This window comes from Streptomyces sp. NPDC004065, assembly GCF_044903565.1.
Taxonomy (GTDB): Bacteria; Actinomycetota; Actinomycetes; order Streptomycetales; family Streptomycetaceae; genus Streptomyces.
Window position 1 is genome coordinate 735172 of record NZ_JBJDQT010000001.1, and the last position, 57245, is coordinate 792416.

At 71.1% G+C, this 57245-nt stretch carries 50 protein-coding genes and 1 pseudogene (1 of these 51 running past the window's edge); 11 read left to right on the forward strand and 40 right to left on the reverse strand.

Translation table 11 applies throughout. From position 1 onward, the window contains the following. Positions 1–124 precede the first annotated feature (124 nt). The 14 genes from nuoN to ACI2LW_RS03375 all read right to left on the reverse strand — a co-directional run bounded on the left by nuoN (position 125) and on the right by ACI2LW_RS03375 (position 16259). Entirely contained in the window at positions 125–1774 is a 1650-nt protein-coding gene (gene nuoN / locus ACI2LW_RS03310; protein ID WP_404729371.1) for an NADH-quinone oxidoreductase subunit NuoN, read from the reverse strand. Further along, complete coding sequence (locus ACI2LW_RS03315) at positions 1771–3342, reverse strand: NADH-quinone oxidoreductase subunit M (protein WP_404729372.1); 1572 nt, start codon at positions 3340–3342, stop codon at positions 1771–1773. The genes nuoN and ACI2LW_RS03315 overlap by 4 nt, the downstream gene beginning before the upstream one ends. Before the next feature lie 5 nt (positions 3343–3347). Beyond that, positions 3348–5312, reverse strand: a complete 1965-nt coding sequence (gene nuoL, locus ACI2LW_RS03320; RefSeq protein WP_404729373.1) for an NADH-quinone oxidoreductase subunit L — start codon at positions 5310–5312, stop codon at positions 3348–3350. A 15-nt stretch (positions 5313–5327) separates the two neighbouring features. Continuing rightward, on the reverse strand, positions 5328–5627 hold the full coding sequence (gene nuoK, locus ACI2LW_RS03325; RefSeq protein WP_053760538.1) for an NADH-quinone oxidoreductase subunit NuoK: 300 nt from the start codon (positions 5625–5627) through the stop codon (positions 5328–5330). Then, complete coding sequence (locus ACI2LW_RS03330; RefSeq protein ID WP_404729374.1) at positions 5624–6466, reverse strand: NADH-quinone oxidoreductase subunit J; 843 nt, start codon at positions 6464–6466, stop codon at positions 5624–5626. The genes nuoK and ACI2LW_RS03330 overlap by 4 nt, the downstream gene beginning before the upstream one ends. Next, complete coding sequence (gene nuoI / locus ACI2LW_RS03335) at positions 6463–7104, reverse strand: NADH-quinone oxidoreductase subunit NuoI (protein WP_404729375.1); 642 nt, start codon at positions 7102–7104, stop codon at positions 6463–6465. Before nuoI ends, ACI2LW_RS03330 begins: the two co-directional genes overlap by 4 nt. Further along, positions 7097–8461, reverse strand: coding sequence for an NADH-quinone oxidoreductase subunit NuoH (nuoH, locus tag ACI2LW_RS03340; RefSeq protein WP_404729376.1), 1365 nt, complete (start codon positions 8459–8461; stop codon positions 7097–7099). The genes nuoI and nuoH overlap by 8 nt, the downstream gene beginning before the upstream one ends. Next, positions 8458–10962, reverse strand: coding sequence for an NADH-quinone oxidoreductase subunit G (locus ACI2LW_RS03345; protein ID WP_404729377.1), 2505 nt, complete (start codon positions 10960–10962; stop codon positions 8458–8460). The genes nuoH and ACI2LW_RS03345 overlap by 4 nt, the downstream gene beginning before the upstream one ends. Next, entirely contained in the window at positions 10959–12341 is a 1383-nt protein-coding gene (nuoF, locus tag ACI2LW_RS03350) for an NADH-quinone oxidoreductase subunit NuoF (protein ID WP_404729378.1), read from the reverse strand. The genes ACI2LW_RS03345 and nuoF overlap by 4 nt, the downstream gene beginning before the upstream one ends. Beyond that, on the reverse strand, positions 12338–13216 hold the full coding sequence (gene nuoE, locus ACI2LW_RS03355) for an NADH-quinone oxidoreductase subunit NuoE (protein ID WP_404729379.1): 879 nt from the start codon (positions 13214–13216) through the stop codon (positions 12338–12340). The genes nuoF and nuoE overlap by 4 nt, the downstream gene beginning before the upstream one ends. Beyond that, a complete protein-coding gene (locus ACI2LW_RS03360) occupies positions 13213–14553 on the reverse strand; it encodes an NADH-quinone oxidoreductase subunit D (RefSeq protein ID WP_404729380.1) in 1341 nt (446 codons plus the stop codon). The genes nuoE and ACI2LW_RS03360 overlap by 4 nt, the downstream gene beginning before the upstream one ends. Continuing rightward, positions 14550–15266, reverse strand: coding sequence for an NADH-quinone oxidoreductase subunit C (locus tag ACI2LW_RS03365; protein WP_404729524.1), 717 nt, complete (start codon positions 15264–15266; stop codon positions 14550–14552). Before ACI2LW_RS03365 ends, ACI2LW_RS03360 begins: the two co-directional genes overlap by 4 nt. Positions 15267–15331: 65 nt before the next feature. Then, the gene (locus tag ACI2LW_RS03370) at positions 15332–15886 is read right to left on the reverse strand and encodes an NADH-quinone oxidoreductase subunit B family protein (RefSeq protein WP_055635348.1); all 555 of its coding nucleotides are present in this window, start codon (positions 15884–15886) and stop codon (positions 15332–15334) included. A gap of 13 nt (positions 15887–15899) precedes the next feature. Beyond that, positions 15900–16259 carry an NADH-quinone oxidoreductase subunit A gene (locus ACI2LW_RS03375; protein ID WP_007383963.1) on the reverse strand — a complete coding sequence of 120 codons (360 nt, stop codon included), beginning with the start codon at positions 16257–16259 and terminating at the stop codon, positions 15900–15902. Between the two features lie 1290 nt (positions 16260–17549). Between ACI2LW_RS03375 and ACI2LW_RS03380 the strand changes: the two genes are divergently transcribed. Then, positions 17550–18371, forward strand: a complete 822-nt coding sequence (locus ACI2LW_RS03380; protein ID WP_404729381.1) for a C40 family peptidase — start codon at positions 17550–17552, stop codon at positions 18369–18371. 176 nt (positions 18372–18547) lie between these two features. Here the strand turns inward: ACI2LW_RS03380 and ACI2LW_RS03385 are convergent, their stop codons facing one another. Continuing rightward, positions 18548–19840 carry a geranylgeranyl reductase family protein gene (locus tag ACI2LW_RS03385; protein ID WP_404729382.1) on the reverse strand — a complete coding sequence of 431 codons (1293 nt, stop codon included), beginning with the start codon at positions 19838–19840 and terminating at the stop codon, positions 18548–18550. Positions 19841–19938: 98 nt separating this feature from the next. Here ACI2LW_RS03385 and ACI2LW_RS03390 point away from each other — a divergent pair, with 98 nt between their 5' ends. Continuing rightward, positions 19939–20445: a GNAT family N-acetyltransferase gene (locus ACI2LW_RS03390; protein WP_404729383.1), complete on the forward strand. Its 507-nt coding sequence runs from the start codon at positions 19939–19941 to the stop codon at positions 20443–20445. A 132-nt stretch (positions 20446–20577) separates the two neighbouring features. Beyond that, positions 20578–20886: a PASTA domain-containing protein gene (locus tag ACI2LW_RS03395; protein ID WP_404729384.1), complete on the forward strand. Its 309-nt coding sequence runs from the start codon at positions 20578–20580 to the stop codon at positions 20884–20886. A 176-nt stretch (positions 20887–21062) separates the two neighbouring features. On the opposite strand, the gene ACI2LW_RS03400 is transcribed toward ACI2LW_RS03395, so the two are convergent. After that, positions 21063–21755, reverse strand: a complete 693-nt coding sequence (locus ACI2LW_RS03400) for a demethylmenaquinone methyltransferase (protein ID WP_404729385.1) — start codon at positions 21753–21755, stop codon at positions 21063–21065. 221 nt (positions 21756–21976) lie between these two features. Between ACI2LW_RS03400 and ACI2LW_RS03405 the strand changes: the two genes are divergently transcribed. Continuing rightward, the gene (locus ACI2LW_RS03405) at positions 21977–23110 is read left to right on the forward strand and encodes a chitinase (RefSeq protein ID WP_404729386.1); all 1134 of its coding nucleotides are present in this window, start codon (positions 21977–21979) and stop codon (positions 23108–23110) included. A gap of 31 nt (positions 23111–23141) precedes the next feature. Here ACI2LW_RS03405 and ACI2LW_RS03410 read toward each other — a convergent pair whose 3' ends face one another. The 4 genes from ACI2LW_RS03410 to ACI2LW_RS03425 all read right to left on the reverse strand — a co-directional run bounded on the left by ACI2LW_RS03410 (position 23142) and on the right by ACI2LW_RS03425 (position 28070). Further along, the gene (locus ACI2LW_RS03410) at positions 23142–23591 is read right to left on the reverse strand and encodes an imidazolonepropionase-like domain-containing protein (RefSeq protein WP_404729387.1); all 450 of its coding nucleotides are present in this window, start codon (positions 23589–23591) and stop codon (positions 23142–23144) included. 7 nt (positions 23592–23598) lie between these two features. Then, a complete protein-coding gene (gene mqnC, locus ACI2LW_RS03415; RefSeq protein WP_404729388.1) occupies positions 23599–24798 on the reverse strand; it encodes a cyclic dehypoxanthinyl futalosine synthase in 1200 nt (399 codons plus the stop codon). 89 nt (positions 24799–24887) lie between these two features. After that, positions 24888–27053 carry a protein kinase gene (locus ACI2LW_RS03420; RefSeq protein WP_404729389.1) on the reverse strand — a complete coding sequence of 722 codons (2166 nt, stop codon included), beginning with the start codon at positions 27051–27053 and terminating at the stop codon, positions 24888–24890. Between the two features lie 168 nt (positions 27054–27221). Further along, the gene (locus ACI2LW_RS03425; protein ID WP_404729390.1) at positions 27222–28070 is read right to left on the reverse strand and encodes a menaquinone biosynthetic enzyme MqnA/MqnD family protein; all 849 of its coding nucleotides are present in this window, start codon (positions 28068–28070) and stop codon (positions 27222–27224) included. A 315-nt stretch (positions 28071–28385) separates the two neighbouring features. On the opposite strand from ACI2LW_RS03425, the gene ACI2LW_RS03430 reads away from it, so the two are divergent. Continuing rightward, the gene (locus ACI2LW_RS03430; protein WP_004984723.1) at positions 28386–28589 is read left to right on the forward strand and encodes a cold-shock protein; all 204 of its coding nucleotides are present in this window, start codon (positions 28386–28388) and stop codon (positions 28587–28589) included. A 241-nt stretch (positions 28590–28830) separates the two neighbouring features. Here the strand turns inward: ACI2LW_RS03430 and ACI2LW_RS03435 are convergent, their stop codons facing one another. Next, a complete protein-coding gene (locus tag ACI2LW_RS03435; protein ID WP_404729391.1) occupies positions 28831–30795 on the reverse strand; it encodes an AMP-dependent synthetase/ligase in 1965 nt (654 codons plus the stop codon). A gap of 346 nt (positions 30796–31141) precedes the next feature. Between ACI2LW_RS03435 and ACI2LW_RS03440 the strand changes: the two genes are divergently transcribed. After that, positions 31142–32065 (forward strand): MaoC family dehydratase, encoded by a 924-nt coding sequence (locus tag ACI2LW_RS03440; RefSeq protein ID WP_404729392.1) that lies wholly within the window; start codon positions 31142–31144, stop codon positions 32063–32065. A 128-nt stretch (positions 32066–32193) separates the two neighbouring features. Here ACI2LW_RS03440 and ACI2LW_RS03445 read toward each other — a convergent pair whose 3' ends face one another. From ACI2LW_RS03445 to ACI2LW_RS03485, 9 genes are all read right to left on the reverse strand, one after another. Beyond that, positions 32194–32922 carry a TetR/AcrR family transcriptional regulator gene (locus ACI2LW_RS03445; RefSeq protein WP_404729393.1) on the reverse strand — a complete coding sequence of 243 codons (729 nt, stop codon included), beginning with the start codon at positions 32920–32922 and terminating at the stop codon, positions 32194–32196. A 72-nt stretch (positions 32923–32994) separates the two neighbouring features. Beyond that, positions 32995–33294 carry a DUF4229 domain-containing protein gene (locus ACI2LW_RS03450; protein WP_404729394.1) on the reverse strand — a complete coding sequence of 100 codons (300 nt, stop codon included), beginning with the start codon at positions 33292–33294 and terminating at the stop codon, positions 32995–32997. Positions 33295–33381: 87 nt separating this feature from the next. Beyond that, positions 33382–33906 (reverse strand): GNAT family N-acetyltransferase, encoded by a 525-nt coding sequence (locus ACI2LW_RS03455; RefSeq protein WP_404729395.1) that lies wholly within the window; start codon positions 33904–33906, stop codon positions 33382–33384. A 71-nt stretch (positions 33907–33977) separates the two neighbouring features. Beyond that, a complete protein-coding gene (locus tag ACI2LW_RS03460; RefSeq protein WP_404729396.1) occupies positions 33978–34634 on the reverse strand; it encodes a UdgX family uracil-DNA binding protein in 657 nt (218 codons plus the stop codon). 243 nt (positions 34635–34877) lie between these two features. After that, positions 34878–36041: an aminofutalosine synthase MqnE gene (mqnE, locus tag ACI2LW_RS03465; protein ID WP_404729397.1), complete on the reverse strand. Its 1164-nt coding sequence runs from the start codon at positions 36039–36041 to the stop codon at positions 34878–34880. A gap of 52 nt (positions 36042–36093) precedes the next feature. Further along, positions 36094–36549, reverse strand: a complete 456-nt coding sequence (locus ACI2LW_RS03470; RefSeq protein ID WP_351737298.1) for an Lrp/AsnC family transcriptional regulator — start codon at positions 36547–36549, stop codon at positions 36094–36096. A 58-nt stretch (positions 36550–36607) separates the two neighbouring features. Beyond that, positions 36608–37288, reverse strand: coding sequence for a UbiX family flavin prenyltransferase (locus ACI2LW_RS03475; RefSeq protein WP_404729398.1), 681 nt, complete (start codon positions 37286–37288; stop codon positions 36608–36610). Between the two features lie 67 nt (positions 37289–37355). Beyond that, entirely contained in the window at positions 37356–38279 is a 924-nt protein-coding gene (mqnP, locus tag ACI2LW_RS03480; RefSeq protein ID WP_404729399.1) for a menaquinone biosynthesis prenyltransferase MqnP, read from the reverse strand. Then, positions 38276–39733 (reverse strand): menaquinone biosynthesis decarboxylase, encoded by a 1458-nt coding sequence (locus ACI2LW_RS03485; RefSeq protein WP_404729400.1) that lies wholly within the window; start codon positions 39731–39733, stop codon positions 38276–38278. The genes mqnP and ACI2LW_RS03485 overlap by 4 nt, the downstream gene beginning before the upstream one ends. A gap of 100 nt (positions 39734–39833) precedes the next feature. On the opposite strand from ACI2LW_RS03485, the gene ACI2LW_RS03490 reads away from it, so the two are divergent. Beyond that, positions 39834–40118: a PLD nuclease N-terminal domain-containing protein gene (locus tag ACI2LW_RS03490; protein WP_404729401.1), complete on the forward strand. Its 285-nt coding sequence runs from the start codon at positions 39834–39836 to the stop codon at positions 40116–40118. Positions 40119–40131: 13 nt separating this feature from the next. On the opposite strand, the gene ACI2LW_RS03495 is transcribed toward ACI2LW_RS03490, so the two are convergent. The 8 genes from ACI2LW_RS03495 to hemL all read right to left on the reverse strand — a co-directional run bounded on the left by ACI2LW_RS03495 (position 40132) and on the right by hemL (position 48536). Further along, positions 40132–40536, reverse strand: a complete 405-nt coding sequence (locus tag ACI2LW_RS03495) for an SRPBCC family protein (RefSeq protein WP_404729402.1) — start codon at positions 40534–40536, stop codon at positions 40132–40134. Positions 40537–40576: 40 nt separating this feature from the next. Beyond that, positions 40577–41683 carry a c-type cytochrome biogenesis protein CcsB gene (gene ccsB / locus ACI2LW_RS03500; RefSeq protein ID WP_404729403.1) on the reverse strand — a complete coding sequence of 369 codons (1107 nt, stop codon included), beginning with the start codon at positions 41681–41683 and terminating at the stop codon, positions 40577–40579. Beyond that, entirely contained in the window at positions 41680–43482 is a 1803-nt protein-coding gene (locus ACI2LW_RS03505) for a cytochrome c biogenesis protein ResB (RefSeq protein WP_404729404.1), read from the reverse strand. The genes ccsB and ACI2LW_RS03505 overlap by 4 nt, the downstream gene beginning before the upstream one ends. Before the next feature lie 3 nt (positions 43483–43485). After that, on the reverse strand, positions 43486–44247 hold the full coding sequence (locus tag ACI2LW_RS03510; protein ID WP_404729405.1) for a cytochrome c biogenesis CcdA family protein: 762 nt from the start codon (positions 44245–44247) through the stop codon (positions 43486–43488). 6 nt (positions 44248–44253) lie between these two features. Then, positions 44254–44919 carry a TlpA family protein disulfide reductase gene (locus tag ACI2LW_RS03515; RefSeq protein WP_404729406.1) on the reverse strand — a complete coding sequence of 222 codons (666 nt, stop codon included), beginning with the start codon at positions 44917–44919 and terminating at the stop codon, positions 44254–44256. 66 nt (positions 44920–44985) lie between these two features. After that, on the reverse strand, positions 44986–46317 hold the full coding sequence (locus ACI2LW_RS03520) for a hypothetical protein (RefSeq protein WP_404729407.1): 1332 nt from the start codon (positions 46315–46317) through the stop codon (positions 44986–44988). A 150-nt stretch (positions 46318–46467) separates the two neighbouring features. Continuing rightward, positions 46468–47115: a histidine phosphatase family protein gene (locus ACI2LW_RS03525; protein WP_404729525.1), complete on the reverse strand. Its 648-nt coding sequence runs from the start codon at positions 47113–47115 to the stop codon at positions 46468–46470. Positions 47116–47207: 92 nt separating this feature from the next. Then, complete coding sequence (hemL, locus tag ACI2LW_RS03530; protein WP_404729408.1) at positions 47208–48536, reverse strand: glutamate-1-semialdehyde 2,1-aminomutase; 1329 nt, start codon at positions 48534–48536, stop codon at positions 47208–47210. Between the two features lie 778 nt (positions 48537–49314). Here hemL and ACI2LW_RS03535 point away from each other — a divergent pair. Then, positions 49315–49752, forward strand: a complete 438-nt coding sequence (locus tag ACI2LW_RS03535; RefSeq protein ID WP_010353923.1) for a hypothetical protein — start codon at positions 49315–49317, stop codon at positions 49750–49752. A 67-nt stretch (positions 49753–49819) separates the two neighbouring features. On the opposite strand, the pseudogene ACI2LW_RS03540 reads toward ACI2LW_RS03535, so the two are convergent. Beyond that, positions 49820–50099, reverse strand: a pseudogene (locus ACI2LW_RS03540) (tyrosine-type recombinase/integrase); the annotation flags it as partial. Positions 50100–50175: 76 nt separating this feature from the next. After that, complete coding sequence (locus ACI2LW_RS03545; protein WP_404729409.1) at positions 50176–55188, reverse strand: hypothetical protein; 5013 nt, start codon at positions 55186–55188, stop codon at positions 50176–50178. A 232-nt stretch (positions 55189–55420) separates the two neighbouring features. On the opposite strand from ACI2LW_RS03545, the gene ACI2LW_RS03550 reads away from it, so the two are divergent. The 3 genes from ACI2LW_RS03550 to ACI2LW_RS03560 form a co-directional block, all read left to right on the forward strand. Next, positions 55421–56227 (forward strand): DUF2637 domain-containing protein, encoded by an 807-nt coding sequence (locus ACI2LW_RS03550; protein WP_404729410.1) that lies wholly within the window; start codon positions 55421–55423, stop codon positions 56225–56227. Positions 56228–56342: 115 nt separating this feature from the next. Beyond that, positions 56343–56987, forward strand: coding sequence for a MobC family plasmid mobilization relaxosome protein (locus ACI2LW_RS03555; RefSeq protein WP_404729411.1), 645 nt, complete (start codon positions 56343–56345; stop codon positions 56985–56987). Further along, positions 56984–57245: the start of a relaxase/mobilization nuclease domain-containing protein gene (locus ACI2LW_RS03560; RefSeq protein ID WP_404729412.1), read on the forward strand. It continues 1433 nt past the right edge of the window; the window shows 262 of its 1695 coding nt (coding positions 1–262); it begins with the start codon at positions 56984–56986; its stop codon lies off the right edge, out of view. The genes ACI2LW_RS03555 and ACI2LW_RS03560 overlap by 4 nt, the downstream gene beginning before the upstream one ends.

The window sequence follows — 57245 nt, forward strand, 5'->3', positions numbered from 1 at the left end:
GTCCCCCGCCGGCCCCCCCCCCGCCCCCCCGCGGGGGGGGGGGCGGGCGGGGCGCCCGGGGGGGGGGGGGGGGGCGCCCCGGGGGGGGGGGGGCCCCCCCCCCCCCCCCGCTTCCACGGGCGCCTCAGCGCACGAACACCCCCGCCTGGTTCGCCAGGTCGAGGAAGTACTGCGGGGCCACACCCAGCACCACCGTGACCGCCACTCCCACGCCGATCGCGGTCATGGTCAGCGGCGACGGCACGGCCACCGTCGGCCCGTCCGGACGCGGCTCGCTGAAGAACATCAGCACGATCACCCGGATGTAGAAGAACGCCGCGATCGCCGAGGAGATCACACCGATGACGACCAGGGGCACCGCCCCGCCGTCGGCCGCGGCCTTGAACACGGCGAACTTCCCGGCGAAACCGCTGGTCAGCGGGATCCCCGCGAAGGCCAGCAGGAACACCGCGAACACGGCCGCCACCAGCGGCGAGCGCCGCCCGAGGCCGGCCCACTTGGACAGGTGCGTCGCCTCGCCGCCCGCGTCGCGCACCAGCGTGACCACGGCGAACGCGCCGATCGTCACGAAGGAGTACGCCGCCAGGTAGAACAGCACGGACGAGACGCCGTCCCTGGTGGTCGCGATCACACCGGCGAGGATGAAACCGGCGTGGGCGATCGACGAGTACGCCAGCAGGCGCTTGATGTCGGTCTGGGTGATGGCCACGATCGCGCCGCCCAGCATGGTGACGACGGCGACGGCCCACATGACCGGCCGCCAGTCCCAGCGCATGCCCGGAAGCACCACGTACAGCAGCCGCAGCAGCGCGCCGAACGCGGCCACCTTGGTCGCCGCCGCCATGAACCCGGTGACCGGGGTCGGGGCGCCCTGGTAGACGTCCGGCGTCCACATGTGGAAGGGCACCGCGCCCACCTTGAACAGCAGGCCCATCACGACCATCGCCACACCGACGAGCAGCAGCGCGTCGTTGCCCATGGTGTTGGCGAGGGCGGGGTCGATGTCGGGCACGTTGCCGTCGACGACCTGCGCGATCCTGGCGTACGACACCGAGCCCGCGTACCCGTACAGCAGGGCGATGCCGAACAGGGTGAACGCGGAGGCGAAGGCGCCCAGCAGGAAGTACTTGACCGCGGCCTCCTGCGACATCAGCCGCTTGCGGCGGGCCAGGGCGCACAGCAGGTACAGCGGCAGCGAGAGGACCTCCAGCGCCACGAACAGCGTCAGCAGGTCGTTGGCCGAGGGGAACACCAGCATGCCGGCCACCGCGAAGAGCAGCAGCGGGAAGACCTCGGTGGTGGTGAAACCGGCCTTGACCGCGGCCTTCTCGCCGTCGCTGCCCGGCACCGACGCCGCCTGCGCGGCGAAGGAGTCCACCCGGTTGCCGTGCGCCTCGGGGTCCAGGCGCCGTTCGGCGAAGGTGAACAGGCCGACCAGCGCCGCCAGCAGGATCGTGCCCTGCAGGAACAGCGAGGGGCCGTCCACGGCGATGGCGCCCATGGCCGCGATATGGGCCTTCGTGGTGCCGTAGCCGTCCGCCGCGAGCCCCACGACCGCGGCGAAGGCGGCGCACAGCGCGACGACGGAGACGAACACCTGCGCGTAGTAACGCGACTTGCGCGGCACGAACGCCTCGACGAGCACGCCCATGAGCGCCGCGCCCGCGACGATCAGCGTGGGCGACAACTGCCCGTATTCGATCTTCGGCGCGTCGATCTTCGAGATCGGGTCGGCCGCGGTTGTCCACAGGCTGTGGACGGCTGCTGCGCTCACTTGGCCGCCTCCACCTCGGGCTTGGGGTCGGTCTGGTGTACGTCGGACATGGTCTGCTTGACCGCCGGATTGACGATGTCCGTGACGGGCTTCGGATAGACGCCCAGGAAGATCAGCAGCACGATCAGCGGGGCCACCACGACCAGCTCCCGCACCCGCAGGTCCGGCATGGCCGAGACCTCCGGCTTCACCGGCCCGGTCATCGTCCGCTGGTACAGGACCAGGGTGTAGAGCGCGGCGAGCACGATGCCGAAGGTGGCGATGATCCCGATGGCCGGGTGGCGCGTGAAGGTGCCGACCAGGACCAGGAACTCGCTGACGAAGGGCGCGAGTCCCGGCAGGGACAGCGTCGCGAGACCGCCGATCAGGAAGGTGCCGGCGAGCACCGGGGCGACCTTCTGCACCCCGCCGTAGTCGGCGATGAGCCGGGAGCCGCGCCGGGAGATCAGGAAGCCGGCGACCAGCATCAGCGCGGCCGTCGAGATGCCGTGGTTGACCATGTACAGCGTGGCGCCGGACTGGCCCTGGCTGGTCATCGCGAAGATGCCCATGATGATGAAGCCGAAGTGCGAGATCGACGCGTAGGCGATCAGGCGCTTGATGTCCCGCTGGCCCACCGCGAGCAGCGCCCCGTAGATGATGCCGATCAGGGCGAGGACCAGGATGACCGGGGTGGCCCACTTGCTGGCCTCGGGGAACAGCTGGAGGCAGTAGCGGAGCATCGCGAAGGTGCCCACCTTGTCGACCACCGCCGTGATGAGGACGGCGACCGGGGCGGTCGACTCCTGCATGGCGTTGGGCAGCCAGGTGTGCAGCGGCCACAGTGGCGCCTTCACCGCGAAGGCGAAGAAGAAGCCGAGGAACAGCCAGCGTTCGGTGCTGGTGGCCAAGTGCAGCGAGCCGTCGGCCCGGGCCTGGGCGATCTCGGTGAGGGAGAAGTTCCCGGCGACCACGTACAGGCCGATCACCGCGGCCAGCATGATCAGACCGCCGACCAGGTTGTACAGCAGGAACTTCACCGCCGCGTACGACCGCTGGGTGGAGGCCGCCTCCTCGCCGTGCTCGTGGGCGCGGTCCCCGAAGCCGCCGATGAGGAAGTACATCGGGATCAGCATGGCTTCGAAGAAGATGTAGAAGAGGAAGACGTCCGTGGCCTCGAAGGAGATGATCACCATCGCCTCGACGGCCAGGATCAGCGCGAAGAAGCCCTGCGTCGGCCGCCAGCGGCGGCTTCCCGTCTCCAGCGGGTCGGCGTCGTGCCAGCCCGCGAGGATCACGAACGGGATGAGCAGGGCGGTCAGCGCGATCAGCGCCACCGCGATGCCGTCCACCCCCAGCTCGTAGCGGACGCCGAAGGCAGCGATCCAGGAGTGGGACTCGGTGAGCTGGTAGCGCGCGCCGCCGGGGTCGAAGCGGACCAGGACGGTGCCGGCCAGCGCGAGCGTGGCCAGGGAGACGAGCAGTGCGAGCCACTTGGCGGCGGTGCGCCGGGCGGCCGGCACGGCGGCCGTGGCGACGGCTCCCGCGGCCGGGAGCACCGCCGTCGCTGTCAGCAGGGGAAAGGACATCGGTATCAGACCGCCCTCATCAGCAGGGTCGCGGCGACCAGGAGCGCCGCACCGCCGAACATCGAGACCGCGTACGAGCGCACGAAGCCGTTCTGCAGCCGGCGCATCCGCCCGGACAGGCCGCCCATCGAGGCCGCCGTGCCGTTGACGACCCCGTCGACCAGGGTGTGGTCGACGTAGACCAGGGACCGGGTGAGGTGCTCGCCGCCCCGGACCAGGACCACGTGGTTGAAGTCGTCCTGGAGCAGGTCGCGCCGGGCGGCCCGGGTGAGCAGCGACCCGCGCGGGGCCACGGCCGGGACCGGCCTGCGGCCGTACTGCGCCCAGGCGATGGCGACGCCGACGACCAGGCAGACCATGGTGGCTCCGGTGACCGTCCAGGCGCTGACCGGCGAGTCGCCCTCGCTGTGCCCGGTGACCGGCTCCAGCCAGTGCAGGAAGCGGTCGCCGATGCTGAAGAACGCGCCGCCGAGGACCGACCCGACGGCCAGCACGATCATCGGAATCGTCATGACCTTGGGCGACTCGTGCGGGTGCGGCTCGCCCGTGGCGTGCCCGGTGGCCGCCCCGCCGTGTTCGCCGGCGGCCGGCTCCACGTCGGGCTCGGCCGGGGACGGGGCCGGCCGGTTGCGCCAGCGCTCCTCGCCGAAGAACGTCATCAGCATCACGCGCGTCATGTAGAACGCCGTGATGGCCGCGCCCAGCAGGGCGGTGCCGCCGAGGATCCAGCCCTCGGTGCCGCCCTTGGCGAAGGCCGCCTCGATGATCTTGTCCTTGGAGAAGAAGCCGGACAGGCCCGGGAAGCCGATGATGGCGAGGTAGCCGAGTCCGAAGGTGATGAACGTGACCGGCATGTACTTGCGCAGTCCGCCGTAGCGGCGCATGTCGACCTCGTCGTTCATGCCGTGCATGACCGAGCCGGCGCCGAGGAAGAGGCCGGCCTTGAAGAAGCCGTGCGTCACCAGGTGCATGATCGCGAAGACGTAGCCGATGGGGCCGAGGCCCGCGGCCAGCACCATGTAGCCGATCTGCGACATGGTCGAACCGGCCAGTGCCTTCTTGATGTCGTCCTTCGCGCAACCGACGATCGCACCGAACAGGAGCGTGACCGCGCCGACCACGGTGACGACCAGCTGGGCGTCGGGGGCCGCGTTGAAGACCGCCGCCGAGCGGACGATCAGGTACACACCCGCGGTCACCATGGTCGCGGCGTGGATGAGGGCGGAGACCGGGGTCGGGCCCTCCATGGCGTCACCGAGCCAGGACTGCAGCGGCACCTGGGCGGACTTGCCGCACGCGGCCAGCAGCAGCATCAGGCCGATGGCGGTGAGTTTGCCCTCGGAGGTGGCGCCCGCCTGGGCGAACACCGGCCCGAAGGCGAACGACCCGAACGTCGCGAACATGATCATGATGGCGATCGACAGGCCCATGTCGCCGACCCGGTTGACCAGGAAGGCCTTCTTCGCCGCGGTCGCCGCGCTGGGCTTGTGCTGCCAGAAGCCGATCAGCAGGTAGGAGGCGAGGCCCACGCCCTCCCAGCCGACGTACAGCAGCAGGTAGTTGTCGGCGAGGACGAGCAGCAGCATCGCCGCGAGGAACAGGTTCAGATAGCCGAAGAAGCGGCGGCGGCGCTCGTCGTGCTCCATGTACCCGACCGAGTACAGGTGGATCAGTGAGCCGACGCCGGTGATCAGCAGCACGAACGTCATCGACAGCTGGTCCAGGCGGAAGGCGACGTCCGCCTGGAAGCTCTCCACCGGGATCCAGGTGTACAGGTGCTGGATCATCGTGCGGTGCTCGGCGTTCTTGCCGAGCATGTCGGCGAAGAGGACGAGGCCGATCACGAAGGATGCGGTCGACAGCAGCGTGCCGAGCCAGTGGCCTACGGCGTCGAGGCGCCGGCCGCCGACCAGGAGGACGGCCGCTCCGAGCAGGGGCGCCGCGATCAGCAGCGCAATCAGGTTCTCCACGATTCTTCCGACCCCTTACAGCTTCATCAGGCTGGCGTCGTCGACCGAGGCCGAGTGGCGGGAACGGAACAGCGACACGATGATCGCGAGCCCCACCACGACCTCCGCTGCGGCGACGACCATCGTGAAGAAGGCGATGATCTGGCCGTCGAGGTTGCCGTGCATCCGGGAGAAGGCGACGAACGCGAGGTTGCAGGCGTTCAGCATCAGCTCGATGCACATGAAGAGGACGATGGCGTTGCGCCGGATCAGCACTCCCGTGGCGCCGATCGTGAACAGCAGGGCGGCGAGGTAGAGGTAGTTGACGGGGTTCACTTGGACGCCTCCTCGGGCCGCTGGAAGGTCGCCGGCTCGATCGCGGTGCGCTCCAGCCGCTCCTGGGCGCGCTGCTCCAGGGCCTTCAGGTCGTTCAGCGCCTCGGCCGAGACGTCACGGACCTGGCCGCGCTCGCGCAGCGTCTTGCTGACCGTCAGCTCGGAGGGGGTGCCGTCGGGCAGCAGGCCGGCGATGTCCACCGCGTTGTGCCGGGCGTAGACGCCGGGGGCGGGCAGCGGCGGTACGTACGTGCCCTCGCGCACGCGCTGTTCGGACAGCTCGCGCTGGGTCCTGGCGCGCTCGGTGCGCTCGCGGTGGGTGAGCACCATGGCGCCGACGGCGGCCGTGATGAGCAGGGCGCCGGTGAGCTCGAAGGCGAAGACGTACTTGGTGAAGATCAGTGCTGCCAGGCCCTCGACGTTGCCGCCCGCGTTCGCCCGGCCGATGCCGTTGAAGTCCTTCAGGGAGGCGTTGGCGATCCCGGCGATCAGCAGGACGCCGAAGCCGGCCCCGCACAGAAGGGCCAGCCAGCGCTGGCCCTTGATGGTCTCCTTCAGCGAGTCCGCGGCCGTCACGCCGACCAGCATCACCACGAACAGGAACAGCATCATGATCGCGCCGGTGTAGACGACGATCTGCACGATTCCCAGGAAGTAGGCGCCGTTGGCGAGGTAGAACACCGCGAGGACGATCATGGTGCCGGCCAGGCACAGCGCGCTGTGCACGGCCCGCTTCATGAAGACGGTGCACAGGGCGCCGATCACCGCGACGGTGCCGAGCACCCAGAACTGGAAGGCCTCTCCGGTGGAGGTGGAGTAGGCGGCGAGCTGAGCGGTCATCGGCCGATCACCTTCTCCGACGCCGGCTCGTCCTCGCCGGAGGTGGTGGCGGCCTCCTGCGGCACCTCGCCCTTGGAGCGGGCGACCTGGCGCACCGTGCCGGGCGCGGCCTCGGTCACCAGGCCCCGGTAGTAGTCCTGTTCGTCCGTGCCCGGGTAGATGGCGTGGGGCGTGTCGACCATGCCCTCGTCCAGGCCGGCCAGCAGCTGTTCCTTGGTGTAGATGAGGTTGGCCCGGCTGGAGTCGGCCAGCTCGAACTCGTTGGTCATCGTCAGCGCGCGGGTGGGGCACGCCTCGATGCACAGGCCGCACAGGATGCAGCGGGCGTAGTTGATCTGGTACACGCGGCCGTAGCGCTCGCCCGGCGAGTAGCGCTCCTCGTCGGTGTTGTCGGCGCCCTCCACATAGATGGCGTCGGCGGGGCAGGCCCAGGCGCACAGCTCGCAGCCGACGCACTTCTCCAGGCCGTCCGGATGGCGGTTGAGCTGGTGCCGTCCGTGGAAGCGCGGAGCCGTGGTCTTCTTCTGCTCCGGGTACTGCTCGGTCAGCCGCTTCTTGAACATGGCCTTGAAGGTCACGCCGAAGCCGGCCACGGGGTTCAGGAAACCGGGCTTGGTCTCCTTGGGCTCCTCAGCCATCGGACGCCTCCTTTCCATCCAGAGATCCGTCACTGGCAGTATCGGGTCCGCCACTGACAATCAACTGCCGCTCTCCGCGCGGGCGGCGGCGCGGCACCGGCGGCAGTTCCTGCCCCGGCAGCGGCGGTACGGGGAATCCGCCGGCCATCGGGTCGAAGGCGGCCGGTTCCGGAGCCGCACCCTCCTCCTTCTTCGCCTTCTCCCGGAAGAGGTCGGCGACGAAGGACAGGAGCAGCAGGGCGAGGACGCCGCCGCCGACGTAGAGGGCGACGTCGGCGAAGCCGTAGTTCTCGTTGCGCAGGGTGCGCACGGTCGCGACCAGCATCAGCCAGACGACGGAGACCGGGATGAGCACCTTCCAGCCGAGCTTCATCAGCTGGTCGTAGCGGACCCGCGGGAGCGTGCCGCGCAGCCAGATGAAGAAGAACAGCAGCAGCTGCACCTTGATCGTGAACCAGAGCAGCGGCCACCAGCCGTGGTTGGCGCCCTCCCAGAAGGTGCTGATCGGCCACGGGGCCCGCCAGCCGCCCAGGAACAGCGTGGTCGACACGGCCGAGACGGTCACCATGTTGACGTACTCGGCGAGCATGAACATCGCGAACTTGATCGACGAGTACTCGGTGTTGAAGCCGCCGACCAGGTCGCCCTCGGACTCCGGCATGTCGAACGGGGCGCGGTTGGTCTCGCCCACCATGGTGACGACGTAGAGGATGAAGGAGACCGGCAGCAGCAGGATGTACCAGCGGTCGTGCTGCTGCTCGACGATCGTCGACGTCGACATCGAACCGGAGAAGAGGAACACCGAGGCGAACGCGGCCCCCATGGCGATCTCGTAGGAGATCATCTGTGCGCAGGAGCGCAGGCCGCCCAGCAGCGGGTAGGTGGAGCCGGAGCTCCAGCCCGCCAGCACGATGCCGTAGATGCCGACGGAGGCGACCGCGAGGATGTAGAGCATCGCGATCGGCAGGTCGGTCAGCTGCATCGCGGTGCGGTGGCCGAAGACCGAGATCTCGTTGCCGGCGGGTCCGAAGGGGATCACCGCGATCGCCATGAAGGCCGGGATGGCCGCGACGATCGGCGCGAGGACGTAGACGACCTTGTCCGCGCGCTTGACGACGAGGTCCTCCTTCAGCATCAGCTTCACACCGTCGGCGAGCGACTGGAGCATGCCCCAGGGGCCGTGCCGGTTGGGGCCGATGCGCAGCTGCATCCAGGCGACGACCTTGCGCTCCCAGACGATGGAGAACAGCACGGTCACCATCAGGAAGGCGAAGCAGAACACCGCCTTGACGACGACCAGCCACCAGGGGTCGGTGCCGAACATCGAGAGGTTCTCCGCGGCGTGGTACGTGCTCATGCCTCAACCTCCTCGGGGGCCTCGGTCGCGCGCGGCGCCGGGCCGATGCGGACCAGGGAGCCGGGCAGCGCCCCGGTGTCGGAGGCGACGCCCGCGCCGACGGAGTTCAGCGGCAGCCACACCACCCGGTCGGGCATCTCGGTGATCTCCAGGGGGAGTTCGACGGCTCCGGCCGGGCCGGTCACGGCGACCGTCTCGCCGTCCGCGACACCCGCCTCGGCGGCCGTGGCGGCCGACAGGCGGGCGTGCGCGGCGTGCCGGGTCCCGGCCAGCGCCTCGTCGCCGTCCTGGAGGACGCCCTGGTCGAGCAGCAGCCGGTGCCCGGCGAGCACGGCCTCGCCGGCCGCGGGCCGGGGCAGTACGCCCGCGGTCTCCCGCGGGTCGTCGGCGCGCGGCCCGGTCCAGGCGCCGAGCCGGTCCAGCTCCGCGTGCGCGGTGCGCAGGTCCGGCAGGCCCAGGTGCACGTCCATGGCGTCGGCCAGCATCTGCAGCACCCGCAGATCGGTGGGCGCCACCGGACGGGTCATCTGGTCCGGCTTGAGCGCGGCCTCGAAGAAGCGCACCCTGCCCTCCCAGTTGAGGAAGGTGCCGGCCTTCTCGGCGACGGCGGCCACCGGCAGGACGACGTCCGCGTGCTCGGTGACCTCGCTGGGCCGCAGTTCCAGCGACACCACGAAGCCGGCCTCGGACAGCGCGGCACGCGCGCGTGCCGGGTCGGGCAGGTCGGCCACCTCCACACCGGCGACCAGCAGTGCCTGCAGGTCGCCCGCGGCGGCGGCCTCGACGATCTGGCCGGTGTCACGGCCGTAGCGGTGCGGGAGTCCGGCGACGCCCCACAGGGCGGCGACCTCCTCCCGCGCGCGCGGGTCGGTCGCCGGACGACCGCCCGGCAGCAGCGAGGGCAGCGCCCCGGCCTCGATCGCGCCGCGCTCTCCGGCCCGGCGCGGGATCCACACCAGGTGGGCGCCGGTCGCGGCGGCGGCCCGGGCGGCGGCGCTGAGACCGCCGGCCACCGAGGCCAGCCGCTCGCCGACGACGATCACCGCGCCCTCGGCGCGCAGCGCCTCGGCGGCCCGCGCTCCGCTCTCCACCAGGCCGACGCCGCCGGCCAGCGCGTCCAGCCACTCGTTCTCGGTGCCCGGCGCGGCCGGCAGCAGGGTGCCGCCCGCCTTGGCCAGGCCCCGGGTGGCGTGCGTGGCCAGCGAGAACACCTTCTGACCGTGCTTGCGCCAGGCCTTGCGCAGCCGCAGGAAGACCCCGGGTGCCTCCTCCTCGGACTCGAACCCGACGAGCAGGACGGCGGGCGCCTTCTCCAGCGAGGTGTACGTGACACCCGTGCCGTCGAGGTCCCGGCCGCGCCCGGCGACCCGGGCGGCCAGGAAGTCGGCCTCCTCGCCGCTGTGCACGCGGGCGCGGAAGTCGATGTCGTTGGTGTCGAGGGCGACACGCGCGAACTTGCTGTACGCGTAGGCGTCCTCGACGGTGAGCCGCCCGCCGGTGAGGACGCCGGTCCGGCCGCGCGAGGCGAGCAGCCCCTGGGCGGCGATCTCCAGCGCCTCCGGCCAGGACGCCGTGACCAGCTCGCCCTCCGGGTTGCGTACCAGGGGCGTGGTCAGCCGGTCCTTCTGCTGGGCGTAGCGGAAGGCGAACCGGCCCTTGTCGCAGATCCACTCCTCGTTGACCTCGGGGTCGTTGCCGGCGAGCCGCCGCATGACCTTGCCGCGCCGGTGGTCGGTGCGGGTGGCGCAGCCGCCCGCGCAGTGCTCGCACACCGAGTGCGAGGAGACGAGGTCGAAGGGGCGGGAGCGGAACCGGTACGCCGCCGAGGTGAGCGCGCCGACCGGGCAGATCTGGATGGTGTTGCCGGAGAAGTACGACTCGAACGGGTCGCCCTCGCCGGTGCCCACCTGCTGCAGCGCGCCCCGCTCCAGCAGTTCGATCATCGGGTCGCCGGCGACCTGGTTGGAGAACCGGGTGCAGCGGGCGCACAGCACGCACCGCTCCCGGTCCAGCAGCACCTGGGCCGAGATCGGCACGGGCTTCTCGTACGTCCGCTTCCTGCCGTCGAAGCGGGACTCGGCACTGCCGTGGGACATGCTCTGGTTCTGCAGCGGGCACTCGCCGCCCTTGTCGCACACCGGGCAGTCCAGCGGGTGGTTGATGAGCAGCAGCTCCATCACACCCTTCTGGGCCTTCTCGGCGACCGGCGAGGTGAGCTGGGTCCGCACCACCATCCCGTCGGTGCAGGTGATGGTGCACGACGCCATGGGCTTGCGCTGGCCCTCGACCTCGACGATGCACTGGCGGCAGGCGCCGGCCGGGTCGAGCAGCGGGTGGTCGCAGAACCGGGGGATCTCGATGCCGAGCTGTTCGGCGGCCCGGATGACCAGGGTGCCCTTGGGCACGCTGATCTCGGCGCCGTCGATGGTCAGCGTCACCAGGTCTTCCGGCGGGACCGCCGCCTCTCCCCCGCCGGAGGGAGCGTTGGTGGTCACAGTCATGCGTTCACCTCCGTGCGGTCGGCCCAGGCCGTGGACTTGGCCGGGTCGAAGGGACAGCCCCGGCCCGTGATGTGCTGCTCGTACTCCTCGCGGAAGTACTTCAGGGACGAGAAGATCGGCTGCGCCGAGCCGTCGCCGAGGGCGCAGAAGGACTTGCCGTTGACGTTGTCGGCGATGTCGTACAGCTTGTCGAGGTCGGACATCCGGCCCTTGCCGGCCTCGAGGTCCCGCATCAGCTGCACCATCCAGTAGGTGCCCTCGCGGCACGGGGTGCACTTGCCGCAGGACTCGTGGGCGTAGAACTCGGTCCACCGGGTCACGGCCCGCACCACGCAGGTCGTCTCGTCGAAGCACTGCAGGGCCTTGGTGCCGAGCATGGAGCCGGCGGCGCCCACCCCTTCGTAGTCGAGCGGGACGTCCAGGTGCTCCTCGGTGAACATCGGGGTGGAGGAGCCGCCCGGCGTCCAGAACTTCAGCCGGTGCCCGGGCCGCATCCCGCCGCTGATGTCGAGCAGCTGGCGCAGGGTGATGCCGAGCGGGGCCTCGTACTGGCCGGGGTTCGCGACGTGGCCGCTGAGCGAGTAGAGCGTGAAGCCCGGGGACTTCTCGCTGCCCATCGACCGGAACCATTCCTTGCCGTTGTTCAGGATGGCGGGAACCGACGCGATCGACTCCACGTTGTTCACCACAGTGGGGCACGCGTACAGGCCCGCGACGGCCGGGAAGGGGGGACGCAGCCGGGGCTGGCCGCGGCGGCCCTCGAGCGAGTCCAGCAGCGCGGTCTCCTCGCCGCAGATGTACGCGCCCGCGCCCGCGTGCACGGTGATGTCCAGGTCGAGCCCGCTGCCCAGGACGTTCCTGCCGAGGTAGCCCGCCGCGTAGGCCTCGCGCACGGCGGAGTGCAGCCGCCGCAGCACGGGGACGACCTCGCCGCGCAGATAGATGAAGGCGTGCGAGGACCTGATGGCGTAGCAGGCGATGACGATGCCCTCGATGAGGCTGTGCGGGTTCGCGAACAGCAGCGGGATGTCCTTGCAGGTTCCCGGCTCCGACTCGTCGGCGTTGACGACGAGGTAGTGCGGCTTGCCGTCGCCCTGGGGAATGAACTGCCACTTCATTCCGGTGGGGAAGCCCGCGCCGCCGCGCCCGCGCAGACCGGAGTCCTTGACGTACGCGATGACGTCGTCCGGTGACATGGCGAGGGCCTTGCGCAGTCCCTCGTACCCCTCGTGCCGGCGGTAGACGTCCAGCGTCCAGGACCTGTCCTCGTCCCAGAAGGCCGACAGCACGGGTGCGAGCAGCTTCTCCGGGCTGCTCGCCGTCCCGTCCTCGAAGCCGCCCGGGCGGGCGGTGCCGCCGTTCTCCGGTGCCAAGGTCATGACTCCTCCCCCTCCTCGGCGACGGGCCCGGCCGGGTGGGACGGGTCGGAGGCCGATGTGTCCTGGGGCGCGTCGTGCGAGCTCAGGTGCTTGGTGGCGGACGCGTCCCGCCCGGTGGCGTCGCGGGGCTCGTCGTGCGGGCCGCCCTCCCGCGGGTGGACCACGCGGGCCGGCGCGGTCTCTCCCCTGGCCAGGCGCAGGCCCGCCAGCGAGGCGGGTCCGGCGCTGCCGCCGCCCTCGGTGGCGCCCTCCCGCTCGTCCGGGAAGCCGGCCAGGATGCGGGAGGTCTCCTTGAACGTGCACAGGGGCGCGCCGCGGGTCGGGGACACCGGGCGGCCCGCCCGCAGGTCGTCGACCATCCGCGTCACGCTGCCGGGGGTCTGGTTGTCGAAGAACTCCCAGTTGACCATCACGACCGGCGCGTAGTCGCAGGCCGCGTTGCACTCGATGTGCTCCAGGGTGACCTTGCCGTCGTCGGTGGTGCCGCCGTTGCCGACCCCCAGGTGCTCCTGGAGCGTCTCGAAGATCGCGTCGCCGCCCATCACCGCGCACAGGGTGTTGGTGCACACGCCGACCTGGTAGTCGCCGCCGGGCTTGCGCCGGTACATGGTGTAGAAGGTGGCGACCGCGGCGACCTCGGCCGTCGTCAGGCCGAGCACGTCCGCGCAGAACCGCATCCCGGTGCGCGAGACGTGTCCTTCCTCCGACTGCACCAGGTGCAGCAGCGGCAGCAGGGCGGACCGGGAGTCCGGGTAGCGCGCGATGATCTCGCGCGCGTCCGCCTCCAGGCGGGCGCGGACGTCGTCCGGGTAGTCGGGCGCGGGCAGTTCGGGCATGCCCAGGCTGACGCCGCGCTCCGAGGAAGAGGTGCTCACCGGTCGACGCCTCCCATCACGGGGTCGATGGACGCGACGGCGACGATGACGTCGGCGACCTGGCCGCCCTCGCACATCGCCGCCATGGCCTGCAGGTTGGTGAAGGACGGGTCGCGGAAGTGGACCCGGTAGGGGCGGGTGCCGCTGTCGGACACGGCGTGCACCCCGAGTTCGCCCTTGGGCGACTCGACCGCCGCGTACGCCTGGCCGGGCGGGACCCGGAAGCCCTCGGTGACCAGCTTGAAGTGGTGGATCAGGGCCTCCATGGAGGTGCCCATGATCTTCTTGATGTGGTCCAGGGAGTTGCCCAGGCCGTCCGGGCCGAGGGCGAGCTGGGCGGGCCAGGCGATCTTCTTGTCGGCGACCATGACCGGGCCGGGCTGGAGCCGGTCCAGGCACTGCTCGACGATCCTGAGCGACTGGTGCATCTCCTCCAGGCGGATGAGGAAGCGGCCGTAGGCGTCGCAGGTGTCGGCGGTCGGGATGTCGAAGTCGTAGGTCTCGTATCCGCAGTACGGCTGCGCCTTGCGCAGGTCGTGCGGCAGGCCGGTGGAGCGCAGGATGGGACCGGTGGCGCCCAGAGCCATGCAGCCGGCCAGGTCGAGGTAGCCGATGTCCTGCATACGGGCCTTGAAGATGGGGTTCCCGGTGGCGAGCTTGTCGTACTCCGGGAGGTTCTTCTTCATCTTCTTCACGAACTCGCGGATCTGGTCCACCGCGCCGGGCGGCAGGTCCTGGGCGAGTCCGCCGGGCCGGATGTACGCGTGGTTCATCCGCAGGCCCGTGATGAGCTCGTAGATGTCGAGAATCATTTCACGATCGCGGAATCCGTAGATCATGATCGTGGTGGCGCCGAGCTCCATGCCGCCGGTGGCGATGCACACCAGGTGGGAGGAGAGCCGGTTCAGCTCCATCAGGAGCACCCGGATGATCGTGGCGCGGTCGGGGACCTGGTCCTCGATGCCGAGCAGCTTCTCGACGGCGAGACAGTAGGCGGTCTCGTTGAAGAAGGACGTCAGGTAGTCCATGCGCGTCACGAACGTGGTGCCCTGCGTCCACGTCCGGTACTCGAGGTTCTTCTCGATGCCGGTGTGGAGGTAGCCGATGCCGCAGCGCGCCTCGGTGACGGTCTCCCCGTCGATTTCCAGGATCAGGCGGAGCACCCCGTGGGTGGAGGGGTGCTGCGGACCCATGTTGACGACGATGCGCTCGTCGTCGGCGCGGGCCGCGGACTGGACGACCTCGTCCCAGTCGCCACCGGTGACCGTATATACGGTGCCCTCGGTGGTCTCGCGGCCGGAGGCGGCCGACGCGGCGGATGCTGACTGCGTGCTCACGAGTACGACCTCCGCTGGTCCGGAGCCGGGATCTGGGCGCCCTTGTACTCGACGGGGATGCCGCCGAGGGGGTAGTCCTTGCGCTGCGGATGGCCCTGCCAGTCGTCCGGCATCATGATCCGGGTCAGGGCCGGGTGACCGTCGAAGACGATCCCGAAGAAGTCGTAGGTCTCGCGCTCGTGCCAGTCGTTGGTCGGGTAGACCGGGATCAGTGACGGCACGTGCGGGTCGCTGTCGGGGGCGCTCACCTCGAGGCGGATCAGCCGGTTGTGGGTGATCGAGCGCAGGTGGTAGACGGCGTGCAGCTCGCGGCCCTTGTCGTGCGGGTAGTGGACGCCGCTGACGCCGGTGCACAGCTCGAAGCGCAGCGCGGGGTCGTCGCGCAGGGTGCGGGCCACACGGACCAGGTGCTCGCGCTCGATGTGGAAGGTGAGCTCGCCGCGGTCGACGACCGTCTTCTCGATGGCGTTGTCCGGGAGCAGCCCCTGCTCCTCCAGCGCGCCCTCGAGTTCGTCGGCGACCTCGTCGAACCACCCGCCGTAGGGCCTGCTCGCCGGTCCCGGGAGCCGGACCGAGCGGACCAGGCCGCCGTAGCCGGAGGTGTCGCCGCCGTTGTTGGCGCCGAACATGCCGCGCTGGACGCGGATCTCCTCGCCGCCCTGACCGCGCTGCCCCGGCAGGTTCTCCGCGGAGAGGTCCTTCTCGGGGTTCACGCCGTTGGTCCCGTTGACCCCGTTGGTCCCGTTCCCGCCGGCGGCACCCTTGCCGTGTGCCTCGCTCACCGCAGCAGCCCCTTCATCTCGATCGTCGGCAGGGCCTTGAGCGCCGCCTCCTCCGCCTCGCGGGCCGCCTCCTCGGCGTTCACGCCGAGCTTGGAGTTCTGGATCTTGTGGTGCAGCTTGAGGATGGCGTCCATCAGCATCTCGGGCCGCGGCGGGCAGCCGGGCAGGTAGATGTCGACGGGGACGATGTGGTCGACGCCCTGGACGATCGCGTAGTTGTTGAACATGCCGCCCGAGGAGGCGCAGACGCCCATGGAGATCACCCACTTCGGGTTGGGCATCTGGTCGTAGACCTGCCTGAGCACCGGTGCCATCTTCTGGCTGACCCGGCCGGCCACGATCATCAGGTCCGCCTGCCGGGGCGAGCCGCGGAAGACCTCCATGCCGAAGCGCGCCAGGTCGTAGCGGCCGGCGCCGGTGGTCATCATCTCGATCGCGCAGCAGGCGAGGCCGAAGGTGGCCGGGAAGACGGACGCCTTGCGCACCCAGCCCGCGGCCTGCTCGACGGTCGTCAGCAGGAATCCGCTCGGCAGCTTTTCTTCGAGTCCCATGTCCTAAGGCCCCTCAGTCCCATTCCAGGCCGCCGCGCCGCCACACGTACGCGTAGGCGACGAAGACGGTGAGCACGAAGAGCAGCATCTCCACGAGCCCGAAAACACCCAGGGCGTCGAAGGTGACGGCCCAGGGGTAGAGGAAGACGATCTCGATGTCGAAGACGATGAAGAGCATCGCCGTCAGGTAGTACTTGATGGGGAAGCGCCCGCCGCCGGCCGGCGTGGGGGTCGGCTCGATACCGCACTCGTACGCCTCGAGCTTGGCGCGGTTGTACCGCTTCGGCCCGATCAAGGTGGCCATGACCACGGAGAAGATCGCAAAGCCTGCCCCGAGGGCTCCCAGTACGAGGATGGGCGCATACGCGTTCACCGCTCCTCGCTCCTCTCAGTCGGCACTGACTGCTGGCGGATCGCCGGACTCACAACCGCCTCGGCAGCCCCCTTGACCCCACCCGTCGCGGCGAAGATCGAGAACATGTGAAGCAGGTCACAAGCCCAACTGCCTCGCATCTTATGCCCGACGCTCTGTGATCTGCGACACGGGGTATTCCAGAAGCTTTGTGATCTCCACCACCTGACGAACGATCATGAAGTCGGATGAGCGGTGATCTTCACACTCGAAGCTCCGAAGCGATCACGAGCGGTGACATTTGACCACGTCTTTGCTGGTCAGAGGGGGCGTCCACTATCAGATGCCCGGCGTCCGGCGCAAAGTCGCAGTGGACGTCAAGCCCTTGGTATAGGCCTGCTTTTCACACATCGGGGGGACCGCGGAACCGTAAGTGGACACGTTCGTCCCTTCACAAGCCCACGCCGGGGACGCGAGGGGCGGGAGAGGGAGGGGAGGCGGGGCGGGAGAGGGGCGGGAAAGAGGCGGGAAAGGGGCGGGCGAAGACCGCCCGGAAGCGGCGCGGGCGGGACGCGGCCGGGGCGGCGCGTCGGGCGGCGGGGGCGGACGGGGCGGCGTGTCGGGCGGCGGGGGTGGACGGGGCGGCGCGTCGGGCGGCGGGGTGGCGCGCCCGGGGCGGGTCGTCCGGCGGCACCCCGACGGCTCGCCGGGCGGCGCCGGCGGCACGGCGGCGACTTTCCCCAGCGGCGCTCCGACGGCTCGCCGCGCGGCGTGGGCAGCACGGGGGCGACACGGCGGCGGCACGTCCGTCGACGTGCCCGGCGATGCGCCCGGCGATGCGCCCAGCGGTTCGGACGGCGCACGCCGGGCGACACGGCACGGCGGTCGCCCGGCGGCGCGAGCGGCCCGCCACCGGCCTTCCGGGCGCCCACCCGCGGACCGGCGCCTCCCCGGCCCCGAGGCAAATGGGATTCCAGGTGATCGAATCGGACAAGTCACCCTCCAGGCGCGGCAGGAGGCCTCAGGTACGGACGCCCGGCGGTGCGGTGACCGTTCCGTGACCTCCGCCACATCCATGAGAGGACGATGAGAGCCGGGCTTGGCCAACGGTCCCAACGGATGGTAGGCGCGGGGCAATTCGGGCGTAACAGCGAAACCCCATGATCACAGGCATGATCACTGGTGTCCGCATTGTCCGTTACGGCGTCAATAAAGAACGAAGCACCGGGTGTTCGGGGCGGCCATTGAGTAAATGTGGCGCACCACACGTTTCTTGAAGATATGAAGGAGCCCCTGGTACCGGTTGTTCCCATGTCCCACACCGCTCACATACGCAGCCACCGGAAGCCCCGCCGTAGCGCGTCGAAGATCGCGATGCGGGCCGGTGTTGCCGGCGGCGTCCTCGGCACCCTGGCAGTGGCCGGCGCATCGGCCTCGTCGGCGAACGCCGCCGAGCCGGTGACGCAGACCCTCGAACTCCCCACCCTGACGGCCGACCTGGCCGCCCAGGTCGCCCAGTCCGCGGACGCCACGCAGCAGGCCGCCGCGAACTACCAGCTCCAGGCCGAGCGTGACGCGGCCGCCGCAAAGGCCGCGAAGCAGGCCAAGGCGGACCTCGCGCAGGCGAAGAAGAAGGCCGAGGCCCGGAAGAAGGCCGCCGAGGAGGCCGCGCGCAAGGAGGCCGCCGCCCGAGCCTCGCGCAGCACCCAGCGGACCACCCTCGCCGCCCCGGCGACCTCCACCTCCACCTCCACCTCCACGAGCACGTCCACGGCGACGGGTTCCGCCGCGGCCGTCATCTCGTTCGTCAAGGCCCAGGTCGGCAAGGCGTACGTCTCCGGCGCCACCGGCCCCTCCGCCTACGACTGCTCCGGTCTGGTGCAGACCGCCTTCAAGCAGGTGGGCATCAGCCTGCCGCGCGTCTCGCAGGACCAGTCGACCGCCGGCACCCAGGTGTCGCTGTCCAACCTGCAGCCGGGCGACATCCTCTACTGGGGCGGCGCGGGCAGCGCGTACCACGTGGCGGTGTACGTCGGCGACGGCATGTTCGTCGGGGCCCAGAACCCGTCCTCCGGCGTCGTGGAGCGCCCGCTGTCCTACGACCCGCCCACCGGCGCGGTCCGCGTGCTCTGAGGCGCAGAGACAGCCGTACGGACTGAAGGGCCGCGGCCGCTCGGGGGCCGCGGCCCTCGCCGCGTCGGCGGCCCACCCGGCACACACGGGGCACTTCGCCCCATTCGCCCCGGATGACACGACTGAGGCCGGCCCATTCCTGAGCCGGCCTCAGTCGTACCGCATCCGGGGCGCACTCACGCCTTGGGCGCCACCTTGCTCAGGCCGTTGATGATGCGGTCCATCGTGTCGCCGCCGGTCGGGTCGGTCAGGTTGGCGAGGAGTTTGAGGGTGAACTTCATCAGCACGGGGTGGCTCAGTCCGCGCTGGGTGGCGATCTGCATGACCTTGGGGTTGCCGATGAGCTTCACGAAGGCGCGGCCCAGCGTGTAGTAACCGCCGTAGGTGTCCTTCAGCACGCGCGGGTAGCGCTGGAGGGCGAGTTCGCGCTGGGCGGGCGTCGCCCGGCCGTGGGCCTGGACGATGACGTCGGCGGCGAGCGCGCCGGACTCCATGGCGTAGGCGATGCCCTCGCCGTTGAAGGGGTTCACCAGTCCGCCCGCGTCGCCGACGAGCAGCAGCCCGCGCGTGTAGTGCGGCTGGCGGTTGAAGGCCATGGGCAGGGCGGCGCCGCGGATCGGGCCGGTCATGTTGTCCGGGGTGTAGCCCCAGTCCTCCGGCATGGAGGCGCACCAGGCCTTGAGGATCTCGCGCCAGTCCAGCTCCTTGAAGGCCGCCGAGGTGTTGAGCACGCCCAGGCCGACGTTGGAGGTGCCGTCGCCCATGCCGAAGATCCAGCCGTAGCCGGGCAGCAGCCGGTCCTGCGGGCCGCGCCGGTCCCACAGCTCCAGCCAGGACTCCAGGTAGTCGTCGTCGTGGCGGGGGGAGGTGAAGTACGTCCGGACCGCGACGCCCATCGGGCGGTCCTCGCGGCGGTGCAGGCCCATCGCCAGGGACAGCCGGGTGGAGTTGCCGTCGGCGGCGACGACGAGCGGGGCGTGGAAGGAGACCTCGCGCTTCTCCTCGCCCAGCTTGGCCCGCACACCGGTGATGCGGCCGGTGCGGTCGTCGACGATCGGCCCGGAGACGTTGCAGCGCTCGTACAGCCGCGCGCCGGCCTTCTGTGCCTGCCGGGCCAGCTGCTCGTCGAAGTCGTCGCGCTTGCGCACGAGTCCGTAGTCCGGGAAGGAGGCCAGCTCCGGCCAGTCCAGCTGGAGCCGGACGCCCCCGCCGATGATCCGCAGGCCCTTGTTGCGCAGCCAGCCGGCCTCCTCGGAGACGTCGATGCCCATCGCCACGAGCTGCTTCACGGCGCGCGGCGTCAGACCGTCGCCGCAGACCTTCTCGCGCGGGAACTCCGTCTTCTCCAGCAGGAGCACGTCGAGTCCGGCCCGGGCCAGGTGGTAGGCGGTGGTGGACCCGGCCGGCCCGGCGCCCACGACGATCACATCGGCGGTGTTCTCGGAGAGGGGCTCAGTCTCGACGGTCACGGCGGGATCTCCCCAAGTTCGAAATCTGCGTGCCGACCGGCACTGGACATGGGCAGTCTATGCAGCAGAATTGATCACCCGGCTGAAGGGCTGCCCCCGTGAACCGAGCTCTGCCCGTCGTACGGCTGCGCGTCCCCACCGACGAGGACGCCGTGGCCTGGCACCGGATCTTCGACGACCCGGAGGTCATGGAGTTCCACGGCGGCAGGGCCGCGGAGCTGTCCTTGTACGAGGAACTGACCGCCCGCCAGCGCCGGCACGACGCCGAGCGCGGCTTCTGCCTGTGGACGATGCTCGACGAGTCCGGCCGCGTCATCGGCTTCACCGGCGCCCAGCCCTGGGACCGCCCCTGGGGCCCCACCGGGGAGATCGAGATCGGCTGGCGGCTGGCCCGGGAGCACTGGGGCCGCGGTTACGTCACCGCCGCCGCCCACATGACCCTGGAGCGGTTGCGCGCGGCCGGTCTGCCGGGCGTGGTGGCCATGGTCGACGCGCGCAACGCCCGTTCCATCGCGGTCACCCGGCGCCTGGGCATGCGTCTCGCGGAGACCTTCGTGACGCCGGAGTCGCGGCGGGAGGGCCACTGCTACCGCCTCGACCTGTGATCGCCGGCGACTACGGACCGTAACTTCCTGTCACGGAAAGACATCTGACGCTTCCGGTCGGCACCCCGTGCGGCTACCCTGCCAGTACCGCTGGGGGTGACGTCTGTGTACATAACGCCCAAGACACCCGAAGTGCGCGTACCGCGTCTGATCGGACTGATGGCCGTGGACGCGCGCGAGACGGCCCGGGCGCGGGGCCTGTTCCTCAACGCGCCGGACCGCCCCGACTTCCATCTCACCGTGGTCGACTACGTGGTGCGCCAGTATCCGCAGCCCGGGGCCGAGGTGCCGCGGGACTCGATGGTGTACGTGTGGTTCGACCTCGGCGCGGGAGAGGGCGGCGGAGGCGTCCGCGAGCCGCGCGTCCCGCGGCCGCCCACGGGCGGCCTCCAGCGCGAACTCGACGAGCCGGGCGGCCCGTACGCGACCAGCCTGGTGTGAGGCGGTCCGGCGCGCAGGGCTCGGCGGGCGTGTACGGTTCGGCGCGTAGGCCCGGCGCGCAGGGCTCGGCGCGTACGGCCCGCGCGAAGGGGCGTACTGCCCGGACGCGAACGGCTGGGGGCACGGACGGGCCCGGAGCACGAACCGCCCCGGCACGAACGGGCCCTGGCCGTCCGTCAGGCCTTGAAGCCGCGGTGCAGGGCGACGATCCCCCCGCTGAGGTTGCGCCAGGCCACCTTGGACCAGCCCGCGCCGCTCAGCCGTGCGGCCAGCCCGGCCTGGTCGGGCCAGGCCCGGATGGACTCGGCGAGGTAGACGTAGGCGTCGGGGCTGGAGGAGACCGCGCGCGCCACCGGCGGCAGGGCGCGCATCAGGTACTCGGTGTAGACGGTGCGGAACGGCGCCCAGGTGGGGTGCGAGAACTCGCAGATCACCACCCGCCCGCCGGGCCGCGTCACCCGGTGCATCTCGCGCAGGGCCGCGTCCGTGTCCTGCACGTTGCGCAGTCCGAAGGAGATGGTCACGGCGTCGAAGGTGTCGTCCCGGAACGGCAGCCGCGTCGCGTCCCCGGCGGTGAACGGGAGCCAGGAGTGCCGCCGCTTGCCGACCCGCAGCATGCCGAGGGAGAAGTCGCACGGGACGACGTAGGCGCCGGCGCGGGTGAAGGGCAGCGAGGAGGTCGCCGTACCGGCGGCGAGGTCGAGGACCTTCTGCGCGGGCCGGGCGTCGACCGCTCTGGCCACCTCCTTGCGCCACCGCCGGTCCTGCCCCAGGGACAGTACGTCGTTGGTCAGGTCGTACCGTTCCGCCACGTCGTCGAACATCGAGGCGACATCGTGCGGCTGCTTGTCCAGGGATGCGCGGGTCACCGGCCCATTGTGGCAGGCGGGGGTACGGCGGCACGGCAGCAGCCTCGGTTTCCTCCGCGCCGCCCCACGCAACCGGATCGCCGGATCCGGTCACTTCCGGCCAGGTGTCGCCTGTGTCGTTCATGCGCGGCGCGGACCCGGCCCGGTGTGAGAGATTCCCGGCCTGACGTCCCGCAGCGATTCCGTCCGGGAACGGACGACACGAGAGCCGGTGCACCGCCATGAGGAGTTCCGCGAAGGCCGCGGCCACCCTGGGCTGTCTGTGCGCCCTGGCCGTCACGGGGTGCTCCGCCGGCTCCGGCGCCGCCGCGGACGCGGCGCCGCACGCCACGGCCGCCTCCGGTGCCGCGCCGTCCCGGCCGGCCGCGTCGGGCACCTCCTACGCGCCCTACGTGAGCGCCACGACGGCGTCCCCGAACGACACGGCGGGCTCCCCCGCCGCCTACAACCTCGCCTTCGTCGTCTCCCGCGGCAGCGGCTGCACCCCCGTATGGGGCGGTACGCACCCGATCGGCGACAAGGCCGTGAAGGGCCGGATCGCACGGCTGAAGGCGACCGGCGCCGCGGTGCGCGTCTCCTTCGGCGGCGCCGCCGGCAAGGAGCTCGCGGCCGTCTGCGGCAGCGCCTCGGCGCTGGCCGGGGCGTACGGCAGGGCGCTGGACGCGGCCGGTGCGTCCCTGGCCGACTTCGACATCGAGGGCGACGAACTGTCCGACCCGGACTCCGTCGCCCTGCGCTCGCGGGCCGTCGCGGCCCTGCAGAAGGAGCGGCCGGACCTGAAGGTCTCCTTCACGCTCCCGGTGATGCCCTCGGGGCTCGACCCCGAGGGCCTGGCCCTGCTGCGGTCCGCGAACGCGTACGGCGTCCAGGTCTCCACGGTCAACCTGATGACGATGAACTACGCCGAGTCGTACACCGGCGACATGGGCGACTACGCCGTCACCGCGGCCCGGTCCGCCCATACCCAGCTGAAGAAGCTCCTCGCGCTGTCCGACGCGGCCGCCTGGCGGGGCATGGCGCTCACCTCGATGATCGGGGTCAACGACATCGCCGGGGAGACCTTCACGCTCTCCGACGCGGCCCGGGTGCGCTCCTTCGCCGAGGAGAAGGGGATCGCCTGGGTGTCGATGTGGTCGGCCTTCCGCGACCAGCCGTGCGCGCAAGGCGGCGGCGGCAAGAACGAGAACGGCGGTGGGGGCGGGGACGGGAACGGGGCGTCCGGTGGCGACTCCGCGCCCGGCGACGAGTCCGCGCCCGGTGACGACTCCGCGCCCGGGGCGGCGACGGAGGCGGCGGCGGACTGCAGCGGGGTGGCGCAGGAACCGGGGGCCTTCGGGCGGGCGTTCACCGGCTGAGCGGGGCAAGCCACGCGGCGAGGCGGCTCGTTCAGCGGCGGCGGTGGACGAGGCGGCCCGCGCACACCGTGGCCACGCAGGCGCCCGCCTCGTCGAAGGCGGCGAGGTCCGCCCGGCCGCCCTCCACCACGGCCGCGGGCCGGGGGCCCGGCACGACCTCGACGTCGTTGCGCCCGGCGGCGGACCGCAGTCCGGGCGCGCCGGCGTGCTCGGCGAGCACGGCGGTGGCGCCGAGCTTCAGCACCGCGTGGACGCGTTCGCGCGGGGTGGGCGCGTCCGGGAGCGGGCCCTCGTGCACCCGCCCGGGCCCGAGCACCCCCGGCCAGCGCCGCACCCGGGCGCCGGGGAATCGCTGCTCCAGCTCGGCGAGCGTCCCCACGGCGGCGATGCGCGCGCCCTCGACGGCGACGGCGCCGTCCCGTACGGGCCGCGGGTCGTCCCAGGTGCGCCGCAGTTCCTCGGCGCAGTGGATCGTCAGCACGCGCGGGTCAGTTGGAGGCGAGGAGCTTCAGCTCGGGGTGCGCGGTGCCGCCCGCGATGGCGGTGGAGGAGATGTGGGACATCACCCGGTCGTCGACCGGGTCGTTCGCCGGGTCGTCGTGGACGACGAGGTGCTCGTACGTCGTGGACCGCTGGGCGGGCACCCGGTCCGCGCTGCGGATCAGCTCGATGATCTCCATGCGGTTGGAGCGGTGCCTGGCGCCGGCGGAGGAGACGACGTTCTCCTCCAGCATGATCGAGCCGAGGTCGTCCGCGCCGTAGTGCAGGGTGAGCTGGCCGACGTCCTTGCCGGTGGTCAGCCACGAGCCCTGGATGTGCCTCACGTTGTCGAGGAACAGGCGGGCGATGGCGATCATCCGCAGGTACTCGAAGACGGTGGCCTGGGTGCGGCCCTTCAGGTGGTTGTTCTCGGGCTGGTAGGTGTACGGGATGAAGGCGCGGAAGCCGCCGGTGCGGTCCTGCACGTCCCGGATCATGCGCAGGTGCTCGATGCGCTCGGCGTTGGTCTCGCCGGTGCCCATCAGCATGGTCGAGGTGGACTCCACGCCCAGCCGGTGCGCGGTCTCCATGATCTCCAGCCAGCGCTCGCCGGACTCCTTGAGCGGGGCGATCGCCTTGCGGGGCCGCTCGGGGAGGAGTTCGGCGCCGGCGCCGGCGAAGGAGTCGAGGCCGGCCTCGTGGATGCGGGTGATGGCCTCCTCGACGGAGACGCCGCTGATCCGGGCCATGTGCTCGACCTCGGAGGCGCCCAGCGAGTGGATCACCAGCTGGGGGAACGCCTCCTTGATCGCCCGGAAGTGCTTCTCGTAGTACTCCACGCCGTAGTCCGGGTGGTGGCCGCCCTGGAACATGATCTGGGTGCCGCCGAGCTCGACGGTCTCCGCGCAGCGGCGCAGGATGTCGTCCAGGTCGCGGGTCCAGCCCTTGGCGGTGTCCTTGGGGGCCGCGTAGAAGGCGCAGAACTTGCACGCCGTGACGCACACGTTCGTGTAGTTGATGTTGCGCTCGATGATGTACGTCGCGATGTGCTCGGTGCCCGCGTACTTGCGCCGGCGTACCGCGTCGGCGGCGGCGCCCAGCGCGTGCAGCGGCGCGTCGCGGTACAGGTCGAGCGCCTCCCCGGGGGTGATCCGTCCGCCCGCGGCGGCACGGTCGAGGACGGACTGGAGGTCGGCCTTCTCGGTCACCGGCGTCCCTTTCGCAAGGTTCGTTGGGGGTTGGACAGACGGGTGGGCGGGCTGGACCAGCCTACGCCAGCCGTTTTCCCGAGCCGACCTCAGTCCACCTTGCGCAGCAGGGCCTTGGGGTCGCCCGCCTTCGGATCGGCCGAGGTGAGACGCAGCGCGTCGCCGTCGGGGCGCAGCCGCACCTCGTGCGCGTCGGGGACGCAGTGCGCGGGGTTGTCCTTCCGGCCGCGGCCGACGGCCACGAGTTCCCTGTCCGTGGCCGACTTCAGGGTGAGGACGTCGACGCACGCGCCGCCGAGGGCGTCGGTCTGGGTGACCGAGCCGATGGCGGCGCCCTTGTGCCCCTGGCGGACGACGACGTCGTAGGTGCCGCCGGGCAGGTCCTGCCCGAGCGCGGTCACCGTGCCCTCGCCCCGCCAGGTCCCGAGGTACACCGAGGGCACCTCGCCGGCGGTGGCCGCCGCCGTCGGGCGGGTCCCGGAGTCCCCCGGGGCGCTGCCGCTCGCCGCCCCGCCGTCGCGGCCGCCGTGCAGCTGGGACAGCAGCACCCCGCCCACCGTCGTCGCCACGGCCAGCGCCCCGGCGACGGCCAGCACCACGCTGCAGCTCAGCCGGCGCCCGCGCCCCTCGGCACCGGGCGCCGCGCCGGCCGCCACGGTGACGGAGAACCGCCCGGGTCCGCCCCGCCCGGGTCCGTCCCCCGCCGTGCGGGCGGCCGGGACGCCGGGCGCGGTGGCGGCGGCGGCCGGGAGCGCGCCGGGGGCCGCGTCCAGGGGGCCGGCGGCCGGGAGCGCGGCCTGTGGGGGAGAGGACGGCGGGGGTACCGCGTCCCGCGGGCCGTTGAGCGAGAGGGCGGGGGTGCCCGGCGCGGACGCCGGGGGCATCACGGGCGGCGGCCCGAACTGCCCGGGGCCGGACGGTCCGGGACCGGACCGTGCATCCTCCCGGCCGGTCCCGGACTGCCCGGGGCCGGGCAGTCCGGGACCGGACTTCCCGTCGTCCCGCCCGGTCCCGGGCGTTCCCTCGGTAGCCGTGTCCGGGCCGCCGGAGGCCGCGCGCGGGCCGCCTGACGTCACGTCCGGTGCGCCGGAGGGCATGTCCGGTCCGCCGAACGCCGCGTGCGGCTGATCGGACGCCGCGTGCGGCCCGCCGCCGGCCGCGTGCGGTGTGTCGCCGGGCGCGTGCGGTGTGTCGCCGGGCGCGCCCCGGGACCCGGACGTCTCCCGGGACCCGGCCGTCTCCCGGGGTGCGGCGCCCGCCTCCGGGGCGGCGGCGACGGACGCCCGGCTGAACCCGACCGGTCCGGACCCGGGTCCCGCCGGGTCCCCGGGGCCGGGGCCCGTCCCCGCGGCCTCCCCCGCCGCCTCCAGGTTCAGCAGCCGTACGACACCTCGGCTGACCTGCTCGACCAGCCGGCCGGGGAGCCAGCCGCCGGCGGCCAGGTGCGCGGCGCCCTCGGGGGCGAGGCGGCGGGCGATCCCGGCGGGCGCCGGGCGGGCCCCGGGGTCCTTCGCCAGACAGGCCTCGACGAGATCCCGTATGTCACCGGACAGGGCGTCCAGTTCGGGCTCCTCGTGGACCACCTTGTAGAGCAGTGCCGCCGAGGAGTCGCCCGGGAACGGCGGCCGGCCGCCGGCGGCGTACGCCAGCACCGCGCCCAGGGAGAAGACGTCGGCCGCGCCGGTGGCGCCCTTGCCGAGGATCTGCTCGGGCGACATGTAGCCCGGCGAGCCGATGGAGACGCCGGTCGAGGTCAGGGAGGCGGTGCCGTCGGTGGCGCGGGCGATGCCGAAGTCGATCAGGAGCGGGCCGTCGGGGGTCAGCAGCACGTTGGAGGGCTTCACGTCCCGGTGCACCAGGCCCAGCCGGTGCACCTCGGCCAGCGCCTCGGCCAGGCCGGCGCCCAGTACCCGTACCGAGTGGGCGGGCAGCGGGCCCGCGTCCGCGACCGCCGCCGCCAGGGAGGGCCCGGCGGCGTAGGCGGTGGCCACCCAGGGCACCGGCGCCTCGGGGTCGGCGTCCAGGACGGGCGCGGTCCAGGCGCCGCCCACCCGGCGCGCCGCCTCCACCTCGCGCCGGAAGCGGGCGCGGAACTCCTCGTCCAGCGCGAAGTGCGGGTGCACGATCTTCACCGCGACCGTGCGCCCGCCCGCGCTGCGGCCCAGGTAGACGCGGCCCATGCCGCCGGAGCCCAGCCGGCCCAGCAGCCGGTAGGGCCCCACGGCGGTCGGCTCGTCCGCTCCGAGCGGCTGCATGGCGCCCACCCCTCCCCCGTACGCGTTCCCCAGCAGGGTAGTGCCGGCGGGCCGCCGCTCCACCGCGGCCGCACGGCCCGCCGCCCCGCGGTGTCCTGCCGGACCCGTCCACCGGATCCGCTCGCCGCCGGTGTCCGTCCGCCGCGGTGTCCGTCCGGCCGCGGTGTCCTACGGCTGGAGCAGGTCCACCTTCACGTCCGCCGGGAAGCCGGTCGTCGGTCCGACCCGCCGGGCGAACTCCGCCACCGCCTCCAGCTGCGGCCCGCCGAAGCTGAAGTCCAGGGTGGTGAAGTAGCGCTCCAGGACGCGCTCGTCGAAGGCCTCCCAGCGGGCCGCCTGCTCGGCGACCTTGCCGACCTCCTCCAGGGAGAGGTTGCGGGAGGACAGGAACGCCTCGTGGACGCGCCGGGTGATCTCCGGCTCCCGGTCGAGGTAGTCGCGCCGCGCCGCCCAGACCGCGAAGACGAACGGCAGCCCCGTCCACTCCTTCCACAGGGCGCCCAGGTCGTGCACCTGGAGGCCGTAGCGCGGCCCGTCGTGCAGATTGGCGCGCAGGGCCGCGTCCCCGATCAGCACCGCCGCCTCCGCCTCCTGCATCATCAGGCTCAGATCGGGCGGGCAGGTGTAGTAGTCGGGCGCCACGCCGTACCGCTCGGCCAGCAGCAGCTGGGCGAGGCGGACGGAGGTGCGGGAGGTCGACCCGAGGGCGACCCGGGCGCCGTCGAGCCGGTCCAGCGGGACCTGCGAGACGATCACGCACGACATCACAGGGCCGTCGCAGCCGACGGCGATGTCGGGGAAGGCGACCAGGTCGTCCGCGTGCTTGAGGAACTCGACGAGGGTGATCGGACCGATGTCGAGGTCTCCCCGCACGAGCTGCTCGCTGAGCTTCTCGGGGGTGTCCTTGGTGAGCTCGAAGTCGAGGAGCGTGCCCGTTCTCGCGAGCCCCCAGTACAGGGGCAGGCAGTTGAGGAACTGGATGTGGCCGACGCGCGGCCGGGTGCGAGAATTGTCCACATCGGGAGGCTAGACCCTGGCAGGGCCGCTGCCGCCGCCACCCCCTTGGCCCATCCACCACCCAACTCTCTGCGTCAACCTCTCCCCAGAGCCTTCAAACATCCGGGTGACGTGATCTTGACCTCTATTGCATTTGGTCGGCCGCATGCTAGGCTCACCAGCAAGTTGCAGTTTGGTTTCCCTTGCAGTACAGAGCCTGCGGAGCATGTGACCGCGGGCTCTGGTCGTTTTCAGACGTATGCAGTTGTGCGGCGATCTCGTTATCACATTTGCAGGTTCTGGAGCAGGGCGACCCTTTGGGCCCAAGGAGGGCTTATGGCTACCGGAACCGTGAAGTGGTTCAACGCCGAAAAGGGCTTTGGCTTCATCGCCCAGGAAGGCGGCGGCCCCGACGTCTTCGTCCACTACTCCGCGATCAACGCGACCGGTTTCCGCTCCCTCGAGGAGAACCAGCAGGTGAGCTTCGACGTCACGCAGGGTCCGAAGGGCCCGCAGGCGGAGAACGTCACCCCGGTCTGAGCGATCCTCGCGCAGTACCAGATCTGATTGCAGTACCCAAGGAGCCCCGCGCCGTCCGGCCACGGGGCTCCTGCCTTTTGTGCGACCGGGCCGCGCCCCGGAGTCGTACGCCTTTCATGAATTCCGGGTGAATTCCCGCCGGCGGCTCCTGGGGCCTCCGGCGGCTCCTGGGGCCGGCCAGGAAGGCCGCAGGAAAGCCCCGGGAAGGCCCCGGGAACGGCCCCGGAGAGGCCCCCCGCGGTCAGCCGCGGTACAGCTCCTGCACCTCCCGCGCGAAGTCCCGCATGATCGCCTCGCGGCGCAGCTTCATCGACGGTGTCAGATGGCCCGCCTCCTCGGTGAAGTCCACCGGCAGCACGGCGAAGCGGCGAATGGACTCCGGGCGGGAGACGAGCTTGTTGGCCTCGTCGACCGCGCGCTGCAGCACCGCCCGCAGATCCGGGTCGTCGACGAGGAGTTCCGGCGGGACCGGGTGCTTGCCGTTCATCCGCCGCCAGTGGGTGATGCCTTCGGGGTCCAGGGTGATCAGGGCGCTGACATAGGGGCGGCCGTCGCCGAGGACCAGGCACTGGGAGATCAGGGGGTGGGAGCGCAGCCAGTTCTCCAGCGGGGCGGGGGCCACGTTCTTGCCGCCCGCGGTGATCAGGATCTCCTTCTTGCGGCCCGTGATCGTCAGATAGCCCTCGTCGTCCAGGCGGCCGATGTCGCCGGTCGGGAACCAGCCGTCGTACGTCGCCGGGACCACCCCGCCGGCGTTCGGGTCCCAGTAGCCCCGGAACACCTGTCCCCCGGCCAGCAGCACCTCGCCGTCCGCCGCGATCCGCACCCGGGTGCCCGGCAGCGGCCAGCCCACCGTGCCCAGACGAGGCCGGTCCGGGGGCGTCACGGTGGCCGCGGCGGTGGTCTCGGTCAGGCCGTAGCCCTCGTAGATCTCGATGCCGGCGCCGGTGTAGAAGGCGGCCAGACCGCGGCCGAGCGGGGAGCCGCCGCAGATGACATGGCGCAGCCGGCCGCCCAGGGCGCCGCGGATGCGGCGGTAGACCAGGGGGTCGTACAGGGCGCGTGCCGTCCTGAGGCCCGTGCCGGGCCCGGGGCCGGTGCCGTGCCGGCGGGCCTGAAGCGCCTCGCCGTAGCGGCGGGCCACTCCCGCGGCGCGGTCGAAGGAGGCGGCCCGGCCGCCGCGCTCGGCCGCCGCGCGCGCGTTGTTGTAGATCTTCTCCAGCATGTACGGGATCGCCAGCAGGAACGACGGCCGGAAGCTCGCCAGGTCGGCCAGCAGGTCCTCCGCCTTCAGGCTGGGCGCGTGCCCGAGGCGCACTCCGGCGCGCACGCAGGCCACGGCGACCATGCGGCCGAAGACGTGGGACAGGGGCAGGAACAGCAGCGTCGAGGGCTCCTCGGAGGTCTTCCCCCGGAAGACCGGGTGGAGCAGTCCGACCGCGTTGTCCACTTCGGCCAGGAAGTTGCCGTGGGTGAGCGCGCAGCCCTTGGGCCGGCCCGTGGTGCCCGAGGTGTAGATCAGCGTCGCCAGGGTGTCGGGGCCCAGCACGCCGCGGCGCACGGTGATCTCCTGGTCCGGGACCGCCGCCGTGCCCAGTTCGGCGAGACGGTCCACATGTCCCTTGTCGATCACCCAGATGTGACGCAGGTCCGGCATGCGGTCGCGTTCCGGGCCGAGCGCCGCCGCCTGCGCGGCCGTCTCCGTCACCAGGGCCACCGCGCCGGAGTCCTGGAGGATCCAGCGGGTCTGGAAGAGGGAGGACGTCGGGTAGACGGGCACCGTGACCAGGCCCGCGGCCCAGGCCGCGAAGTCCAGCAGCGTCCACTCGTAGCGGGTGCGCGCCATCACCGCGATCCGGTCGCCCGGCTGCAGGCCCTCGGCGATCAGGCCCTTCGCCACGGCGAGCACCTGGCCGGCGAACCGGGCCGCCGTCACGTCGCTCCAGCCGCCGTCCGCGTCGCGGCGGCTGAGGACGCGGCGCCCCGGGTCCGCGCTCGCGTTCTCGAACGGCAGGTCGGCGAGCGATCCATGGGTCACCGGCGCCACCAGCGGGGGCACGTACGCCTCCCGCACCTCCCCGTCCAGCCGCCGGGTCCGCGGCGCCACGGTCACCGGGCCGGCGTCCGGGTCGTAGTCCAGGCCCTGCTCCGGGGACGGCGGGGGCACGGGCGCGGCGGACGGGGAGGACGAGTACGAGATGGGCATGACAGCTCCTGGGGCGTGCGGCTACGCGCACTGCTTCTGCCGCGTCCGGTGCGCGCGGGTACGCGCGGTGCTCTCGCTGTACGCGCGGTGCGCGCCGGATCGTTCACCGAAGGTGTGCGGCGCGGGTGTTACCGCCGGTTCGCCGGCCGGAACCGGGATCGTACGACTCCCTCGTGGGGAGTTTGTGGGGGTTCGGGGTGGATGAGGGGGTGGTCCGGGGCCGGGGCTGTGCAATCTTCAACGGCGGCTCGCCGCGCGCCGCCCGTCCCGCTCGGGGACCGCCGCGACCTTACCTGCGGTAACCTTACTCCGAGGTAAGCAACTTGGGATCCAGGGGAGACGGCACATGGCACACCGCTGTCCGCGCTTGACCGGCACCGGCCCGGCCGCCTCCCGCACCCTGCTCACCCGGCCGCCCGCGCTCGCCCCGCTCCTCGCCCGCGGCGCCGTGCGCTCGCCGTTCCGGCGGCCGCGCCCGGACGCGCCCTTCCCCCGCACCGCGCTGGTGCTGCCCTCCGTCCGCGTCGACCCGGCCCGGCTGGCCGCCTACGAGCGGGTGTGCGGCTTCGCGGCCGGGGACGGCACGCTGCCGGTCACCTATCCGCACGTGCTCGGCTTTCCCCTGGCGATGCGTCTGATGAGCGGCGGTGGCTTCCCCCTGCCGCTGCTGGGCCTGGTCCACACCTCGATCGCCGTCACCCGGCACACCGCGCTGCCCGCGACGGCGGCGTACGAACTGACGGTGCGTGTCACCGGACTGGTGCCGCACCGGCGGGGCACCGAGGCCGTCGTCGCCACCGAACTGCGCGGTGCCGGCGGGGACCTGGTGTGGGAGTCGGCCAGCACCTACCTGGCCCGCCACCGCACGGCCGCCGCCCCGCCGGACACCGTGGACGGAGGTTCCGGGGACGGCGTGGCGCAGGAGCGGCGCGAGGCGGTGCCCACCGTGGCTCAGTGGCGGCTGTCCGGGGACCTGGGCCGGCGCTACGGCGCCGTGTCGGGGGACCGCAATCCGATCCACCTCTACGCGTTCACCGCCCGCGCGTTCGGCTTCCCCCGGCCGATCGCGCACGGCATGTGGACCGTGGCCCGCTGCCTGGCCGCGCACGGCACACCCGGGGCCGCCGTGGTCCGCGCGCGGTTCCGGGCACCCGTGCCGCTGCCCGGCGCGGTCGCCTACGGCGCGGACGGCGACGGCCGCTTCGAACTGCGCGGCGCCGGGGACGGCCGCCTCCACCTGACGGGCGAGGTACTGCCGCTGCACGGGTGAGAACCTGCCCGCCGTCCCCACGGCCCGCCCCGCCACCGGGGCGCCCGGCTCAGGTGGCCGGCCGAGGCACGCGGGCCCAGCCCGGGCCCAGACACCCGGGCTCAGGCACCCGGGCTCAGGCACCCGGCTCAGGCGGCCGGCGGGGTCCAGGGGCGGCCCGCCATGAGGTTGTCCAGGCCCGCCCAGGCGAAGTTCATCAGGATCGCCGCCGCCTGCCGGGCCGTGACGCCCGGGGTGGCGTTGGCCCAGGCGGCGAGGGATTCGGCGGCCCCCACCAGGGCCTCGGCCAGCCCGCAGATCTCGCGCTCGGGCAGCTCCGGGTCGCGGTGCCCGCCCCGGCCCCGAGCCCCGCCACCCCGGGCCTCGCCACCCCGAGCCTCGCCACCCCGGGCCTCGCCCGAGCAGGCGACGCCCCCGCTGTGCGCGGTGAGCGCGATCAGCTGGGTGACGAACGCGACGAACTCCTCGCGCAGCGCGGAGACTTCGGCCTCGAACGGCTCGCCGTGGGTACGGGCCTGGGTGTGCAGCACCGACCAGCCGTCCGGGTGCTGGGCGGTGTGCGTGAAGAACGCCCGCAGCCCTTCCCAGAGTTGGCGGTCGGCGGGCACGTCGTGGTGGACCCCGGCTTTCACGGCCTCGGTCAGCGCGGCCGCCTCACGGCGGATGCAGGCGCTGAACAGGTCCTCCTTGGAGTTCAGATACAAGTAGACCAACGGCTTGGAGACGCCCGCCAGTTCGGCGATCTCGTCCATGGACGCGGCCATGTAGCCGCGCTGGCCGAAGGTCCGTACGGCGGCGTCGAGCATCTGCTGTTCGCGAACCGCGCGCGGCATCCGCTTGGTCTTCACGGCACCCATGGGGGCAAGCCTACGGTTCACCGGGGCGGCCCCGGACCCGCCGGGGGCTCCCCTCCCGCCGCACCGGCCGGATCAGGACGCCTTGCCCTGGGCCCGCGCGCTGTCCACGGCGACGTCCTCCTGACCCGCGCTGGCCTCGAAGTTCGCCTTCATGCGGTCCACCCTGCGGGCGACCTGCTCGGAGGCGCGGTCCCGCTCCTTGCGCAGCACCACGAAGCTGATCGGGGCCGAAATCACCAGGGCGAGCAGGGCCATCCACAGGCCGTTGGAGTCGCCCAGGCCGCGCGGGGCGAGGCCGGAGTGGACGAGGCCCCAGACGACCACGAGGCAGCCCACGAAGATTCCGAGGCGCATCAGCGTGTAGCGGAGCATCTCAATCCACTCTTCCGTGTCGAACGATCCCAAAGGCCCACCGTCCAGTGAAGCACGCCGGGGACCGGATCTTGCAGCGGGGGCGGCTCAGGCCAGCGGGAGCAGCATGATCACGTCGTCCCGGTCGTCGTCCGGTGCGACCCGGATCGCTCCGGGCACCCGGCCGACCTCCTTGTAGCCGCAGGAGGCGTAGAACCGCTCCAGGCCCAGCCCGCCCCGGCAGGTGAGACGGATCGCCTCGATGCCCTCGATGCCGCGGGCCGCCCGCGCGGCCGCCTCCAGCAGCTCGCGCCCGTACCCCTTGCCCTGGTGGCGCGGGTGCACCATCACCGTGTAGAGCCACAGCCAGTGCCTCATCAGCCGGTGGGTGTTGGACGTCAGGAAGGCCGCCGCCGCGACCCGCCCCCGCTCGTCGTGCCCGGCCAGCAGCCGCGCCCGGCCCTCGGCCATCGCCACGAAGTGGCGCACCAGCTCCGCGCGTATCTCCTCGCGGGAGGCCGGGGCGACGAAGCCGACGGCTCCCCCGGCGTCCGTCACCTCGGTCCACAGGTCGAGAAGGCCGTCGCGCAGGGAGCGGTCCACGGAGGGATCGAGCGTGAAAGTAAGGGGCATGAGGCCATCGTATCCCTTACGGCAGGCTGCCCCCCCAGGACTCCGTACGACTCCGTGCGACTCCGTACCCCTCACGGCAACGCGGTGGCCGCCACCTTCAGGTCCGAGACCAGCCCCCGGTACGCACCCTCCCGGTCCTCGGCGCGCAGTACGGCGGACGGGTGCACGGTCGGCACCAGGCGCCGGGGCCGCCCGTGGACCTCCCGCTCCAGCACCGTGCCGCGCGCCTTGGTCACCCGGAACGACGACCCGAGCAGCGCCTTGCCCGCGGTCGCGCCCAGCACCACGATCAGCTCGGGCTCGACCAGGGCCAGTTCGGCCGCGAGCCAGGGCCCGCACGCCGCCGCCTCGCGCAGGCTCGGCGCCTTGTGGATACGGCGCCCCCGCGGCTCGGCCCGGGTGAACTTGAAGTGCTTGACCGCGTTGGTGACGTACGCCTCGCCCGGGTCGAGGCCGGCCTCGGACAGCGCCCGGTCCAGCAGCCGGCCGGCCGGGCCGACGAACGGCCTGCCCTGCCGGTCCTCCTGGTCCCCCGGCTGCTCGCCGACGAGCATCAGCCGGGCGCCGGCGTCGCCCGCGCCGAACACGGTCTGCGTGGCGTCCCGGTGAAGCGGGCAGCCCCGGCACCCGGCGGCCGCCTCGCGCAGCGCCGCCAGGTCCGCGCCGTCGTCCGGCACGAAGGGCTCGGCGGTGTAGGCGTCCTCGGGCGCGGTCGTTCGCGGGCTCACGGCCGCCGGGTACCCCGCACACCAGGCCTCCAACGAGCCGCCGTACCCGCGCCGGACCGCCGTGTCCGCACGAGCCGCCGTGCCCACGCCGGACCGCCGTGTCCGCACAGGCCGGCATGCCCGCGCCGGACCGCCGTGTCGCACTAGCCGACATGCCCGCGCCGGACCGCCGTGTCCGCACGGGCCGACGTGCCCGCGCCGGACCGCCGTCTCCTCACCACCCCGGCCGGCGGCCGGGCGGGCTCACACCCGCATGGGCTGCGGGGACTCGCGGCGGTCGGCGTCCGGGCCGTCGTACTCCCGGATGATCTCGTAGCGCGTGTTGCGCTCCACCGGCCGGAAGCCGGCGTCCCGGATCAGCTCCAGCAGGTCCTCGCGCGTCAGCTTGTCCGGGGTGCCGAAGTTGTCCGCGTCGTGAGTGATCTTGTACTCGACGACCGAGCCGTCCATGTCGTCCGCGCCGTGCTGCAGCGCAAGCTGGGCGGTCTGCACGCCGTGCATCACCCAGAAGACCTTCACGTGCGGGACGTTGTCGAAGAGCAGCCGGGAGACGGCGAAGGTCTTCAGCGCCTCGGCGCCCGTCGCCATCGTGGTGCGCGCCTGGAGGCGGTTGCGGACCTTGCCGTCCTTCATGTCGACGAAGTCGTGCTGGTAGCGCAGCGGGATGAAGACCTGGAAACCGCCGGTCTCGTCCTGCAGTTCACGCAGCCGCAGCACGTGGTCCACCCGGTGGCGGGGCTCCTCGATGTGGCCGTAGAGCATGGTGCAGGGCGTCTTGAGGCCCTTCTCGTGCGCCAGCCGGTGGATCCTCGACCAGTCCTCCCAGTGGGTGCGGTGGTCGACGATGTGCTGCCGGACCTCCCAGTCGAAGATCTCCGCGCCGCCGCCGGTCAGGGACTCCAGCCCGGCGTCGATCAGCTCGTCGAGGATCTCGGAGGCGGACAGCCCGGAGATGGTCTCGAAGTGGTGGATCTCGGTGGCGGTGAACGCCTTCAGCGAGACGCCCGGCAGGGCCTTCTTCAGCTCCCGCAGCGAGCGCGGGTAGTAGCGCCACGGCAGGCTGGGGTGGAGCCCGTTGACGATGTGCAGCTCGGTGAGGTTCTCCCCCTCCATCGCCTTGGCCAGTGCGACGGCCTCCTCGATGCGCATCGTGTACGCGTCCTTCTCGCCCGGCTTGCGCTGGAAGGAGCAGTAGGCGCAGGACGCGGTGCACACGTTCGTCATGTTGAGGTGGCGGTTGACGTTGAAGTGCACGACGTCGCCGTTCTTGCGGGTGCGCACCTCGTGGGCGAGGCCGCCGAGCCACGCGAGGTCGTCCGACTCGTACAGCGCGATGCCGTCCTCACGGGTCAGCCGCTCGCCCGAGCGGACCTTCTCCTCCAGCTCGCGCTTGAGCCCGACGTCCATGCGAATACCTCTTTCCGGGAAGACTCCGACCGACAACCGTACGCCGCGCGCCCTACACCTCCTCGGGCAGCTCACCCACCCGGTTCTCCCACTTGGTGGAGAGCACGATCGTGGTACGGGTGCGGGAGACGCCCTTGGTGCCGGAGAGCCGGCGGATGATCCTCTCCAGTCCGTCGACGTCCGTGGCGCGCACCTTGAGCATGAAGGAGTCGTCGCCCGCGATGAACCAGCAGTCCTCGATCTCGGGCAGGTCCTTCAGCCGGCGGGCCACGTCCTCGTGGTCGGCCGCGTCGGACAGTGAGATGCCGATCAGCGCCGTGACGCCGAGGCCGAGCGAGGCGGCGTCCACGGTGGCCCGGTAGCCGGTGATGACACCGGCGGCCTCCAGCCGGTTGATGCGGTCGGTGACGCTCGGTCCCGACAGGCCGACGAGGCGCCCCAGCTCCGCGTAGGAGGCCCGGCCGTTCTCCCTCAGGGCCTGGATGAGCTGCCTGTCCACCGCGTCCATGCGATCGAAGCCTTCCGCTGAAGAGTTCCAGAAGTGATGAGAGGTGCTGCCGCCGGCGCTACCGGACCGGCGTGCCGCTGCCGCCGCCGAGTTCGCCCTTCCAGCGGCGGTACAGCCGGTGCTCGACGCCCGCCGCGTCCAGCACCCGGCCCGCGACGAAGTCGACCAGGTCCTGGATGTGCGTCGCGCCGGCGTAGAAGGCGGGTGAGGCGGGCAGCACGGTCGCGCCCGCGTCGTCCAGGGCGACCAGGTGCCGCAGGGTCTGGCCGTTCAGCGGGGTCTCGCGTACGGCCACGACGAGCGGGCGGCGCTCCTTCAGGGTGACGCTCGCCGCCCGCTGGAGCAGGTCCTTCGACAGTCCGAGGGCGATGCCCGCGACCCCGGCGGTGGAGGCCGGGACGACGATCATCCCCTTGGCGGGGTACGACCCGGAGGACGGTCCGGCGGCCAGGTCCCCCGCGGGCCAGTACCGCACCGCGCTCACGTCCGCCTCGAAGGTCCCGGGCTTGCCGTCGGCCCCCCGGCCCAGCCACTCGCGCAGGTCGTCCCGCCAGTGGGCGTCCCGGAAGGAGATGCCGGTCTCGTCGAGCAGGGTGAGCCGCGAGGCCCGGCTGACCACCAGGTCGACGCTCTCGCCGGCGTCGAGCAGCGCACGCAGCACCGCGGCCGCGTACGGCGTACCGGACGCTCCGGACACCCCCACGATCCAAGGTGTGCGCTGCGGTTCTCCTGGCTTCATGGTGTCGAGCCTATCCGTCGGCGTTCATGATCGAACCGCGAGGCGGCCCTTCCCGGCCGCGGGGGGATCAGACCGTCAGCCCCCGTACCAGCAGATCCAGCAGCGCGCACACGAACAGGGCGATGCCGATGAAGCCGTTGACGCTGAAGAAGGCCCGGTTGAGGCGGGACAGGTCGTGCGGGCGCACGATGCCGTGCTCGTAGACGAACGCGCCGGCGACGATCAGCAGGCCCAGCCAGAAGAAGGCGCCGGCGCCGGTGGCGGCCCCGTACCAGACGAACAGGGCCGTGGTGACGGCGTGGCAGACGCGCGCCGCCCGGATGGCCGCGGGGATACCGAAGCGGGCCGGGACCGACATCACGCCGATCGCACGGTCGGTCTCCACGTCCTGGCAGGCGTAGATCAGGTCGAAGCCGCCGATCCAGACGCCCACGGCCAGACCGAGGATCACCGCGTCCCAGGACCAGGTGCCGCTGATGGCCAGCCAGCCGCCGACCGGGCCCATCGCCTGGGCCAGGCCCAGGATGGCCTGCGGGAAGTTCGTGAACCGTTTGCCGTAGGGGTAGACCACCATCGGGATCACCGCGATGGGGGCGAGGGCCAGGCACAGCGGGTTGAGCAGGGCGGCGGCGCCGAGGAAGACGACGAGCGCGATCAGCGCGCCGGTCCAGGCGTGCCGCACCGACATCGCGCCGGTCACCAGCTCGCGGTGGGCGGTGCGCGGATTGCGGGCGTCGATCTCCCGGTCGATGATCCGGTTGACCGCCATGGCGAAGGTGCGCAGGCCCACCATGCAGATCGTGACCAGCAGCAGCCGGCCCCAGTGGATGTTCCTGTCCCACTCGTACATCGCGGTCAGCGAGGCGATGTAGGCGAAGGGCAGCGCGAAGACGGAGTGCTCGATCATCACGAGCCGCAGGAACGCCGGTACACCTCCGCGTCGGCGGAGAGGCCCCGCGCTGCCGTTGTCCAGAATGGCCTCGCCGCTCACAGGCCGTACTCCTTCCATCGCCGTGTCACCCGTTCGGCGGTATCCGGGTCCGACAGGACCATCTCCGGCCATCCGCCGTCCCTCGTGTAGCCCTCCTCGGGCAGTTTCCTGGTCGCGTCGATGCCCGCCTTGCCGCCCCAGAACTGCTGGTAGGAGGCGTGGTCCAGATGGTCGACGGGGCCTTCGACGACCGTGAGGTCGCGGGAGTAGTCGGTGTTGCCCAGCGCGCGCCAGGCGACCTCGTGCAGATCGTGCACGTCGCAGTCGGCGTCGACGACCACGATCAGCTTGGTCAGCGACATCATGTGGGCCCCCCAGATGGCGTGCATCACCTTCTGGGCGTGCTTGGGGTACTTCTTGTCGATGGAGACGATCGCGCAGTTGTGGAAGCCGCCCGCCTCGGGCAGGTGGTAGTCCACGATGTCCGGCACGATGATCTTCAGCAGCGGCAGGAAGAAGCGTTCGGTGGCCCGGCCCAGCGGCCCGTCCTCGGTGGGGGGCCGTCCCACGACGATCGACTGGAGCAGGGGCCGCCTGCGCATCGTGACGCAGTCGATGGTCAGGGCGGGGAAGGGCTCCTGCGGGGTGTAGAAGCCGGTGTGGTCCCCGAAGGGCCCCTCGGGCAGCATCCGGCCGGGCTCCAGCCACCCTTCCAGCACCACCTCGGCGTTGGCGGGGACCTGGAGCGGCACGGTACGGCAGTCGACCATCTCGATCCGCTTGCCCGCGATGAACCCGGCGAACAGGTACTCGTCGATGTCGCCGGGCAGCGGGGCGGTGGAGGCGTAGGTCACCGCGGGCGGGCAGCCGAAGGCGATGGCGACCGGCAGCCGCTCACCGCGGCGGGCGGCCACCTGGTAGTGGTTGCGGCTGTCCTTGTGGATCTGCCAGTGCATGCCGATGGTGCGCTTGTCGTGGCGCTGCAGGCGGTACAGCCCGAGGTTGCGGATGCCCGTCTCGGGGTCCTTGGTGTGGGTGAGCCCCAGGTTGAAGAACGACCCGCCGTCCTGCGGCCAGGTGAACAGCGCCGGCAGCCGCTCCAGGTCGACCTCGTCGCCGTGCAGCACGACCTCCTGCACCGGCGCGTTGTCGGGCTTGACCTTCTTCGGCGGTACGTGGGTCATCGCGCCGAGCTTGCCGAACGCCTCGCGCACGCCCACGAAGCCGTGCGGCAGCTCGGGCCGCAGCAGTCCGCCGATCTTCTCGGAGATCTCGCCGTACGACTTCAGGCCGAGCGCCTTCAGCAGCCGCCGGTCGGTGCCGAAGACGTTCATGGCGAGCGGCGTCGCGGAGCCCTTGACGTTCTCGAAGAGCAGCGCGGGACCGCCGGACTTCTGCACCCGGTCGACGATCTCACCGACCTCCAGATACGGGTCGACCTCGGCCTTGATGCGCTTGAGGTCGCCCTCGCGCTCCAGCGCCCTGAGCAGGGAGCGAAGATCGTCGTAAGCCATGCGTCCCAGTATCTGTCACCGGCTACCCTGGCCCCGTCACCGGGGCCGACCAAGGCTCCGCAGCCGTCCGCCCGCCGACCGCCCGGGAGATCACCCCGCCATGCTCAGGTACCTGCCCCTCCTGCTGGTCCTGGCCCTGTGGATCTACGCCTTCGTGGACTGCCTGAACACCCCGGAGGACGAGGTCCGCTCGCTGCCGAAGGTGGCCTGGGTGTTCGTGATCCTGCTGTTCGGCGAGGTGCTGGTGGGGCCGGTGGCCTGGCTGCTCGCGGGCCGGCCGCGCCGCACGGCGGGCGCGGGCGGCCCGGCGTGGGTCGCCCCCGACGACAACCCCGCCTTCCTCGAGTCCCTGCGGAAGAAGGACGACGACCCGAGGGGCGAGTGACCGCCCGGCAACGCTATTCGTGGTCGGCGAGCCGCTCGATCAGCTGCTCGAAGCGGGCCCGCCAGGCGGCCTCCGACTCCCGCTCCCCCTGGAACTCGCGGGTGAAGCGGAGCACGGAGCCGCCGGCGCCGTCGCGTTCCAGGTGGAAGCGGATCCGGCCGGCGCCTTCCAGGGTGTACTCGGCGACCCGGTCGACGTCCCACGCGGTGATCCGCCCGCGGCCGAGGTCGCGCAGGGCGACCGTGCCGCCGAGCCGGGGCTCCAGCTCGTCGGCGGCGGTGAACCAGCCCGCGAGGCCCTCCGCGGTGGCGAGCGCCGGCCAGACCGCCTCCATGGGTCTGGGGAACCGCACCCGGAACGCGAGGATGTGCGTGTTCCCGTGGGTCTGGCTGGTGCCCTGTTCGATGGAACCGGTCATGCCTCCAGTGTCGCGCCGGGGCGCACGAGGGGCCCGCGGCTCACACGCCGGCGTAGGAGTGCTTGCCGCTCACGAAGAGGTTGACGCCGTAGTAGTTGAACAGGAAGCAGAGGAAGGCGGCCAGCGCGATGTACGCCGCCTTGCGGCCCTTCCAGCCGGCCGTGGACCGGGCGTGCAGGTAGCAGGCGTAGCCCACCCAGGTGATGAACGCCCAGGTCTCCTTCGGGTCCCAGCCCCAGTAGCGGCCCCAGGCGGACTCGGCCCAGATGGCGCCCGCGATGATCGTGAACGTCCACAGCGGGAAGACGGCCGCGTTGACGCGGTAGGAGAACTTGTCCAGGGACGCCGAGGCGGGCAGCCGCTCCAGCACGGAGGTCGCGAAGGAGCCGGGCCGGCCGCCGCTCGCCAGCTTGCTCTCGTAGGAGTCCTTGAACAGGTACAGCAGCGCGGAGATCGCGCCGACGTAGAAGACCGCGCCGCAGAAGATCGCGGTGGAGACGTGGATGTACAGCCAGTACGAGTGCAGGGCGGGGACGAGCTGGTCGCTCGCCGTGTAGAGCTTGGTGACCGCCAGGCCCAGGTCGAGCAGGACCGTGGTGGTCAGGAACAGGCCGATCCAGCGCACGTTCTTCCGCAGCGCGAGCAGACCGAGGTACACCCCGACCGCGACGGTGGAGAAGGTGATGTTGAACTCGTACATGTTGCCCCACGGCGCCCGCTCCACGGAGGCCGCGCGGGCGACCACGCCGGCCGCCTCGACGGCGAAGGCGAGCACGGTGAGCGAGACGGCGATCCGCCCGTACAGGTCGCCCTGCGCGTCGCCGCCGTGCGCGCCGGGGCCGTCGGGCACGTCACGGGAGCCGGCGGAGGACCGCACGACGACCTTCGGCCGCTCCAGGACGGCGGTGCCGCCGGCGGACTTCACCGTCACCGCGGGGCCCCGGGCCGTGGCGGAGGACTCGCTCCCGGCCGTCAGCGCGGCGGCCGTGCGGGCGACCTTGCTGCGGCTGCCGAAGAGCCATTCGGCGATGTAGGCCAAGAAGGCCAGGGTGTAGACGGCCATGGCGGAGTAGATCAGCGTGTTGCTGACGTTCGCCAGGTGTTCGTTGGTCGCCGTGGCGAGCTCGGTTGCGGCGGCGAGAGTCACTTCTTCTCAGCCCCTTCGGCGGGTACGGGAGGGTCGGCGTCCGGCTGGTCGCCGGGCGGGACGTCGGTGCGTGCGGGTGCCTTGTCGTGGACGAGGGCGGCCAGGTCGCCGATCTCCTCGGGGAGCTTCGCGGACTCGCTGCGGCCGAGGCCGGCCACCTCCACGACCGTCACGCCGTCGGCGCCCCGGACGGCGCGGACCCAGACGCGGCGGCGCTGGATGAACAGCGATCCGGCCAGGCCGGCGATGGCGGCGACGGCTCCGCCCAGGGCCCAGCCGTTGCCGGGCTGCTGGACGATCTGGAAGCCGGCCCACTCCTTGATGTCCTTGTCGAAGGTGATGGAGCCGGCGCCGCCGGGCAGCGTCATGGTCTCGCCGGGCAGCAGCCGGTCGGCGAGGATCCTGCCCTTGGCGTCCTCGAACTGCTTCAGGTTCCGGTCCTTGGTGTCCAGCTGGTACACGTTCTGCGGGATGCCCGCGTTGACGCCCAGGTCGCCGTGGTAGGCGTTCAGCGCGAGGACGGGGAAGTCCAGCGCGGGGAACTGGGAGAACATCGTGCCCTTGCCGGCGCCCGCGAAGGTCGGCACGAAGAACGCCTTGAACGCCAGCTGCTCGCTCTTGCCCTGCGGGTTCGTGTAGCCGTCCAGCACCTTGATCGCGCCCTGCGAGGTGACGTTGGCGTCCATCGGCAGCAGCGGGACGGCCTGGTGGAAGACGACGTTCCCCTTGCCGTCGCGCACGGTGACGGTCGGGGCGTAGCCGTGGCTGACGAGGTAGACCTTGGCGTCGCCGACCTCCAGCGGGTGGTTGGGCGAGATGGAGCCCTTCCTCGCCCTGCCGTCGGCACCCACGTGGTAGTCGACGTCCGCCCGGTAGACGCGGGGGGTGCCCTTGTTGGGGCCGCTGCGCTCGTACGTGCCGGTGAAGTTCTTCAGGTCGAAGCTGAACGGCACCAGGTCGTCGTCGCCGAAGAGGCTGCCCGACTTGAAGTCGTCGTACTGGGTGAGCGTGTTGGCGAATCCGCCACCCTCGACGATCAGCTTGTTGCCCTCGGTCTTGTACAGCTGGCCCCAGGCGAAGGCGATCAGCATCACGATCAGCGCGACGTGGAAGACCAGGTTGCCGGCCTCGCGCAGATAGCCCTTCTCGGCGGCGACGGCGTCGCCTTCGGTGTGGGCGCGGAAGCGCCGCTGCCGGAGGATCCTCAGCGCCACCTCGCGGACCTCGCCCGGCGCGGCGTCGGTGCGCCAGGTGGCGTACGCGGGCAGCCGGGTCAGCCGCTTGGGGGCGCCCGGCGGGCGGCCGCGCAGCTGGCCGGCGAACTGCCAGGTGCGCGGCACGATGCAGCCGATGAGGGAGACGAACAGCAGGATGTAGATCGCCGAGAACCACACCGAGCTGTAGACGTGGAACAGTCCGAGCCGGTCGTAGAGCGGTCCGAGGGTGCGGTGTGCCTGCTTGAAGGCCTCGACCTTGGTGGCGTCGCTGCCCGTCTGCGGGATCAGCGAGCCGGGGACGGCGCCCAGGGAGAGCAGGAACAGCAGCAGCAGCGCCACCCGCATGGAGGTCAGCTGCCGCCAGAACCAGCGGGCCCAGCCCAGCGCCTCGCGCCCGGTCCAGGCGAGCCGGCCGGCCGCGCCGGGGGCGCGGCTGCCGCCGAAGGAGCCGGGCACGGTCGTCTCCACGGGGGCCGTGGACAGCTGCGAGCCGGCCGCGCCGAGGTCGTCCTCGCCCGGCGGCGGTACGGCCGCGGTGTCGTCGGCGGGCGTGTCGGCGGCGCCCGTTGTCGTCTTGCTCATGGATCAGATCCCCACAGTGAAGCCGGTGGACCAGGTCTGCATCTCCTGCACCAGGCGGTCCCAGGCACCGGTCAGCAGCAGCGCGCCGGTCACGATCATCATCGTGCCGCCGACGCGCATCACCCACACATAGTGGCGCTTGACCCAGCCGAAGGCGCCGAGGGCCTTGCGGAAGGCGACCGCCGTGAGCACGAACGGGATGCCCAGCCCGGCGCAGTAGGCGACCGTCAGCAGCGCGCCGCGCCCGGCGCTGGCCTGCTGGAAGGAGAGCGTCTGCACCGCGGAGAGGGTCGGGCCGATGCACGGGGTCCAGCCGATCCCGAACAGGGCGCCGAGCAGGGGCGCGCCCACCAGGCCCGCGGTGGGCCGCCGGTGGAAGCGGAACTCACGCTGGCTCAGCCAGGGCGTCAGGCCCATGAAGAACAGGCCCATGAGGACCATGAGCACGCCCAGCACCTTGGACAGCACGCCCTTGTAGTCCTGCAGGGTCTGCCCGAAGTAGCCGAACAGCGCGCCGCCGGAGACGAAGACGACGGTGAAGCCGAGTACGAAGAGGCAGGCGCCGACGGCCATCCGCCCGCGCCGGGCCTCGGCCAGGTCCGTGCCGGTGACCCCGGTCACATAGGAGAGGTAGCCGGGGACGAGCGGCAGGACGCACGGGGAGAAGAAGGAGACGAGACCGCCCAGCACGGCGATGGGCAGCGCGAGCAGCAGGGCTCCGCTGAACACCGTCTGGTTGGGGTCGGTCGCTGCGGCCAGTAGCACGGGGGCTCACTTCTCCGCGAGGACCGGGTCGAGCATCTTGCGCAGCTTGTCCTCGCTGAGCGCCTGCAGGGCGCGCGCCGCGATGTTGCCGTCCCGGTCGACGACGATCGTGGTCGGGATGAGCTGCGGGTTGAGGGTGCCCTTCTTGAAGCGGAGCATCAGCTTGCCCGCGGGGTCGTACAGGCTCGGGTACGGCACCCCGAACTCCTTCTCGAACGCCTGGGCCGGCTGGGTGCTGGTGTCGCGGGTGTTGATGCCGACGAACTGCACGCCCTTGGCCGAGGTGTCCTTGGCCACCTTCACGAGGTTGGGCGCCTCGGCACGGCACGGTGCGCACCAGGAGCCCCAGACGTTGAGGACGACGATCCTGCCCTTGTAGGCGCCCAGGTCCAGCGGCTTGCCGTCGACGGTCCTGCCGGACAGGTCAGGGGCGGGTTTGCGGTCGCCCTTCTTGACGGTCGCGATGCCGTCGGAGCCGGTGATGAAGTTGGTGTTGCCCGAGCCGCCGGAGGTTCCTCCGGAGCCGCACGCGGTCAGGGTGAGTGCCGCGACGGCGCTCCCCGCGGCGAGCAGGGCGGCGCGGCCGCGGACGCGGGTGGTGCGCGTGCGGTGCGGACGGGACGGGCGGTTCGCCCGGTTCGAGCACTGGGGGGCGCGGCTGACGGCACTCATGTGAAAAGTTTCGCATGCCCGTTCCGGGGATCTTGCGCACCCCCCTGACGGCCGGAGAACCGCATCTCAGGCCGGGTTCTGCGCACCCTTCGCGCTCTGCGTCCCGGCGCCACCGGTGCCGGAGCCCGCACCGGCGCCCGCCGAGCCGGTGTCCTTCAGGAAGTCCTTCCAGCCCCCGGCCGGCCGCTGCCCGACGTCGAGGGTGCGCAGTGTGGCGAGTACCTCGGGCTTCTGGGCGTCCATCCAGTCGGCGAACTGCCGGAAGGAGACCAGACGCACGTCCGCGCCCTTCTCCTTCTCCCGCGCGATGTGCTTGAAGGCCTCCTCGACGGCGTCCATGTAGATGCCGCCGTTCCACTGCTCGAAGTGGTTGCCGATGAAGAGGGGTGCCCGGTTCGTCTCGTATGCCCGCTTGAATCCCTGGATGTACGCCTGGGCCGCCTGCTGCCGCCAGCCCGGGTAGTTGGCGGGCGGGGCCTTGGTGGAGTTCACCGACTGGTTGGCGAGCATGTTGTAGTCCATCGAGAGGACCTCGAACTTGCGCCCGGGGAAGGGTATCTGCTGCAACGGCAGGTCCCAGATCCCCAGCTTCTTGCGCGGCCACACCTGCCGGCCGCCGGGCGAGGAGGCGTCGTAGCGCCAGCCCAGGCGGCGGGCGGTGGGCAGCAGCCGGTCCTGGCCGAGCAGGCAGGGGGTGCGGCCGCCGACGAGCTCCTTGTCGTAGTCGAAGGGCAGGGAGGGCAGGTCGGTCCAGCCGGTGTTGGTGCGCCACTGCTTGACGAAGGACTTCGCCTGGTCGATCTCGCTCTGCCACTGCTTGGGCGTCCAGTTGGCGACGGTGCCGTGGCCGGAGCAGAAGTGGCCGTTGAAGTGGGTGCCGATCTCGTGGCCCTCGAGCCAGGCGCGGCGCACGTTGGCGAGCGTGGACTTGATGTGCTCGTCGGTCAGGTAGCCGATGTCGGAGGCGCCGCGGACGTTGTTCGGGGGGTCGTACAGGCGCTTCTTCGACTCCGGGAGCAGATACAGCCCGGAGAGGAAGAAGGTCATGTGGGCGTCGTGCTGCTTGGCCAGGTCCAGGAAGCGCGGGAACAGCCCGTTGCCGACCTCGCCGGCCCCGTCCCAGGAGAAGACGACGAACTGCGGCGGCGTCTGGCCGGGCTCCAGCGGCTCCGGCTTGGCGGGCTGGTGCGGCTGCTTGCCGGTGTACGACGTCGAGCCGTCGCCGATGGGCCGGGCGGAGGGCTGCCCCTTGCCGTCGCCGCGAGAACCCCCGCCCTTGGAACCGCCGCCGTCGCCGTCGCCGTCCGACGACTTGAGGGTGCCGCAGCCCGCGAGCCCGACGGCGGCCGCGGTGCCCGCGCCGAGGCCGAGTATTCCCCTTCGGGAGAAGGTGCGCATGAGATCCCCGATCCGTCACGTCCACTGGTGGTCACCCCATCAGAGGACGGGACGGACACGGGGGTTCCTGCCTACTATATGAATTCCGCAACAATTATTGCGAAATGATCCGCCGGATCCGCCGGGCTCGTGTCCGGCCGGTCGTGCGGCTCAGGCGCCGAAGGCCTTGCCCTGCCCCTTCACCGGCTTGGCGCCCGCGAGGAGATGGGCCGGCACCAGATCGCGGGCGGGCTCGGTGTAGCCGACGGAGACGATCCGGTCGCCCTGGTACGTGAACGTCGTCAGCGAGGCGAGCGTGCACTGCCGCTTGCGCGGGTCGTGCCACAGCCGCCGCCGCTCCACGTAGGAGCGCACGATCCAGATCGGCAACTGGTGGCTCACCAGCACCGCTTCGTGCCCGCGTGCCTGGTCCTTGGCCGCGTTCAGCGCGCCCATCATGCGTACCACCTGGTCGACGTACGGCTCGCCCCACGACGGCCGGAACGGGTTGACCACGTGCTTCCAGTTGCCCGGCCGGCGCAGCGCGCCGTCGCCGACGCCGAAGGTCTTGCCCTGGAAGACGTTCTCCGCCTCGATCAGCCGCTCGTCGGTGGCGAGGTCGAGCCCGTGCGCCTTGGCGATCGGGGTCGCCGTCTCCTGCGCCCGCTCCAGCGGGGAGGCGACGACGTAGGTGATGTCGCGGGAGGCGAGGTGCTCGGCGACCCGCTCGGCCATCTGCCGCCCGAGCGCGGAGAGGTGGTAGCCGGGCAGCCGCCCGTACAGCACCCCGCTCGGGTTCTCGACCTCTCCGTGCCGCATCAGGTGGACGACGGTGATGTCGCCGTTGCCGCTGCCGTTGCCGCCGTTGCCGTGGCTGACGCTGCCGGCGTCGCGGCTGCCGTTGACCGCGCTCATGCCGTCGCCTCCGCCGTCGCTTCCGCCGCCGCCCGTGCCGCCGCCGGAAGGGCGTCGGAGATCCGCTGGAGCGCCCGCTCGTCGTGGGCGGTGGAGACGAACCAGGACTCGAACGAGGAGGGCGGCAGATGGACGCCGTTCTCGAGCATCGCGTGGAAGAAGGCGGTGAAGCGGAACGACTCCTGCGCCCGGGCGTCGTCGTAGTCGCGCACCGGCCGGTCCGTGAAGAACACGGAGAACATGTTGGAGGCGTTCTGCAGCGTGTGCGCGACGCCCTCCTTGGCCAGCGCCTCGGAGACCATGGCCTGGATCTGCTGCGAGACGGCGTTCACCTTCGCGTACGCGGCCTCGTCGAGCAGCCGCAGCTGGGCGAGCCCGGCGGCGGTGGCGACCGGGTTCCCGGACAGGGTGCCGGCCTGGTAGACGGGCCCGGCCGGGGCCAGGTGCGCCATCACGTCGGCGCGTCCGCCGAACGCGGCGGCCGGGAAGCCGCCGCCCATCACCTTGCCGAAGGTCATCAGGTCGGGCACCACCCCGTCGACGCCGAACCACCCGGCGCGGCTGGTGCGGAACCCGGTCATCACCTCGTCGGAGATGTACAGCGCGCCGTTCGCCGCGCAGAGGTCCTTCAGCCCCTGGTTGAACCCGGGCAGCGGCGGCACCACGCCCATGTTGCCGGGCGACGCCTCGGTGATCACGCAGGCGATCTCGCCGGGGTGCGCGGCGAAGGCGGTGCGCACCGCGTCGAGGTCGTTGTACGGCAGCACGATGGTGTCGCTCGCCTGGGCGCCGGTGACCCCCGGGGTGTCCGGCAGCGCGAAGGTGGCGAGCCCGGAGCCGGCCGCGGCGAGCAGCGAGTCGACGTGCCCGTGGTAGCAGCCGGCGAACTTGACCACCTTGGACCGCCGGGTGAACCCGCGGGCGAGCCGGATGGCGGACATGGTGGCCTCGGTCCCGCTGGAGACGAGCCGCACCTGCTCCAGCGGCGCGACCCTGGCCACCATCTCCTCGGCGAGCGCGACCTCGCCCTCACCGGGCGTGCCGAAGGACGTGCCGCGCGCGACCGCCTCCTGCACGGCGGCGATCACCTCGGGGTGGGCGTGCCCGAGGATCATCGGCCCCCAGGAGCAGACCAGGTCGACGTACTCCCGCCCGTCGGCGTCCGTCAGGTAGGGGCCGCTGCCGGACACCATGAACCGGGGCGTACCGCCCACGGCCTGGAAGGCACGCACCGGCGAGTTCACGCCGCCGGGCGTCACGGCCGCCGCACGGTCGAACAGCGCCTGCGAGACGGGGGCTTCGTATGGATATGGCAGTTCGCTCATGACCTGCGGATTCTCCGATTTCTCGGGGGTCTCGGGGTGTCCCGGGTTTCCTGGCTTTCCCTGGATTCCGGCCCTTTGGCGGACTCCGGCGGGCAGTGACCTGTTCAGGGTAGGCCAGCGGGACGCGCGGGCCCGCGGGGCGGGGGCGGGGGCGGGGGGCACGGCGTACCGGCGACGGGGGCATGAGACGGACTGGGGGCGGGGGCGCGGCGGACTGGGGGGCGAGGGCGCGACGACCGCGGGGCGCACACGGCGGTCGCGAGGCGCACACGACGGGCGCGCGGCGCGTACGGCGGGCGCGCGGCCGGGGGGCGGATACGGGTCGCGTCCGGCGGAACCGACCGGCCCGCGAGCCGGATCACTCGGATTGTGGCGCACCCATCTGCGAAACTGGGCTTCGCGTACGTATAGACAAGGCGAAGGGTCGTGTCGAGGGCCTTGAAGATCCCCGCGGACTGATGTTTCGGCGCACGTTTCGGCGGGCGGCCGTGGGGGAGGTCACTGACACGATGATCGGGTTGCGCGGCGGGGGCCACGCGTCCTAGAAAAGCAGTCGGGTGGAGATATGCATCGCGGTGGCGGACTGGGCGAGGGGACTGATGACCTGGGTCCTCGACGTGCCCGGCGGGGAAGGCACCGACGCGAGGCGGAGGAAGCGGCCGAGACACGTCAGGAACACGGTGTGCCGGGTGAGCTCGAGCGGCCGGACCGGCGGTTCGATCACCGGATCGACCGCCGGGTGGAAGGCCTTCGGGCAGGGAGCGGGAATGGTGGTCGGGTGGGGGTGACGTACAAGTACTTCGGTGCGCCCGACGGTGCTACGGCTGCCCGCGTCCCGATCTCGATGCGCCCCGAGGAACTCGGCGGCGACGAGCTCGGCATGAACGGCATGTTCACCAAGATCAAGCCGGAGACCATGGCCGCGATGGTGCTGACCGGCATCGAGGGCGTCCCCCTGCACAAGGTGCCGCCGCTCGAGCTGGTCGTCCTGCACCCGGACTACGCCGTGGTGAAGCTCCCGATGACCGTCGTCGACCCCCTCCGGGACATCGGCGAGGAGGCCGTCGGCGCGGCCGCGTTCATCTGGTCCACGGTCCCGGACCGCGGCGGCCCGCGCGACGCCTTCAACGTGTACCAGCTCCTGCACGAGTGGCAGGACTTCTCACACCGGCTGCACGAGGCGGGGCACCAGCCGTACTGCCTGGTGTGGCCCTGAGCTGGGGTTTCGCTGGTCTTGGGCGGGGCTTTCGGGCCTCGCCCTCGTCAGGTGCCAGGAGGGGCCGTCAGGCGGCCAGGGCACATCGAGGGCACATTGGTTTCGGTGGGGGCACTGATGTGCCCTGGGCGGCGGGCGGGTCTCCGTTGCCCTCCGCCTCGGCTTCAGCTTCGGTGAAGGCGTCGTCGATCGCCTTGCGGGTGCGGGTCTCGCTGGAGGGCAGCAGGTGCGTGTACGTCCGGAGCGTGAAGCCCGGGTCCGAGTGGCCGAGGTACTCGGAGAGCGCCTTGATACTTTCGCCCGCGTCCAGGAGCTGAGGCGTAGGCGTGCCGAAGGGCGTGCACGCCTGACTATGAAGTCCGCCACGCCGACGTGCCTGATGTGGCCCGCAGCTACTTGCACGGGAGGGCGTCAGCTTCGGGGTCATTCCTCGATTCGTTGCAAAGCGGCTGCCCGGTGGTCACCTGCGGCTGCCAACCCGTCCACGAGGCGTCGCCACCGTGTGATCTGATTCGACAGCATTGCGTCACGTGAGTGAAGTGCCTTGAGCCAGTCGGTGAGGTACCAGCACTTGTTGGCGATGACGCGATAGTTGCCATCGGCCAAATGCTCGGCCCAGGCCAGCCCCGTGTCCCGCTGCCATTCAAGCGGAGCGCACTTGCCGAGTTGTGCGAGCGCGTCAAAAGCCTTGGGTTCCTGGCCGGCGATCCTCAACCAGCGAACGACGAGGTCGGCAATGGTGTCGGGGTGCAGCCAGCCTTCTCGCGCGCGGGCAAGCGTCGCGTCGATGTCAGCGTCGCTCATGTCAATCCCCGGGGCGGGCAGGAGCGCCCCCAACGCGTAGTCTCCCCAGTGGCGGTCTCGGCGCAGTTCGCTACCGTCGCCGATGGCGTCGAGGGCCGCCTCCATGACGACGGACCACACCTCCGGCAGAGTGGGACGCAGCTCGTCGTCGTACGTAAAGAGGACGGCGAGGTCACGGAAGAATTCGTACAGGCCGCGACCGTTGGCCGCGAGCCGCTGTGCATGCACCTTTAGCGGCTCGGTGTCACCGCGGACCGCCAGATTGACGATGACGCGAGCGCTGTCCTTGCTGTACCGGTTCTCGTACCCTTCCCTCGCCCAGTGGTCGGCGGCGCGGGCGTGGGCGTCCAGCAGGACTTCGACAAGTCCCTTCGCCTGATCCGCCACGCAGCTGTCGCCGACGGACGCGGCACCGGCGGCGACAAGTGGTGGGATCAGTGACGTCAGGTAGAGCCGCTCCGTCTCGACTTTGGGCAACGTCTGCTCGTAGGGACCGTCGAGCCGGGGACGGGCACGTGCACCCGTCTCTGGGTCCCAGTCGCCGAGGCGACAGTCCTGTAGTCCCGCCCGCACGGCGCTGAGCGCTGCTACGTGGCGGCACGGAAGCGATCGCTGGTCGGCGTCGCATGGCGCGGCCCAGACCCGGTCAACAGCCTGGGCGAACGCGATGCGTACCTCGTTGAAGTGGTTCGTGGTGCAGCGCTCCAAGACACCGATAATTGCCTGCCTATCGAGCTCGATGTCATCTGATGCCACGGCGAGGAGTGCCGGCAGACCGGTCGCCGCGGACCGGTCGGCGCCCAGCGAGTAGAAGGAGGAGGCGACGTACTCGGTACGGCTCGGTTCGGTGATCGCCTCGATCAGGACGGCCGTCGCCCAACGCAAGTCATCGACCGGCACGTCGATACGTCCGTGGGCGTGTGCGACGGCAGCGGCAGCAGCGACGGCGGCGATCGGGTCAAGCCGATTGAGAGTGGAGGCGGGCGGATCCTCGCCCAAGGACCGAGCCAAAGCGATGTCAGCCAGGAGCCTGTCGACAGGGGCAACGCGATCGGCGGCTCTGGCGTAGGTGTTCTGCAAGCGCATCGCCTGGCTGGCGCGGTCGATCATCTCGGTTTCGGGCCGCATCTGGGTCGCCAGCGGCTCGGGGTGCTGATATTGCACGATCAAGTTGCCAGAGTCATCGGGTTCCGGATGGAAGTTCTCCGGTCTGAACGTCGCCGCCCATCCCCGTACCGAGGCGAGGAAGCGATCAGCCTCCGCGCCACCCTGAGAGTCAGCGACAAGCTCCTCAGCACGGCGGACGAGTTCCTCGCCCGTGGCCGCAAGCTCGTTCAGCCGAGCCTGGTCGCCGGAAAGGGTCGCGCGAATCGTGAGTTCGGCGGCGACGTCGCGCAGACTACTTCGACGGCGAGAGAGACCGACAATATTAGGCGCATCCGGGCCCTGGACGTAGAGCACTCCTTCACTGGCAACGCGTGCGAATTCCAGGTGCCATACGTCCAGATTGCGCATCCAAGGATTCAACAGATCATCTGCCTGCTCCAGATGACGCACGAGGAATCCGACCACGAGACCGGGCATAGCCAGGTTATTGCAGTCACGCAGCAGCAACTGCACGATCCGCTCAAGTGGGACGTCAGCGAGGGCGACGAGCTGGTCGGCGAGCCGCTCGACAGCAAGTAGCGCACTCACACACGGGTACGGCCCAACAGACGAACCTCGATACCACGCCCACACGTGTGCGTCTCCGACGCAGCGCCTGACACCGACTCCCGGAATATCCAGGTCCGCTCCGGTCAGTTCGTCGGGCGGCGCCTGAGTGTAGGCGTCGTGGTCCCCGACACGGATGGCCGCCGCGTGGTCGAGCATCCGGTTGATCAATGCCAGCGTCGGCACGAGCCGGACCCTCAGCAGTTGCCAGAAGGGGCCACGGTACCACCCGGCCATCCGTTCGGTGATGCTTCCACTGCCGCGGTGGTGCCGGATGCCATCATCGAACGGATAAAAACCAGATCGGCCATATCTGCCCGCCTCGGCATCGTACCGTTCGATGTAGTAGGACTCCGTCAGGGTCAGGAGCAGGTCCGGCTGATGTTTGGCCATCTCCGCCACGGACCAGAAATTCTCCACAACAGGTTCGAGACGAGCCCCTCCGTCGTCGGCAATTCCCCTTAGAAACCTCTCAGCCCGCCCATCGAGATCGGGGCCGAGCATTGCCAAAGCTTCCACTGCGAACTCGTCCCAATGCTCCGGTTCGGCTGCGAGGATACGGTCCCGCACCAGCTGCCGAATAGGGTCGGAAACATCCGTCTCGGCTTGCACCAGTCCGCGCAGCCAGGCCAGCACCAGTTCGCGGACGGATCGGCTCATACCATCCGCAGCCCAGAGATCACCGTCGGAATCGGCGTCCCATTCGCGGCAGAAGCTCAGCTCGACCAGCGGCGCGAGCACCACCGGATCACCGATGTCGTGGGGGGCGTAGCGCTGCATGGCCAGCCGGATCACGGTACGCAAGCCGGCTTGCCGGTCGGCCTGCAGCTCAGGCCATGTCCGGCCGAGGACGTCACCGGCGGCACCGAGGGTTAGCACCGCCTCCCAGGGCACATCCGACCACCGCTCGCCATGGTCGGATGCGATCTTGTCAAAGATTGCCCGCAGATACGCGAGTGATTGCCTGACATCGGCGGCGGTGAGCAGCTGGGCCTGGCATGCGACGCGTGCGGCACGTAGGGCCCAGCGCGGTGCCTCCGCAGTCGAGAGGAGACCGAAACCGTCCGTGACGAGCACCCGCACGATTGCCATGTCCCGCACTAGATCACTGGCAAATCGATCAGACGGGTTCCAGGCGCTGGTCGCATTGAGGGGCGCCAGCAGACCGTCGGAACGCAAAGAAGGCAACGCGACCGAGTCAGGTGACACAGAGTTATCGTGGGGCAGCAGTTGGCGTCTGGCCAGCGCACGAAGAGACTGATCACGAGCGTCAGGAGAAGGTCCACCTGGTGGCACCATCTCTCCGCAGCGCACCAAGTGACGCCAGACGGCTGCGAACAGGTCAGCCTCGGACACCGCCCCCTCAGGGGCCGAAACGCCCGGCCCCGCGCGCAACAGCATGTCGACCAGTCCCGGTCTGCCCAGCAGCCACTGGGCACGCTCGTCGTCGGCCCATCGCCGTAGCTGTGGGAAAGCCTTGACCACCTGCTCGATCTCAGCCGAGGTCAGCGCAGGAACCTCATGCTCATGGACAAGGTCCTCGACAGCCCCGCCGTCTCGCACCGTACTTTGCGCGGCCTGCAGGAGCACATCACGTGTGGCTCCGGAACCATCGGTGCGGGTCACCGCAACCACGCCAAGCCCGGTGGTCATGGCCGCTCGAGCGAGATCCGAGAGCAACTGGGCGCGGCCTTCCAGTACCGACTCCGCGCCATCGACGACCAGCAGACGCCCCGTGGCCACGGCTGAGGCTCCCAGCACCGTGGTGACGCGGGCACCGAGCAATGCCTCGAATTCCGCCAGCCTTGCGGGCATCTCTCGCAGGTTTAGCACTATGACTGCAACACCATCGGCTCGCAGCCGCCCGGCTGTGCGCAGGGCCAGGGCGGACTTACCAGCATCCGGCTCACCAGTGACGACCAGCGCGGTCGCCTGTGATGCGGCCGTTCTCATTTCGACAGCCAGGGCGTTCCCGGCTTCGGTGCGCTGCAGTTCAAGGTTTTCGCCAGCACTGGTCAAGCGGAACCGCACGAGATTCTCGGCTGTCTCCGACAGGGCGTCAAGGACACGCCATGCTGCGGCGTGGGACGGGGAGCGGTCGACAACCGCCGTTCCGGAGAGCTGCCTTCGCAGCATGCTGCCGGTGACTGACGCGCCCGCCGGCGCATAGCTCCGAGAAAGCCTCTCCAGCGCTTCGAACAGCGCATCGGCGGCCGCCACCGAGGAGTCAGGAACAACGCTTCGCAGGCGTCCCACGACCGCCGTACGGTCGGACTCCTCAACGCCCTCCAACCTCAGCTCCCACAACCACAACACGTGCAGTACTCGCCAGGTCAGCTCCGCGTCAGGTGTCTCGGTGCTTACCTTTTGGCTGGCCGCCGCCTGAGCGATCAACGCATCCAGGTGGGTCAACCGAGTGCGAACAGCGCCGTTCGTACGTCCCGCCTGCTCCACCGCTGCCCGGAACGACTCCCCGTCGGGCTGCCCGTGAGCAATCACAGCCAGCTCGCGCACCTGCTGTACGGCCGGATTCGGACTGGCTACGGCAAGTGCCAGCCGCCAACGCCCCGCGCTGGCCTCATCCCAGTGGTCGGTGACGACCCGCAGGTAGGACACGAGCAGGTCCGCCGTAGAGTCGTCACTGGATGTGAAGCTCGGGGCTCGGCGCACCCCGATCGACAACCGCCGCTGCGCGCCGGAAGCCGTATCACCAACGACGATCAGGTCGTCCACAGCGCTGAACCGGCTGTCTTGGAAACGCACTGCTACCGGCATCACGTCATCGCCCAGCGCCGGGACGGGGTCACTTAGGAGGAGGTGGGCCAGCAGGACAGCTCCGAAGCGATGCTCCAGGACGGTGCCACCACCACCCGTCGAGTACGGGCTGGCTACCTTTTCCTCTTTGTCGCGATCCACCATCTCTGCAGAATATGGCGCACCACTGTCACCACAGGCGAGTAGGTCAATAAGACGTGGTCCACGACCCCGCCCCCGCCATGTGCGGACAACCCGTCAGGCAGCCAGAGCGCCTTGAGAGCACTTGGATTTCGTTGGGGGCCCTGTCGTACTCCCAGCTTCGGGCTCCAAGTCTTCGGTAAAGGCGTCGTCGATCGCCTTGCGGGTGCGGGTCTCGCTGGAGGGCAGCAGGTGCGTGTACGTCCGGCTGGTCGGCACGATCGGCTTCGCCCTGTCCTATGACGCCCTTCGGCAGATGACCGTCGCCATCCACATCCGCGGAATACTCACCTACGCCTTCCCGCTCATAATCGACGGTTTCATCGCCATCGGCGTCGCTGCCTTGCTCATCCTGCGCACCGCACCCTGGCGTTCCCGGCTGTACGTCTGGGCGCTCGTCGGCCTCGCCACCGTCACCAGCATCTGGGCGAACGCCCTGCACGCCGTCCGTCTCAACCAGGAAGCCCACACCACCGGACTTCGCCTGGACGACGTCACCGTCGGCGCCCTGTCCGCCATCGCCCCGCTCGCGCTCGCCGGGGCCGTCCACCTCGACCTCGTCATCCGCCGCCACCCCGCGACTCGGCACGTCCTCCCCAAGAGCGGCGCCGCCCACCGCCACATACCACCCAGCCGCCACGATCACGTCGAGGAAGCGCCGCAGCGGCCCGTGCCGGGCGAAGACATTCCCGGCACACCAACAGCCACGCCACAGGCACAGAATGTGGCGGAAGACGCGGTGGACGTGGCGGAAGACCTGGCCGATGCGGCAGATGCCCCGCAGCAGCCTGCCCGGCCGAAGGGTCGGCAGCCCAGCGCCCCCATGGATGAACTTCTGGCTCTCGGCCGCACCGCACCCCTGGGCCGCAACGGACGAGTCTCACGCCGCCACGTCGAATCGGCGATCCGGGCCCAGGGCTACCCCATCGGCAGAGACCGTCTGACCGAAGTCGCCCGCCGCCTGCAAGCCGAACTCGATCGCGCACCCGCCCGAGCTTCCTGACCTTCACCGCCCGATCGACACCGCTCGTCCCAGCGCCGCAGCGCGGGGACGGCAGAGGGGCGGCACCAGCTGCTCCCTCACCGTCCAGCAACCAACACCCGCCGAGAGCTGCTAGATGCACGATTCCCAGCCTGAACCGCGCCCCAGCCAGCAGGAGATGACCACGAGCGCCACCCAGCCAGCAAGGTATGCCGTTGGACCGTCCAAGGGTCGGCCCAACGGGGACGCCTCCGCCCCGGGGGTGGCGAAGGCCCTCGAACGCCAGGGGGCGCCCGAGAAGGAGCAACTGACCGACGCTGCGCCCGCCGTACTGCCACGTGCCGCCGAAGCCGCTGCCCTGCACCGCATCGCTCGCCGCCGCAAGCGCCAAGACACCCAGCGCAAGGAGCGCGTCGACGTGCGCTACAGCGTTGACGAGAAGACCGCGATCCTCCGCAAAGCCCGGTCACTGAACATCGCCGGCGCCCACTACGTCGGAGCCGTCGTCATGGCACACATCCACGGCGACCTCGCCCTACCAGGTCAGCGCACCCCGCTCGACGACTACATCGACGAGCTGACCGCCCTGCGTGAGCAGATCGCCAAGATCGGCAACAACATCAACCAGATCGCCAGGAAGCTCAACTCCGGCGGTCATCCACACCCTGGGGGCGCCACCGCCCTGGCCCAGGCCGAGCGCACCCTGACCGCAGTCCGTGCTGCCGTCGGCGAGATCGCGGCAGCCGCGAACCAGGCCGTCTTGAAGAAGGCGGCCTGGTGATCGCGAAGATCAGCAGCGGCAAGGATACGGCCGGCCTGATCCGCTACCTGTTCGACACCAAGAAGGCCAAGGACCACACCGATCCGCACCTGGTCGCCTCCTGGGACGGCTTCGCCCCCGACCCCGGTCGCAGCAACGACTTCACCGCCACGAAGAAACTCCTGGTAGCCGACCTCGACCTCCGTGTCAAGCAAGCCCGTCGCCTGAGCCGCGCGCCCGAGCGGCACGTGTGGCACTGCTCCATCCGCGCCGCCACAG

Bases quoted from the DNA above. Each gene is read 5' to 3' on its own strand.
- ACI2LW_RS03495 (WP_404729402.1), bottom strand. From the start codon at position 40,536: ATGACCGGTTCCATCGAACAGGGCACCAGCCAGACCCACGGGAACACG.
- ACI2LW_RS03445 (WP_404729393.1), bottom strand. From the start codon at position 32,922: ATGGGTGCCGTGAAGACCAAGCGGATGCCGCGCGCGGTTCGCGAACAG.
- nuoF (WP_404729378.1), bottom strand. From the start codon at position 12,341: ATGACCTTGGCACCGGAGAACGGCGGCACCGCCCGCCCGGGCGGCTTC.
- ACI2LW_RS03435 (WP_404729391.1), bottom strand. From the start codon at position 30,795: ATGCCCATCTCGTACTCGTCCTCCCCGTCCGCCGCGCCCGTGCCCCCG.
- ACI2LW_RS03420 (WP_404729389.1), bottom strand. From the start codon at position 27,053: ATGCAGCCGCTCGGAGCGGACGAGCCGACCGCCGTGGGGCCCTACCGG.
- ACI2LW_RS03545 (WP_404729409.1), bottom strand. From the start codon at position 55,188: ATGGTGGATCGCGACAAAGAGGAAAAGGTAGCCAGCCCGTACTCGACG.
- ACI2LW_RS03470 (WP_351737298.1), bottom strand. From the start codon at position 36,549: ATGGACGCGGTGGACAGGCAGCTCATCCAGGCCCTGAGGGAGAACGGC.
- ACI2LW_RS03345 (WP_404729377.1), bottom strand. From the start codon at position 10,962: ATGACTGTGACCACCAACGCTCCCTCCGGCGGGGGAGAGGCGGCGGTC.
- ACI2LW_RS03430 (WP_004984723.1), top strand. From the start codon at position 28,386: ATGGCTACCGGAACCGTGAAGTGGTTCAACGCCGAAAAGGGCTTTGGC.
- ACI2LW_RS03455 (WP_404729395.1), bottom strand. From the start codon at position 33,906: ATGCCCCTTACTTTCACGCTCGATCCCTCCGTGGACCGCTCCCTGCGC.
- ACI2LW_RS03520 (WP_404729407.1), bottom strand. From the start codon at position 46,317: ATGCGCACCTTCTCCCGAAGGGGAATACTCGGCCTCGGCGCGGGCACC.
- ACI2LW_RS03380 (WP_404729381.1), top strand. From the start codon at position 17,550: ATGTCCCACACCGCTCACATACGCAGCCACCGGAAGCCCCGCCGTAGC.
- ACI2LW_RS03315 (WP_404729372.1), bottom strand. From the start codon at position 3,342: ATGTCCTTTCCCCTGCTGACAGCGACGGCGGTGCTCCCGGCCGCGGGA.
- mqnE (WP_404729397.1), bottom strand. From the start codon at position 36,041: ATGGACGTCGGGCTCAAGCGCGAGCTGGAGGAGAAGGTCCGCTCGGGC.
- ACI2LW_RS03505 (WP_404729404.1), bottom strand. From the start codon at position 43,482: ATGAGCAAGACGACAACGGGCGCCGCCGACACGCCCGCCGACGACACC.
- ACI2LW_RS03485 (WP_404729400.1), bottom strand. From the start codon at position 39,733: ATGGCTTACGACGATCTTCGCTCCCTGCTCAGGGCGCTGGAGCGCGAG.
- ACI2LW_RS03475 (WP_404729398.1), bottom strand. From the start codon at position 37,288: ATGAAGCCAGGAGAACCGCAGCGCACACCTTGGATCGTGGGGGTGTCC.
- ACI2LW_RS03490 (WP_404729401.1), top strand. From the start codon at position 39,834: ATGCTCAGGTACCTGCCCCTCCTGCTGGTCCTGGCCCTGTGGATCTAC.
- ACI2LW_RS03405 (WP_404729386.1), top strand. From the start codon at position 21,977: ATGAGGAGTTCCGCGAAGGCCGCGGCCACCCTGGGCTGTCTGTGCGCC.
- nuoI (WP_404729375.1), bottom strand. From the start codon at position 7,104: ATGGCTGAGGAGCCCAAGGAGACCAAGCCCGGTTTCCTGAACCCCGTG.
- ACI2LW_RS03450 (WP_404729394.1), bottom strand. From the start codon at position 33,294: ATGCTCCGCTACACGCTGATGCGCCTCGGAATCTTCGTGGGCTGCCTC.
- ACI2LW_RS03370 (WP_055635348.1), bottom strand. From the start codon at position 15,886: ATGGGACTCGAAGAAAAGCTGCCGAGCGGATTCCTGCTGACGACCGTC.
- ACI2LW_RS03515 (WP_404729406.1), bottom strand. From the start codon at position 44,919: ATGAGTGCCGTCAGCCGCGCCCCCCAGTGCTCGAACCGGGCGAACCGC.
- hemL (WP_404729408.1), bottom strand. From the start codon at position 48,536: ATGAGCGAACTGCCATATCCATACGAAGCCCCCGTCTCGCAGGCGCTG.
- ACI2LW_RS03525 (WP_404729525.1), bottom strand. From the start codon at position 47,115: ATGCGGCACGGAGAGGTCGAGAACCCGAGCGGGGTGCTGTACGGGCGG.
- ACI2LW_RS03555 (WP_404729411.1), top strand. From the start codon at position 56,343: ATGCACGATTCCCAGCCTGAACCGCGCCCCAGCCAGCAGGAGATGACC.
- nuoH (WP_404729376.1), bottom strand. From the start codon at position 8,461: ATGAGCACGTACCACGCCGCGGAGAACCTCTCGATGTTCGGCACCGAC.
- ACI2LW_RS03330 (WP_404729374.1), bottom strand. From the start codon at position 6,466: ATGACCGCTCAGCTCGCCGCCTACTCCACCTCCACCGGAGAGGCCTTC.
- ACI2LW_RS03440 (WP_404729392.1), top strand. From the start codon at position 31,142: ATGGCACACCGCTGTCCGCGCTTGACCGGCACCGGCCCGGCCGCCTCC.